We start from the raw sequence: 45261 nt of genomic DNA, 5'->3' as shown, positions 1-45261 counted from the left end.
ACAGCAGCAACAAGTTCGCTACGGTTCATAGCCAATGTATGGTCCTCCTGGACTAGTGATCCAAGACCCTCTTCCGGGCCCGGGCGCCGCGCGGTCGCACGGACTTATCAAGAGTTGAACTTACCAGCTGGCGGCGACAAAAAGTGCATCATCATGCGGATTCTGCTGAATTTTTAGCCAAATCAAAGGTGTGAAAGTTCACCCGGGACCTACAGCGCGAACGGATCGAGGCCCTCATTTGCCTTCACGAACAGCTCCCAGGCTTTGCCTTGCAGCTCTTTGCCGCGGGTCGCTTTCGCCGGGCTGGCCAGTACCGTTGGGCCCTTCGTCAGGAATTTCGGCCCCAGGTAGCAGCCTCGTGGCGCGGCATCCAATTCAGGTGCCAAGGCCGCTTCGACCAAGGCCACCGCTCCTTCGTGTTTGCCCTGCGCGAAACCAGCCTGCAATTGGCCGATCAGCCGCTTGGCGTAGTCCGGCTCATTGATGCTGGGCACCTGCGGGGACAGCCCGGAGAGCGCATATCCCGGATGGATCGCCAGCGCACGAGCCGGCAGTTCCAGCTGGCGCAGCCGGTGGTCCAGGGCCAGGGTGAACGCCTGCACTGCCGCCTTGGACTGCACATAGGCGCGGTAGGGATGGTAATCGCGGGCCAAGGCCAGATTCTGCGGATCGGTGGCCAGCATACGTGTGGACATCGACCCCAGGCCGATGAACCGCATCGGCTGGCTGAAGCGGTCGGCGAGTTCGCCGGCCAATCGTGCGTGTCCGATGAAGTTGGTGCTCATAGTGAGCTCATAACCGAGCAGGCCCCCTTGGCGTTCCCGCGGCGCCCGGATGATCCCGGCGTTGGCGATCAGCGCGTCCAATGGCCGATTGCGCAGCTCTGCCGCCAGCCCCATGGCAGATTCAATGCGTGAGGAGTCGTACTGCATGAATTCGACACGGGCCTCCGGCACGCGCCGCCGGATCTGCCCCATCGCATGTTCTGCGCGGCTCTGGTTGCGGCAGGCAAGAATGACCTGAGCACCGGCCTGCGCCAAGCCGAGGCTGGCGAAGAAGCCGAGGCCGCTATTCGCGCCGGTCACTACGACGGTCTTGCCGTGACCCAGTGTCGCCCACCGCTTCCGGTTCGCGTAGATGTCGGCTGCGGGTTGCGGGTAGGGGGTCACTGGCTTCATGGTTACACGCTACTACAGGGCGGGCCCTCGAATGCCGGTGGGACATGGCAATTGAGCCAAACCCCCAGACACCTCGCAGCAGCACGTGGTGCCCATGATCTTCGGCGATCCACGCGGACCCGCGGGGATTGATTTTATTCGCCGAGCTCCTGCGTGGATTGCTCTGGAAAGCCTGCACGCGCATTGCCGGGTTCCAGCCCGCGGTGGGATCATTGGAAGATGGAGCATAACGAGGATGCCGCGCTGAATGCGGCCCGGTACAAGATGAAGCAGGACAGCGAGCCGCTGCCCGTGGATGAGTATGCGCAGGCCACCGGGATGGCTCCCGTTGAGAAGCAGAAGACTCCCCTGCAGCTGCATGCCGAGGACGAAGCCTGGGAGGTGGCCAACTCGGTGCTCGATGAGGCCTTCGCCCGCGGCGACTTCGACAATCTGGCTCTCGCCGGACAGAAGATCGACCACATCACCAGCAACGATGATCCCGACTGGTGGCTGAAGTCGATGATGCGCCGCGAGCAGCTCACCGGTCTAGGACCACCTGCGCTGACCTTGCGGGTTGAAGATGAGCAGATGGAGCAAACTCTGGACCGCTTGCCCACCGAGCGTGCCGTGCGGGAGCATATCGAGGATTTCAACGCCCGCATCATTGAGGCACGGCGCCAGCTGCTGGGCGGACCCCCGGTGATCACCGCGTTGCGCGATTCCACTGCCGAGGTGCTTGGCTGGCAACAGCGCCGCGCGGAGAAACCGTCGCCAGTGGAAGAGAGTGCACCGCCAAAACGCCGGTGGTGGAGGCGTTAAATGGCGAAGCCGCCCTCCCGAAACGGGAAGGCGGCTTGCTAAGTCAAAAGACTTGCAGGTCTTACCAGGAAGACTTGGTGATGCCCGGAAGCTCACCACGGTGTGCCATGTCGCGGAAGCGAACACGGGAGATGCCGAACTTCTGGAAGGTACCGCGTGGGCGACCGTCGATAGCGTCGCGGTTTCGGACGCGCACTGGGGACGCGTTGCGTGGAAGCTTCTGCAGGCCTACGCGTGCAGCTTCACGAGCTTCGTCGGTTGCGTTTGGATCAACCAGGGTCTTCTTCAGTTCGAGGCGCTTTGCAGCATAACGCTCGACAATGACCTTGCGCTGTTCGTTCTTTGCGATCTTGGACTTCTTGGCCATGTCTTAGCGCTCCTCTCGGAATTCTACGTGCTTGCGGACTACCGGGTCGTACTTCTTCATGACCATGCGGTCAGGGTTGTTACGACGGTTCTTACGGGTTACGTAAGTGAAACCGGTTCCAGCGGTGGACTTCAGCTTGATGATCGGACGTACGTCCTTATCCTTCTTTGCCATGTTTAGAGCTTCACACCCTTCGCAATCAGGTCAGCAATAACAGCGTCGATACCGCGAGCATCGATTACCTTGATGCCCTTGACCGACAGGGTCAGGGTCACCTTACGGCGCAGCGAAGGCACGTAGTAGGTCTTCTTCTGGATGTTCGGATCGAAACGACGCTTGTTGCGACGGTGCGAGTGGGAGATGCTATGTCCGAAGGCCGGAGTAGTACCGGTTACCTGGCAAACAGCTGCCATGATCACTCCTCAGTTAGTTAGTAGTAAAATTCGGCGGTACTCGCGCACAGTGCCCATACCTAAAATATCGACACGGCTTGATGCGTTATGAGTCCCGCCAACCAGTGAAACACCGTTAATACTGCACACTAGGAAGGTAACCAGGCTGGGTGAGAACCAACCGAAGAGCCTTAAAGTATGTAAGTCGGTGAACTTCGCAACCGGTCGAGCAATTTCCCCGTACTCAGTTGGCCACGATATTCGGTATTACGGGCAACGCGCAGTTGTTCTGCCGTTAGACGGCATAGCAACACACGCGATTAACGCCTGATTAGCTTATCGAGAATTTCTCAGTGTTCCAAATCGGAAGTCTCCGCGTTCAGGATCCAATTATCTGCATCAAGCGACGTCGTGATCTTGCGCGTGATCCGCGTAAGATCCTTAACATCCTTGTCATCGAGGGTATCGAAGAGCAGCCCGCGCACCGAAGCAACATGATGAGGTGCCATTTGCTGCACAGCTTCCCACCCTTCCTGCGTTAATGAGGCGATTTTCACACGGGCATCTTCTGGGGACTGCTCGCGGATCACCCAGCCGCGCTTCTCCAGCTTCTTCACCACATGCGACAGCCGCGACAGCGAGGCGCTGGTATGCGAGGCCAGTGTCGTCATCGTCAGCTGGTGGTCCTTGGCCTCGGAGAGCATAGCGAGCATGTGATAGTCGAAGAGCGTGATACCTTCCAGTCCCTGCAGATCGGAATCCAGGGCAGCCGGCAGCAAAGTCATGACTGCATGTAGTCCAAGCCAGGCGTCGCGTTCAGGCTGAGAGAGCCAAACTGGCTTATCGCTCATGAAGTTTCCAATCGTTTCGAGAACTGCAATTATCGGGTTGGGAATGTATCAAACAGTAGGGTACGTACTGTAAAGCTAAGTATTTACTATATGTCAGATGCCCATAATTCAGCTCTGTACCAACATTTCCATCCGCTAGCCATCCTAATGGGCTCTCGTCTCGGGCGCTTCCCGCTGGCACGCTTCCTGCGTTGAAGCGGAAGAACTGCCACCGGCCTAAGCGCTTGGCCCGGTCCGTACCAGGATCCTTAATGCCCTCATGAATTTGGCGGACCGGCACGCAGGGCATGCCAAAGGCCCGCGCTTCTGGAGCGCGGGCCATTGGCACGACCTCGGGGCAGCTAGGAATTTTCCAGCTGCTTCTTCTTGCGGTAGCTGATTACCTGCCCGATGACCACCACGAGCAGGGCGAGGATGAACATCGCCGAGCCAATGACATTCGCCTGGGCCGGAATGCCTCGGGTCGCTGCCACATAGATGAATTTCGGGAAGGTCTGGAAGGTGCCGGAGTTGAAGTTCGTGATGATGAAATCGTCGAAGCTCATCGCGAAGGACAACAGCGCGGCGGCCACGATGCCCGGCAGCAGCAGCGGGAAGGTGACCTTCCAGAAAGCCGTGCGCGGCGAGGCATAGAGATCGGCGGCCGCTTCCTCCAGTCGCGGGTCCAGCGAGGAAACCCGCGCCCTGACCGTGACGATCACGAAGGACATGCAGAACACGATGTGGGCGATCACGATGGTGGTGTAGCCCAGTTCCCAACCGAGGTTCAGGAACTGCGCCAGCAGCGACGCGCCGAGCACCACTTCCGGCGTCGCCAGCGGCAGGATGATCAGCACGTCGGTGAGCTTGCGGAAACGGAACTTATAGCGGACCAGGCCGATGGCGATCAGCGTGCCCAGGGCGGTGGCGACGATGGTGGCCACCGTGCCGACCTGCAGCGAGTGAACCAGCGACTCGCACACTGCCGGAGCGCCGCAGGGGTTCTGCCAATTCGACAGGGTGAAGCCGCGCCATTCCAGGTTGGTGCGGCCTGCATCGTTGAAGGAGAACACGAAGATGTAGGCGATCGGGACCAGGAGGTAGATGAAGGCCAGCCCGCCGACGGCGGGAATGAACCAGCGTCCGATTTTCTGCTTCATGCTACATCAGCTCCTCGGTGCCGAAGCGGCGGATATAGATCGTGACCAGGATCAGGATCGAGACCATCAGCACGAAGCTCAGGGCCGAGGCGCCCGGGTAATCAATGACCTTGAAGAACCTGGAGTCGATGACCTGGCCGATCATCGTCGTATTGCGGTTATTGCCCAGCAGGGCCGCGTTGACGTAGTCGCCGGCGGCCGGGATGAACGTCAGCAGGGTGCCGGCGAAGACGCCAGGGGCGCTCATTGGCAGGGTCACCTTGAAGAACGAGGTCATCGGGCTGGCATACAGGTCCCCCGAGGCTTCGAGCAGCCGGGTGTCCAGCCTGCCCAGGTTCGCGTAGATCGGCAGCACCATGAAGGGCAGGAAGTTATAGGTCAGGCCGGCAACCACCGCGATCGGCGTGGCGGTCAGGTGTCCGTCGGCCGGCAGGATCGCGAGGAACTTCAGTGTCTGCGCGATGAACCCCTCGTCGGCCAGGATCTGCTTCCAGGCCTGGGTGCGCAGGATGAAGCTGGAGAAGAACGGGGCGATCAGCAGCACCAGCAAGATGCCCTGCAGCAGCGATTTCTCGCGCAGGCGGACCGCCACCAGGTAGGCCATCGGGAAGCCGATGAGCAGGGCCAGCACGGTGGCGATCACCGCGAAGCCGAAGGAGCGCAGCAGCTCGGGCCAGTAGGCGGCGAGTACCGTGGCGTAGTTGCCGATTTCGAAGCCCGGCACGAACTCGCCGATTTCCGCGCCTTCGGGCTTCACATACAGGCTCATCGCCAGCAGCACGAGAACCGGAAGCGCGAAGAACAGGGCGAGCACCAGCATGCCAGGCGCTATCAGGTAGACGCCGGTGCGCCCCTTGCGCCGTTCCGCCCGGATCTCCTCGCGGCTGCGCAGGTCGGCGATCCCCTTCCTAGTCATCAGCGTCATGTCTGGTCCACCCCCGCGTCTTCATGCTCGGCGCCGGCCAAGCCGAAGGAGTGCTGCGCCTCCCAGGACAGGTGCACGGTGTCGCCCTCGGCGGCCGGCTGCTGGCCGCGGTTCTGCGCGAAGGTCCCGATGGTGCCGATCCCGTCCACCTCGACCAGGTATTCGGTGGTGGTGCCGGTGAAGGACACGTCGATCACGGTGCCTGTCAGGCGGTTCTCCCCCGCAAACCCCTCGCGCGAGATCGAGATCTTCTCCGGGCGCACGCCGACGACCACTTCGCCCGAAGTCTGCACCGCTCGGTCAGCCGGCAGCAGGATTCTCTGCCCATTGACCAGGACGCTGAGAATCCCTGCTTCCTGGCCCGTGACCGTGCCGCGCATCAGGTTGGACTTGCCCAGGAAGTTCGCGACGAACGCGGTCTTGGGCAGTTCGTACAATTCGCGCGGCGGACCCATCTGCTCGATCCGCCCGCCATTCATCACCGCGACCACGTCGGCCATGGTCATGGCCTCTTCCTGGTCGTGGGTGACGTGGATGAAGGTCAGGCCCACCTCGGTCTGGATGTTCTTCAGCTCCAGCTGCATCTGCCGGCGCAGCTTCATGTCCAGCGCTCCCAGCGGCTCATCGAGCAGCAGCACCTGCGGGCGGTTGACCAGCGCGCGGGCCAGGGCCACACGCTGCTGCTGGCCGCCGGAGAGCTGGATCGGCTTGCGGTTTGCAAGATGCCCCAGCTCCACCAGCTCCAGACCGGCCTTCGCCTTGTCCATAGCCTGCTTGTCCTTCTTGCGCTTGAGCCCGAAGGCCACGTTCTCCAGCACGCTCATGTGCGGGAACAGCGCATAGGACTGGAACACGGTATTCACCGGACGCTGGTGGCTGGCCAACCCGGTCACGTCCTGCCCGCCGATCGAAATGCTGCCCTCGCTGGGAGCTTCCAGGCCGGCGATCATGCGCAGGGTGGTCGACTTGCCGCAGCCCGACGGACCGAGCAGGGCGAAGAAGGTGCCCGATGGAACCACCAGCTCGAGCTCCTTGACCGCCACGAAGCTGGAAAAGCGCTTGGTGATGCCCGACAGGTGCAGGTCCGCACCGGTGGCAGTGGTTTCAGTACGCGGTGCCAAGATTGTCATGCCCCTATCACTTCCTGGAACTGGTTCTGGTCAACGGTTGGCGCCGAACGGCGAGGCGCCTGGACTGCGCCTCTGCGCGTGCAGATCTCGGCTCGTTGTCTCATGGAATTCCCCGCTTCTAGGCGCCGATGGCACTCTGGAATTCAGAGTTCAACGTGGTCTCTTCATCCGCCTCCAGCGAGCGGAAGACGTGCGCCTTGGCCAGATCGGCGTCGGTCGGGAAGATCAGCGGGTTGCTGACCAGTTCCGGGTCGATCTTCTCCATTTCTTCCTTGGCGCCGACCACCGGGCAGATGTAGTTCACGTAGGCTGCGACCTCCGCGGCCACGGCCGGGTCATAGTAGAAGTCCATGAGCTTCTCGGCGTTGGCCTTGCGCGGCGAAGCGACCGGAACCATCAGGTTGTCGCTCCACAGGGTGCCGCCTGCTTCGGGGAGCACGAACTCCCACTGGTCGTCGTTCTCGAAGTTCATCTGCACGATGTCCCCGGACCAGACAATGCCGGCGATCGCATCGCCGGAAACGAAGTCCTCCTTGTAGGAGTTGCCCTTGACCTGGCGGATCTGGCCGTTGTCGATGTTCTCGCGCAGCACGTCGGTCGCGGCGCCGAATTCGCTTTCACCCCACTGGCCGGCGATGTCCACGCCGTTCTGCATCATCAGCAGGCCGATGGTGTCGCGCATTTCGTCGAGCACGGTGACACGGCCCTTGAGCTTCGGATCCCAGAGGTCCTCGACGGACTTCAGGCCCTTCGGGAACGCCTTTTTGTTCCAGGCGATGCCGGCATATCCGGACTGCCAGGTCAGCGAGTGCTTGCGCCCCGGGTCGAAGTCGACTTCCTTCAGACTCGGCAGCAGGTTGGCGGAGTTGGGGATGTTCGCCAGGTCCAGTTCCTGGACGTAGCCCTGGCGGATGATGCGCCCGGCCATCCAGTCGGTCAGCGTGACGATGTCCTGGCCGATGTCCTGCCCGGCCTTGAGCTGGCCCTGCACCTTGCCGTAGTAGGTGTCGTTGCCGTCGATGTCCTCGCGGTAGTTCACCGCGATGCCGGTCTTCTTGGTGAAGGCATCGAGGGTCGGATAGGTCTTCTTCTCATCGTCGTAATCCAGGTACAGGGTCCAGTTGGCCCAGTTGACCGTCGGATCGGTTTCGGAAATGTCCTTGATCGACGGGGCTGCTTGCGTGCTGCTGCCACCGGTGCCGCAGGCCGCGAGCAGCCCGGTCAGGCCCAGGGCGCCGGCGGCGGAAAGCACCGAGCGGCGGGAGTAGCTGCGCTGGCTCATGGCCTGGACGAGTGCGCGGATCTGCGGGTCTTGCGGAAGTCGGCGTTGCGAGTGCGACATGGCTGGAGTCCTAACGACGAATGTGATCGGCCACACATGAGAGTGTTGACGTTCATCCTGCCAGCAATGCGCAGGTGCAACAAGACCTGAACGCAAGTTTCCTTGTAAAAATTGCGTTACGAAAACTGAAATCTTTTGAAAATACCTCTTTCGCAACTGATTCAGTGAAGGTAGGGTCTGTGGAAAGTCCCTTAGACCTAGGAGGTCGATATGACGCTGCCCTCGCATACCGCGCAGGCCATTGATGAAATTTCCAAGGAGATCATCGAGCAGCTGCAGGAGGATGGCCGGCGCTCCTATGCCGCCATCGGCAAGGCAGTCGGCCTGAGCGAAGCGGCTGTACGCCAGCGCGTGCAGAAGCTGGTCGAGAGCCGCGTCGTGCAAATCGTCGCAGTCACCAATCCGCTGGAATTGGGCTTCACCCGCCAGGCCATGATCGGCATCGTCGCCGCCAATGACATCAGCGGCACCGCCGACCGGATCGCCGAATTGCCGGAGGTCGACTACTGCGTGGTCACTGCCGGCAGCTCGGACATCCTCGCCGAGGTCATCTGCTCGAACGATGAAGACCTGCTGCGCGTGATCGGAACGATCCGCGGGCTCGAAGGCGTGGTCAGCACCAATACGTACACCTACCTTTCACTCAAAAAACAGGAATACAACTGGGGAACACGATGAACACACCACGTGGTACCGATCGCCAGCAGGCCGCTCGCGATCACCTATGGATGCATATGGCCCGGCACTCCGGAATTTCCAACGGTGCGCAGGTGCCGATCATCTCGCGCGGCGAGGGGCACAAGATCTACGACGATGCCGGTCGCGAATACTTCGACGGCCTGGCAGGGCTGTTCGTGGTCAACGCCGGGCACGGCCGCGCCGAACTGGCCGAGGCCATGGCCAAGCAGGCCGAGAAGCTGGCCTTCATGCCATTGTGGTCCTACGCCCATGAGCCGGCGATCGACCTGGCCGAACGCCTGGCCAGCTATGCGCCGGGCGACCTGAACCGCGTCTTCTTCACCACCGGCGGCGGCGAAGCTGTCGAATCCGCCTTCAAGCTGGCCAAGCAGCATTTCAAGATGAAGGGCAAGCCGGGCAAGACCAAGGTCATTTCCCGCGCCCTGGCCTACCACGGCACCCCGCAAGGCGCGTTGGCCATCACCTCGCTGCCGGATATGAAGACCCCGTTCGAACCGCTGGTGCCCGGCACCTTCCGCGTGCCGAACACGAACTTCTACCGCGCCCCGGAGATGTTCGCCGACAACGAGAAGGACTTCGGGCTGTGGGCCGCAGAGCGTATCCGCGAAGCCATCGAGTTCGAAGGCCCCGACACCGTGGCAGCGGTGTTCCTGGAACCGGTGCAGAACTCCGGTGGCTGCTTCCCGCCGCCTCCTGGATACTTCGACCGGGTGCGCGAAATCTGCGACGAGCACGACGTGCTGCTGGTCTCCGATGAGACCATCTGCGCCTTCGGCCGCATCGGCTCCATGTTCGCCTGCAATGACTTCGGCTACGTCCCGGACATCATCACCTCGGCCAAGGCGCTGACCAGCGGCTATGCCCCGCTGGGCGTAATGGTCGTTTCCGACAAGCTGTTCGAGCCGTTCACCAAGGGCGACACCACGTTCTACCACGGCTACACCTTCGGCGGGCATCCGGTGGCCGCAGCGGTGGCGATGGCGAATCTGGACATCTTCGAACGCGAGGGCCTGAACGAGAACGTCAAGAACAATGCCGACGCGTTCAAGTCCACGCTCTCCAAGCTCACCGACCTGGATATCGTCGGCGATGTGCGCGGTGCCGGGTACTTCTACGGAATCGAGCTGGTCAAGGACAAGGCGACCAAGGAAACCTTCAACGACGCCGAGTCCGAACGCCTGCTGCGCGGGTACCTGACTCCGGCACTATGGGAGGCCGGACTGTACTGCCGCGCCGACGACCGCGGCGACCCGGTCATCCAACTGGCTCCGCCGATCACCATCGGGCAGCCGGAGTTCGACCAGATCGAATCCATCCTGCGCACCGTGCTGCAGGAAGCGGCCAGCAGGATCTAGGTGCGACAAGGCCCGCAGATATCGCCTGCGGGCCTTTTGCACTAGTCAGAGCGTGTTACTTCACGAAGCTACGCCCAATTGGTACTTTGTGGCATAGGCCACTAGTCTGAGGTCATTAGACGATTAAGATCGCCTTTTGGAAGATTGCAGGAACCTCATGACTTTGGAACCGACCAGAATCAGGCTGGCACGCGAACGTGCGGCGCTGAGCCGGTCCGCCTTGGCCGCCTCGCTGGGCATTTGCGAGCGCGAACTAGCTCGTGCTCCCGAGGATCTTTCCCTTGCGCTGGCCGATGCGCTGGACTGCGCGCCGCAGTACTTCCGGCTTCCCGCCACCCGGGGCATCGACACCGAACGGATCTTCTTCCGCTCCCCTCGCCGCACCAGCACCGCGCAGAAGGTGGCAGCCGCCGCCCTGGGCCGCAACGGCGTGGAGCTCTACCACCTGATCACGCGGAACTTCCGGCTCCCGCAAACCGAGATCCCCGAGCTGTGCGGCTTCACCCCGGAAGATGCGGCAGCGCAGCTGCGCACCGAATGGGATCTGGGCTGCGGCGCGCTGCCCGATCTGCTGCACCTGCTCGAATCCCACGGGGTGCGGGTGCTGAGCCTGCCTGCCTCGCTGGACGCGGTCAAGACCTTCAGCTTCTGGGAAGACGGACAGGCCTTCATCTTCCTGGCCGCCGGCAGCCGCAATGCGCAACGCCTGGACATGGCCCACGAGCTGGGGCATCTGCTGATGCACTCCTCGCTGGGCGAGAACCGCGAGCAGATGGCCACCGCCGAGCGCGAGGCCGATGAATTCGCCGCACGCCTGCTGCTGCCCTCCTTGTCCCTGCAGGTCAGGGTTTCGGACTCGCTGCAGATCCCGCAGCTGCTGGTTCTCGAAGAGCACTTCGGGGCACCTGCCACGGCGATCCTGGCCCACGCCCGGGCCTGCGGCCTGCTGGGCGACGGCACCTACCGCTGGCTGTCCCAGGAGCTGGCTCTGGAACCGGCCGCAGGGCACCAGCAACTCGTCTCCCGGGTGTTTTCGCTGGTCTTCCCCTCGCTGCAGCTCGATCATCGGGCCAGCACCGCACGGATCGCCCGCGAATTGGGGCAGACCGCAGCGCAGATCCATGAGCTCACCTTCGGGCAGGCCTACGTGGTGCTCGACGGCGGGAACCTGCATCAAGCCGGCGAGGGAATCCGCGGCCACCTGCGCGCGCTCTAGCAACCCCGCGGATTCGGGGCTACGCTGGTGCCACCAGGCGATGGCGCCGCGGCCGATCGCCGAGCCAAAAGGGGATCGCCATGCAAGCCAACGCCGACACGTCCCGGCAAATCGCCGAGGAATCCCGCGAGCAGTTCAACCGCCCCAGCTTCGCCAAGGGCCTGTACATGGGGGCAGTGGACTTCTCGCTGATCGAACCGCTGCCGGGAGCCGTGCACCCGGAACGCGGCCAGGCCTTCCTGCCGCAGCTCGAAGCGGTGCTCGATTCCATCGACCCGGAACGCATCGAAGCCGAGGCACGCATCCCCGATGAGTACATTGCCCAGCTGCGCCGCATCGGCGCCTTCGGCATGAAGATCCCGATTGAATACGGCGGGCTGGGGCTGAGCCTGCTGGACTACGGCCGGGCACTCATGCGGGTCGGCGTGGTGTGCCCCGCGCTCGGCGCGCTGCTTTCGGCCCATCAGTCCATTGGCGTCCCCGAGCCGGTGAAGTCCTTCGGCACCGAGGAGCAAAAACGCGAATACCTGCCGCGCTGCGCGGCCGGAGCAATCAGCGCCTTCCTGCTCACCGAGAATGATGTCGGTTCGGACCCTGCCCGGTTGGGCACCACGGCCCGGCTCAGCGACGACGGCACCCACTATCTCCTGGACGGCGCAAAGCTGTGGACCACCAACGGGGTGGTCGCCGAGCTGCTGGTGGTGATGGCCGCGGTGCAGCCGCACGAGGCCGCGGGTGAAGAGCCGGCGGGCCGCGGAGGAATCACCGCCTTCATCGTCGAGGCTGATACCGAGGGCATCGTCGTGGAGAACCGCAACCAGTTCATGGGCCTGCGCGGCATCGAGAACGGGGTGACACGCTTCCGCGAGGTGCGCGTCCCGGTGGCCAACCGGCTGGGCAAGGAAGGCTCGGGACTGAAGATCGCGCTGAGCACCTTGAATACCGGGCGCCTGTCCATTCCGGCGATGTGCGCCGGGGCCGGCAAATGGTCCACGAAGATTGCCCGCGAATGGTCCGCGGCGCGAGTGCAGTGGGGCAAGCCGGTCGGCAAGCACCAGGCCGTCGCCGGCAAGCTCGCCTACATTGCTGCCAGCAGCTATGCGCTGGAAGCGGTTTTCGAGGTTTCGGCCCGGCTGGCCGATGCCGGCACGAAGGATATCCGCATCGAAGCGGCCCTGGCCAAGCTCTGGGCTTCGGAGGTCGCGTGCACGATCGCCGATGAGCTGTTGCAGATCCGTGGCGGCCGCGGCTTCGAGACCGCCCGGTCCCAAGCGGCGCGCGGCGAGCGGGCGGTGCCGGTGGAGCAGCTGTTGCGCGATCTGCGGATCAACCGCATCTTCGAGGGCTCCACCGAAATCATGCACCTGCTGATTGCCCGCGAGGCGGTGGATACCCACCTGCAGGCCGCGGGAGACCTGGCTCGTGCCGGGGCGAGCATGGAGGAAAAGGCTCGGGCCGCGGCATCCGCGTCGGGATTCTATGCCCGCTGGCTGCCCAAGCTCGCCGTGGGCGCAGGCTCGGTGCCGACGTCCTATTCCGGGCATGGCCCCTTGGCGAAGCATCTGCGCTATGTGGAACGGACCTCGCGCCGGCTCGCTCGGCAGACGTTCGCCGGCATGGCACGCTGGCAGGCAGGCATGGAAAAGCAGCAGGTTTTCCTCGGCCATATCGTGGATATCGGCGCGGAGCTGTTCGCCATGTCCGCCGTGATTGCCAAGACCACCGCGCTGCCGCAGTCTCCTGCTGCACAGCGCGACTCGGCGCAGCGCCTTGCTCTGGCCTTCTGCGAGCAAGCTGCGCAACGCTGCGAGATGCACTTCGAGAAGCTCTGGAACAACACGACGCATTCCGACGGGCAGCTCGCCGCCGACCTGCTGGACGGCAAGTTCCAGTGGCTGGAAGAAGGGGTCCGCGATGCCTCTGAAGGCACCGGTGTCTGGATCGCCCAGTGGTCCGATGAGGTTGGCGAGGATGTGCGCTGGCCGTATGGGAAGGAGTCTTAAGGCTCGGCGATTTCGACGTCCAGCAATCCCGCACGCCACCGCGCAGTGGTCTCCTCCGCCAACGCCTCAGCCTCCAACGCCTCGGCCGGCGTCATGAAATACGTGTTGACGCGCAATTTCTGCTCTGGATCCAACTCCGGCGGCAGCAGCACCATCGGCCGGCTGCCAGGGATTTTCACCGCTTGGAACAACCCGCAATGCCTGGCCGTATGGTGAATCAAGCAATTCAACACCGCAGACTTGATATCGGTCCGTCCGCCCTTCTCCCACGGATCCAGATGATCCGCTTCGCATCGTTGTGCAGGCATGCTGCACCCAGGATACGAACACCCCCGATAGGCTGCCCGCAAAGCACGCACTTGCGCCTTGGAGAACAGCCGCTGGGTCCGTCCCAGATCCAACGGCAGGCTCTTGCCGTTGAGCACCACCGGGAGAATTCCCGCAGTGCACAATGCAGTCCTGGCCTCGCCCGGGGAGAGCAGGATCCCCGAGGAAGTCACCGCGAAATCCTCCATTTTCCGTTGCAGCTTCTCCCAATCCAGAATGATGCTCACCTGCGAGCTGGCCAGCCCGGCCTGCTGGTCCGGCGGGCTGCCATTCGGTTTCCGTTCGCTCATCAGCAAAGCCATGAAACCGACAAGCCGCCGCCGCTCGGGTTTCAGATCTTCCCATTCACCGCTTGCCGGCTCCGGTTCGGAACTATCACCTTCTGGTTGGTGCTCCTCGTCTTCGCCTTCTGGCCGATGATCGTCCGCTTGGGAATGGGGATCCTCTGCGTCTGGATTGAGTCCTTCTTCTGGCGGGTCATCCTCGACGTCCTCGTCACCGGGTCTGTCTTTCGCCCAGTCGGGCTTGCTGCCCTCATCATCCCAGCCACTGGTTTCCTCACCGGTGAACTGGGCATCCACGTCCTTCAAGCCCTGCCGGTTGCCGGCAACCGTGGAAGGATTATCCAGATTCGCGAAATACGCATCGATGTATGCGGATTGCGAGGGAAGAACACGGAAGAGGTATTCCACCAGGCCTTTGCGCATGCCTCGCTTGAAGATCCCGATCCCGTCCAGCAGGGCCTTGAGCGGGCGCTTGCCGGCCTTGACCTGCGCGACCAGGTCGTTGATGTGCTTGCGCGCCGACTTCGGCTCCGACCGCAGGAACGCCGCGGACTCGGCCTGCAGCTGCTGCTTCTTCACTTCGGCCGCATTGCCTTCGCCCAGGTCCTTGCGCACCGAATGCAGCTTCATCGCCGCCGAGGCAACCAGCCGCGGATCGATGTTCGGGTCCTGGAACTGGGCGGCGAGCTCGGGCAGCCACGGAGCAGTTGGTTGCCCTGCTTCGTCTACGCCGCCGAGCAGGCAGTCGGCCTGCACCAGCCGGGCGGCCGCGGTGCTGCGCGGGATATCCAGCCAGCCGGTCATCAGCCCTTTGGCATCCTTGAAATGCGTGCGCCCGGTGGTGGTGCGCCCCTTCGCCTCGTCGATTTCCTCGATGCTGGGGTCGGGTCCGAGGTCGGTGATGGCCTGGAAGGATTCCTGGTCGAGCTTGTGGGCGCCGGTGCTGCGCAGTGCGGCAGCCGCGTGGACCTGGGTGCGGGTGAGTTCCTGGGCCAAGTCTTCGGTGAGCAGCGCGAAATAGGCGGCGTGGCCTGCGGTGAGACCCGCGTGGGCCAGGCGCCGGGTCGCTGAAGCGGCCAACGCTTTGGCGTTGGCCAGGTCCTTCAGTGCTTGCGCGATGTCTGTGCTCATGGAAACCAGCTTGCGCCCGAAACGCCATGCCGCTGGTACGCCGGGGCGGAATGTGGAAAACCTCAGCCGTGCATGCGGTACCAGAGCAGCGCGACCTGCAGCGAGGCCCGGGATTCGGCGGAGTCCAGCTGCACCCCCAACTTTGCTTCGAGCTTGGCCAGCCGGGAATACAGGGTCGGCCGCGAAAGGTAGCCGGCCTTGGCCAGTGCGGTCTTGTTCCCGCCGTGGGCCAGGTAGAGATCGAGCAGGTCGAGTCCCTGGTGATCGACCGGGTTGAGCAGGCCGGCGAGCTCGGCTTGCGCGAAGGAACGCATCCGCGGGTCGCCGCCCATGGCCGAAAGCACCCCGCGCAGGCGCAGGTCGGCGAAGCGGTAATAGGGCTGGGCGCGGGTGGGCAGGTGCGGGACGATCTGCGCGACGTGCGCGGCCTCTTCCAGACCGGCGATGCTGGTGGCCAGCGTGCCTTCGGGGCCCACGCCGATGGCCACCGGGGCGGTGAGCTGCTCGGCCAGCCGCCGGGTGAAGCCCTGCAGGGTGGAGTCCACCAGTTCGCGGGCGCGCAGCGGCAGGATCAGCCCCAGATACCCGGGCTTGAGCGAGCCGGCCAGGATGCCCAGGTGCAGGGCGTCGGCGAGCTGGTCGAGCACTTCGAGCAGGGCGCGGTCGGCCAGCTGGGTTTCGGTGGGCGTGCCGGATCCGGCCAGCGAGATGACCACCGGGACGTAGTAGGGGGCGGCGGCCAGGCCCAGGGCCTGGGTGCGGATGGCGATGTCCTTGTCGCTGTAGCTGTGCCCCGACTGCAGTTCGTGCAGCGTGGAGGTTCGGGCCTGGTAGAGCAGTTCGCGCTGGTCGCGGCCGGAAAGCCGGGCGATGGTCAGCGCCTGGCCGGCACGTTCCAGGACCAGGGCGGCGCGGTCGTCGTCATCCAGCACGGCCGGGACGATCAGCCGGCCCCACCGGCTGCGCACCGCCCCGACCGGGGTCTGCAGCCAGTTCTCGGCGCCGGTGGCGCGCCCGGTGTGCTCCAGGTAGCCGACGAAACGGGAGCGGGTGATCCAGTCTTCCAGTTGCGCGCCGGACTCGGCGAGCACATGGTGGCGGACATCTTCGAGCACCACGGGGGCCGAGAGCAGCTGCGCGGTGCGGGCCACGATCTGCGCCTCGTCGGCCTCGGTCAGCGAGAGCCCGGTGTAGATTTCGTGCACCGTGCGGGAGAACTGCACGGCCTCGAGCTGCTCGGCCACGAGCTTCTGGTGGATGACCTCGGTGATCGACACGAAACGGGTGGTGGTGCGCAGGGCGATGACCGGCAGGCCCAGGTCGGCGACATCCAGCTCGGCGCCCGACAAGTCCTCGATGATCACCCCGACCGCTCCGGCCTCGCGCAGCGCGGTGATGAAGGCGCGCACATCGCTCACGTTGCGCAGGGTGGTGAGGATCAGCTCGCGGCCCAGCAACAGGTCGATGTTCTCGGTGGATTCGGTGACGTGCACCCAGCGCAGCTGCGCGTCCATCCCGGCGGCGCAGAGCACCTGGGGGTCGGCGGCCTGCACCACCGGCAGGTGCAGCACGTCGTTCACCGTCAGCATTTTTTACACTCCGTCATCGATAGTGCTTAAATCATGACACAGTGATGGTGTTGCCCCTCACATCCATGACCCATGATGAATGCAGGCACCCAACTTCGAAAGGCCGATACGATGACCGCAACGCTGACCGACACCTTGCAGCACTGGATCAACAACGCCAGCTACTCCGCCGATGACCGCACCGGCAAGGTCTACAACCCCGCCACCGGCGAGGTCTCCCGCCACGTGGCGCTGGCCTCCAAGGCCACCACCGAGCACGCGATTGCCGCCGCCGCGGCAGCCTTCCCGGGCTGGCGCGACACCTCGCTGGCCCGCCGCACCGCGATCATGTTCAACTTCCGCCAGCTGCTGGCCGAGCGCAAGGGCGAGCTGGCGGCGATCATCACCGCCGAGCACGGCAAGGTGCTGGATGACGCGCTGGGCGAGGTGGCCCGCGGCCTGGAGGTCGTCGAGCTGTGCTGCAACGCCCCCTACCTGCTCAAGGGCGAGTTCTCGCAGAACGCCTCCACCGGCATCGACGTGCAGTCCCTGCGCCAGCCGGTGGGCGTCTCGGCCATCATCTCCCCCTTCAACTTCCCGGCCATGGTGCCGCTGTGGTTCTTCCCGGTAGCCATCGCCGCCGGCAACACCGTGGTGCTCAAGCCATCGGAGAAGGACCCGTCGGCCGCCAACTGGCTGGCCGAGCTGTTCACCGAGGCCGGTCTGCCCGAGGGCGTGCTGAACGTGGTGCACGGCGACAAGGAAGCGGTGGACACGCTGCTGACCGATCCGCGGGTGAACTCGGTGTCCTTCGTGGGCTCCACCCCGATCGCGCAGTACGTCTACTCCACCGGCACCGTCCACAACAAGCGGGTGCAGGCCTTCGGCGGCGCGAAGAACCACATGCTGGTGCTGCCGGATGCCGACCTGGACCTGGCCGCCGACATGGCGGTGAATGCGGGCTTCGGCGCGGCCGGCGAGCGCTGCATGGCGATCTCCGTGGTCGTCGCGCTCGACACCATCGCCGATGAGCTGGTCGCCAAGATCGCCGAACGCGCCAAGACGCTGCGCGTGGGCGATGGCACCCGCGGCTGCGACATGGGCCCGCTGATCACCGGCGAGCACAAGGCGAAGGTGGCCGGCTACATCGATGCGGGCATTGCCGCCGGCGCCGAGCTGGTGCTCGATGGCCGCACCGGCATGGTGGACGCCGATGGCGAGGGCTTCTTCCTGCACCCGACGATGTTCGACAAGGTCGGCACGGACATGTCCATCTACACCGAGGAGATCTTCGGCCCGGTGCTTTCGGTGGTCCGCGTGGACAGCTTCAACGAGGGCATCGAGCTGATCAACTCCTCGCCGTACGGCAACGGCACCGCGATCTTCACCAATGACGGCGGCGCGGCCCGCCGCTTCGAGGACGAGATCCAGGTGGGCATGGTCGGGGTCAACGTGCCGATCCCGGTCCCCGTGGGCTACCACTCCTTCGGCGGCTGGAAGGCCTCGCTGTTCGGCGACCAGCACGCCTACGGCCCGGAGGGCTTCAAGTTCTTCACCCGCAACAAGGTGATCACCAAGCGCTGGCTGGATCCAAGCCACGGCGGCATCAACCTCGGCTTCCCGCAGAACGACTAGGAACCATGACTACCGAAATCAGCGACATCACCAGCGACCAGATCGCTGCAGGCCAGCGCGCCTACGAGCTGGACCGCGAGCACGTCTTCCACTCCTGGCAGGCCCAGGGCCCGTTCACCCCGATGACGATCCTCAAGACCGAGGGCTCGTACGTGTGGGACGGGGAGGGCAACAAGCTCATCGACCTCTCCAGCCAGCTGGTGAACACGAACATCGGCCACCAGCACCCGAAGGTCATCGCAGCGATCCAGGAGCAGGCGGGCAGGATCGCCACGATCGCCCCGCAGCATGTGAACGTCGCGCGCTCCGAGGCGGCCAGGCTGATCGCCCAGCACACCCCGGGGCAGCTGGACAAGATCTTCTTCACCAACGGCGGGGCGGATGCGGTGGAGCATGCGGTGCGCATGGCGCGGCTGCACACCGGCAGGCACAAGGTGCTCTCCGCGTACCGCTCATACCACGGCGGCACCCACCTGGCGGTGAACATCACCGGCGACCCGCGGCGCTTCGCCTCGGACCATGGCGCGGACGGCATCGTGCACTTCTTCCCGGCCTACCCGTACCGCTCCTACTTCGGGTCGGCAACGGAGGCCGAGGAGACCGAGCGCGCGCTGAAGCACCTGGAAGACACGATCATCCTGGAGGGCCCGTCGAACATCGCCGCGCTGATCCTGGAGTCCATCCCGGGCACCGCAGGCATCTACCTGCCGCCTACCGGCTACATGGCCGGGGTGCGTGAGCTGACCCGCAAGTACGGCATCGTGCACATCGCCGACGAGGTCATGGCCGGTTTCGGCCGCTCGGGCGAATGGTTCGCGGTCAACCACTGGGACATCGTCCCGGATCTGCTCACCTTCGCCAAGGGCGTGAACTCCGGCTATGTGCCGCTGGGCGGGGTGGCGATCAGCCCGGAAATCTTCGAGACCTTCCGCGAGCGGGCCTACCCGGGCGGGCTGACCTACTCGGGCCACCCGCTGGCCTGCGCGGCCGCGGTCGCCACCATCACCGTGATGGAGGATGAGGGCATGGTGGAAAACGCCAAGCGCCTGGGAGAAGAGATCATCGGGCCGCGCCTGGCGCAGTTCGCCGCCGAGCATCCTTCCGTGGGCGAAGTGCGCGGAACCGGCGTGTTCTGGGCGATCGAACTGGTGAAGAACCGGGAGACCCGCGAGCCGCTGGCCGCCTACGGAGGCAGCAGCCCGGAGATGAATCAGGTGGTTGCCGCCGCGAAGGCCGCAGGGCTGCTGCCCTTCGCGAACTTCAACCGGCTGCACGTGGTGCCTGCGATGAACATCGAGGACTCGGTGCTCATCGAGGCGCTGGATCGCCTCGAGCAGGCCCTGGACGTCGCCGACACGTTCGTTCAATAGCACCTGACTGGCAGGACAGCACAGCTGTCCTGCCAGTTGCGCATTAACAAGGAGATCGAGATGACCACCCTCGCAACGAGTCCCGTGCTTGACGCCCATCCCCGGGCCTCGATCGATGAGCAGGATCGCAGGCAGGCCAGCGTGGACCGCTCGGGCTATGTGCCCGAAACCTATGCCGACGGGGTGATCTTCGCGCAGGACATCGACGATGTGGTGCTCGCGATGAAGCTCGCCCATGAGCATGGGGCCATAATCGTGCCGCGCGGGGCAGGTACCGGGCTGGCGGCAGGTTCCAGCGCGCAGGCTGGGCAGATCGTGCTCGATCTGTCCCGGATGGACAAGATCCTTCAGATTGATCCGGTGGAAGCCACCGCAGTGGTTCAGCCCGGGGTGATCAATGCGGCGGTGAACCATGCGGCCGGCGAGCATGGGCTGTTCTATGCACCAGATCCGGCCAGCACCGCGATCTGCTCCATCGGCGGGAATATCGCCACCAACGCCGGGGGCATGTGGTGCGCCAAGTACGGGGTGACCCGCGAGTCGGTGCTCAGCTTGCTGGTGGTGCTGCCCGACGGGCAGCTGCTGCGCACCGGGCGGCGGACCATCAAGGGCGTGGCCGGCTACGACATGAATGCGCTGATGATCGGTTCGGAAGGCACGCTGGGCATCGTGGTCGAGGCGCTGCTGCGGCTGCGTCCCAAGCCCAAGCACACCTCCACCCTGGTCGCCTATTTCCCCGATGAAAATGCCGCGGCAAAGGCCGCCTCGGCGGTGATCGCCGAACGGCTGACTCCCTCGGTGCTGGAGCTGATGTGCGGCAAGACCTTGAAGGCGGTGGATGCGGCGCTGGGAACGGATCACCAGTCGCGCGGCGGCGCCTTGCTGCTCGCGCAGACCGATGGCTACGGCGCGCACCTGGAAATGCAGGCGCTGCAGGAGGCGATTGCCCCGCTGGCCGGGCATATCGAGATTGCCCGCGATGAGGCACAAGCCCAGGCGCTCATCGAAGCGAGGCGCCAGGCCATCCCGAGCATGGAGCTGCTGGGCACCGCCTCGATCTGCGATATCGGCGTGCCGCGGCACCGCTTGGCCGAGGCGTTCGCCGGCCTGCAGCGCATCGAGGACGAGCGCGGAGTTTCGATCTTCACCATTGCCCATGCCGCCGACGGCAACCTGCATCCGATCATCGTGGTGCCCGAAGGACAGTCGATCACCAGTGGCGCGCCGAAAGCCGCGCTGGGCGACATGTTCCACCTTGCCCAGTTGCTGGGCGGCACGCTGACCGGCGAGCACGGCATCGGCCTGCTCAAGCAGGATTGGCTGGCCGAGGAGCTGGGCGAGACCTCGCTGGCATTGCAACGGCGGCTGCGCGCGGTGTTCGATCCGCAGGGCATCTTGAACCCGGGGAAGGCGATCTGACTCTGGAAGTCAGGCGCTGACGTGGGTAGGGTAAGTACATGGATGAGTATCTACCAGTAGCCTTCGGCCTTCCGCTCATGTCCGTGGCGCTGTCCGTGGTCCTCCTGCTGATCGCGGTACCCTTGGCTGTTCACGCGCTGATCCGCCGCAGGGCGTTCGCCGGCCTGCGTGACGGGGAGCAGACCTATGCCCGGCGCTCGTCCATCCGCACCGAGTTCATTTCAGCCGGACTTGCAGCAGTCGCGACAGCCGTCTTCCTGGTCTTGGGGATCACCGGCTACAGCACCGCGATGAGCAATCTCGAAGCGAACATCCACAAGGAATACTCGCCGACCGAGCTGGATATCAAGTACTGGAACGGGTCGTGGGCCACTGCGGACATCACCCTCCCCGATGGCACCAGCTACGAGGACGCCCAGATCTCCATGCAGGCCGAATACCGCCCGCTCGTCGAGCCCAAGATGACGAAGGATTAGCTGGCAGAGAACTGCGAACCCGGATCTGACTTCAGTGTGAAATACTGGCCACAGCATTTATTCACGCCAGTATCCTGTGGAGGGAAAAGACCATGATCGGAAGTGGCGCGCCAGCAGGCGATCCGTTCCAGCCGCATCTTGAATGGGGCCTGAAGGCTTCGTTCGTGAGCTACATTTCTTCCCTCGCCGACGGACGCATCGAGGCCGCCAACGGGGTGTGGCAGGCAGGCAACGCGTTGGCGTTCCCAGTCTCCCCCGCTACCGAGGTTCCGGAGAATGAAATCTGGTTCAACGGCCGTGTTTCCTTCTCCGGGCACGGAGGCATGATGAAGCTGGATCTCATTGAGCCGCGCATCGTGAACCACGATGACCGCATCACCCTCACCATTGACGAGGCCGGCGAGCGCGTAGCCATTGCCGAGCTTACCGAAACCAGCGTTTCGAACGCTTTTGGCTTGGTCAAGACCCGTTTCTCGGCGGTGCTCACCGAGGCTGGCTCGAAGCTGTTCAACGGCCAATATCCTGCCGGACAGCAGATGGAAGAAGTTGAGGTTGTGCTGCGCGGTTAGCAGCTGACCAGCAGTGAAGGCCCGGCGCGCAAGTGCCGGGCCTTCACTGTGTTGGGTTGCCGCGCCAGCCAAGTGGCTGGTCACCCCCTGATTCAGGATTCGCGCGAGAACTCCGACGCGCGCATAACTTGTTCTTCGGTCAGCGGGTGCCCGGTGTACTTCTCGAACTGCGCCGCAGCTTGCAGCGCGATGACCTCGGCTCCGGTGATGACCTGCTTGCCAGCGTCTCGTGCGTTACGTATCAGCGGCGTTTCGCTGGGGAAGGCGACCACGTCGAAGATGCTTTGTGCCGAAGCAATATGCTCAGCGGTGAACGACAGCGTTTCGGCATTCTCCCCATCCATGCCCAATGGAGTGACGTTGACCAGGATCTGGTGGCCTGGAACTGGATCTGCCGAGGCGTGGCGGTAGCCGTACTTGTCGGCCAGCGCTTTGCCTGCGTGCGCATTGCGTGCCAGCACCGTCACGTCGCTGAATCCGGCCTCGCGGAAAGCGGCAACCACTGCCTTGGCCATGCCGCCGGAACCGCGCACCAGGACGCTGCTGCGCGCATTCAATCCATGGCGGTCAATCAGGGCGGCGATCGCTTCGAAGTCGGTATTCGATGCCACGAGCCGGCCATCGTGATTCACAATCGTGTTGACCGAATCGATGGCAGCTGCAGAAGGCTCGATTTCGTCTACCAGTTCCATGACTTCCTCCTTGAACGGCATCGAGACCGAGCAGCCGCGAATGCCCAGGGCACGTACCCCGGCGATTGCTCCTGGCAGGTCCTCGGTGGAGAAGGCCTTGTAGATGAAGTTCAGGCCGAGCTCGTCATACAGGTAGTTGTGGAAACGCGTCCCGATATTCGATGGACGCCCGGAGAGCGAAATGCAGAGGGACATGTCTTTGTTCAAAATGGGCACGCGGGGATCTCCAGTGGTGGTGGCCGGTTCACCTCCAATATACGTGCACTGACTGGTGCATCCCGCAAAGCCGCAACGGCAATCAGGGCACGCTTGGGTTGCTCTTTCGCTCTGCCAGTGCATCGGCTAAGCTCAGTGCGCATGATCCAGGATCTTGACCAAGGACCTTTTTTCCACGGCACCAAGGCAGCATTGCGCCCCGGGGATCTGCTATCTCCCGGTTTCCCCTCGAACTATCGGCCCGAAGTCATCATGAACCACATCTACTTCACCGCATTAGCCGATGGCGCAGGATTGGCAGCCGAAATCGCTGCATTGGACGGCACTGCGCACGTGTATGAGGTGGAGCCGACCGGGCCATTTGAAAATGACCCGAATGTCACGGATAAGAAATTTCCAGGCAATCCCACCCGGTCCTACCGCAGTGCGCATCCGGTCCGTGTCATCCGTGAGGTCCATGGCTGGACGCGCTTGTCGCCCGAAGCGTTGCAGGACTGGCGTGAACGCATCGCACGGCTCACGAATGATCCAACAGCCGAGATCATCAATTAGCCAGTGCATGGGCGGTGCCCGATGCCTGATCGGCACCGGGCACCGCCCATGGACGTTGGATCGGCTGGCCTATATCAGCCCTTGATGATCTGCGGCTGGGCCAGCGACTTCAAGCCGTCCAGGCCGAATTCCAGGCCATAGCCGGACTGCTTGGCGCCGCCAAACGGAATACGCGGATCAATGGTGCCGTGGGAGTTGATCCATACGGTGCCCGCCTGGATCTGCGCGGCAACTTCCAGTGCCTGCTCGCGGTTGCTGCTCCACACCGAGGCGCCGAGGCCTACTTCCAGGGCGTTGGCATGCTTGATCGCTTCGGCGGTGTCCTTGACCTTGATGATCGGCAGGGCCGGGCCGAACTGCTCCTCGACCACGAGGCGGTTGGACGGGTCGATGTCGGCAATCAGCGTGGTCGGGTAGAAGTAGCCGGCGGCGTTCTCGTCCGGGTTGGCACCGAGCAGCACCTTCGCCCCGGAATCCACGGCGTCCTTGACCAGCGAAGCGACGATGTCGTACTGGGCCTTGTTCTGCAGCGGGCCGAGCACGTTGTTCTCATCGAGGCCCACACCCATCGGCATCTTCGCGGCGACATTGGCCAGCGCGTCGCAAACCGCATCGTAGATCGATTCCGGCACGTACAGGCGCTTGAGCGCAGCGCAGGTCTGGCCGGTGTTGATGAAGGCACCCCAGAACAGGTCTTCGGCAATGGCCTGCGGGTCGGCGTCTTCCAGCACGATGCCGGCGTCGTTGCCGCCCAGTTCCATGGTCAGGCGCTTCACGGTATCGGCCGAGGAGCGGATGATGGCCTTGCCGGTAGGAGTGGAACCGGTGAACATGATCTTGGCGATGTCCGGATGGCCCGAGAGCTTTTCGCCAACCTCGCGTCCGCCGGCGACGATGTTCAGCACGTCGGCCGGCAGCACTTCGTTGAGCACATGGACCAGCGCGAGGACCGAGAGCGGGGTGTATTCGCTGGGCTTCATCACCACGGTGTTGCCCATGCGCAGGCTCGGGGCCAGCTGCCAGATGGAGATCATCATTGGCCAGTTCCACGGGCCGATGGCGCCGACGACGCCCAGTGCGCGGTAGTGCTTGGCGGCGTAGGTTTCGCCGTCGTCCACGACGACTTCCGGCTCGACCTCATAGGCGGTGGCGGCGCGCAGCCAGGCGGCTGCTCCGCCGACCTCGAAGCGGGCGTTCGGGCCGTTCAGCGGCTTGCCCTGCTCGCGGGAGAGCAGTTCGGCCAGTGCCTCGGCATTGGCTTCGATATTGTCGGCCGCGGCGTTCAGCAGGCGCTTGCGCTCCTCATGGCCCAGGGCATCCCATGCCGGTTGGGCGGCCTTTGCCGCGGCGACCGCGGCGTCGAGGTCCGCGGCGCTTTGCTCGGCGACACGGCCAACCAGTTCACCGGTTGCCGGGTCCAGGATTTCGGTGCCACCGGTTGCCGGCTGGATCGCGTCCAGCAGTTCTTGGGCGTTTGCGTAAGCCATCTTTGAGCTCCTTGGTTCTAGGTGGTTAGCTGACGGGAAGTTCATCGGCCATGGGCGCACGCCGTGTCGACGAGCGGACGACCAGTGCCAGTACCCAGGCGATGACGCCGGGCAGGATCACGATGCCTTGCAGGACATAACCGAGCATTCCCGGTTCTTCCATGCCAAGCAAGATGTCGAAGTTGATGACGATTTGCGCGAAGACGTAGGCCAGCGCAATGCCGGAGACGAGCGGGGCGATCACCCGGGTGGCCAGGGATTCAGAGGATTGCTTGCGCTTGAAGTATCCGATGACGGCAAAGGAGGTCAGCGCCATCAGCAGCACCAGGCCATAGGCCGCCGAGTTGGTCATCCAGGTGAACATCGTGAACACGACGTACATCGGGTCCTTGCCTTGCGAGATCACCGCGAAGATGGCGATGACAACCAGGCCGAGGGTTGACTGCGCCAGCGAGCCGGCCACCGGCGCGTGGGTGGTGCGCGAGGTGATGGCAAGGAACTTCGGCAGGGCCCCGCCGCGGCCCATGGCGTAGAAGTAGCGGGCAATGACGTTGTGGAAGGCCAGCAGCGCGGCGAACAAACTGGTGATGAACAGGATGTTGGCCAAATCGACGAACCATGCTGGGGCGTTGGCGCCGAAGAAAGCGAAGATCAGGTCAGGTCCGAGTTCCGCCGAAGCGCCGATGACGTTCGAGGCGCCTTCGCCGACTGCTACGGCGAAGGCCGAGAACGCGTAGAAGCAGGCGATGATGACGACCGCGATCATCGTGGCGCGCCGGGCGGTGCGCGCCGGATCCTTCACCTCCTCGTTGTAGATGGTTCCGGATTCGAAGCCCATGAACGCGGCGATGGTGAAGGCCATGACCGCGCCCATGCCCGGCGCCACAGCGTCGGCCACGTTGAAGGATGCGGCCGGCTGCGGCGCCTCGGGAGCGAAGGCGAAAGCCATGATGTTGTAGATGATGACGACGAGGAATTCAGCGGCGACGACGATGCCCAGCACCTTGACCGAGAAGTCGACCCGGTTCATGCCGAGGAAGCCGACCACTGCCCAGGCCACCAGCGCCATGGCCCACCACGGGATGGCGGTGCCGAAGGAGGCGTTGGCGAAGGATGCGGCGGCGAACCCGAACATTCCGTAGATGCCGATCTGCATGAGGTTGTAGCTGACCAGCGCGACCATCGCTGCGCCGACGCCCGCTGCTCCGCCCAGGCCTTGGGCAATGTAGGCGTAGAACGCTCCGGCATTCGGTATGTAGCGGCTCATCGCGGTGTAGCCGATGCTGAAGACCAGCAGTATGGCACCGATGATGAGGAAGGACAGCGGCACCGATTCCATGCCGGTCACCGCGTAGTTGGTCGTCACGCCGCCAGCCACGGCGGTGAGCGGTGCGCTGGCGGCAATGATCATCACGACCAGAGCCGGCACCGTGAGCGTGCGTTGTTCGAGTCCCATTCGATCCCCCATTATCCGAGTTCTTGGATATCAGCATCCCGGAGTCCTCGAACTTTTCGTTGGCATTGAGCGCAGGACCATTGGCACCGCGTGCACTTCCGCTGCGTCTCAGGCGGCGTCGCGGTATTTGCCCGGGGTTGAACCGAATTCTTTGGAGAACATGCGGCTGAAGCCCGCGGCATCGGCAATTCCCACCCGGGATCCGATGGCCTGCACTGGCAGGTCGGCCATGAGCGGGTCGCGCAGCAGGCGCGCTGCTTCGCGCATTCTGAGATGGCGGATCAGCGCGGCGACGCTGAGCGGCTGGTGCTCGAACAGCGCATGCAGGCTGCGTACGGACATGAAGTGGGCGGCCGCGATGCGGGCCGGTCCCAAATCGGCGTCGTCCAGGTGCGCGTTGATGTAGCCGGTGACCAATTCGCGTTGGCGCAACTTGGCGTCCCCATGGCATTCGGCGCCGAGCGCGCCGCCCAGTGCGGTGGCCAGCAGATCCACGGTGTTGCGGGCCAGCTGGTAGCCGCCGAATTCATCCCACTGGGAAAGGTTGGATCCGAGGTGGCGCAGCAGCGGTGCGACGGTCCCCGACAACGGGTGCGATTCCTTGAGCGCAACCGCGGTCAGCTGGCCGACCTGCTGCTGCGACAAGCGGAAAAGATCATGCGGAACCAAGGTGACCAGCACCGATGCAGGTTTCTCGAAGGCCAGAGTGTACGGGCGCTGGGTATCGTAGATCGCCAGGTCCCCGGGTGCCAGCAAGGTTTCGCGGCCATCTTGGATCAGCAGCCCATAGCCATCGAGCTGGTAGGAGATCTTGTAGAAATCCCCGTCGCCGCTGGCGCTCAGGTCCTCGGTTCGCTTCACCGCGTGGGGTTTGGCATGGATGCGCATCAAGCCGATCTCTCCGAGCATGTTGGCACCCAGCGTAGCGGTGAAATGTCCGCTGGAAATCTGCTCGCTGCGCAGCTTCACGAAGGCGTCGGAAATGAGCCGCGACCACGCGGTGAACGAATCGACGTGCTGAAGTTGATACATGCCTGCCTCCCCATCGAAGCCCAAGGAACTGTGTCGGGCATCACGAATGAGAGTACGCCGAGCGCGCCGAAAAGTCACTTTTTTCGTCGTGCGGAGAATATCCAGCTACTCCGCTGCGCGCAGGCTGCGCAAGGCCTCCAGGCGGTACTGCAGCTGCGCTTCGAGCGCGTCGGCGGTATTGACTGCTTCGTCGAGCACGCTGCTGGTTTGCGCGCCCATCAGGAAATTGATCATCGAGTCGCGCGCCACGGGTGCCGTGGGGTGGTCGGGGCCGAGGAGCTGCTCAAGCCATTGGTCAACCAGCGTGCGCCAGCGGTCCATGGTTCCCGCATTGACCGCCGCCAGCGCCCGATCCCCGAGGGCCAGATGCCAGAAGTGCACCGCGATGCGCGCTTCATTTCGCCGCAGCTCATCGAGCGGAAGCACTTCCCGTGCAAATGCCTCAATGGCCGCGATTCCCGTTTGCCCCTGGCACTTGCGGGCAATGCGCTTGTCGGTCGCCTCGGCGACATAGCGGAAGGTCGCTACCAGCAGCGCATCGCGGGTTGGGAAGTAGGGCTTGAAGGCGCCGTTGGAATATCCGGCAGCCGCGGCCAGGTCGCGCAGGTTGAGTTTCTCGATCCCCTCCCGGGCAATGAATCTCCACGTGACCTCGACGATCTCCCGGCGACGCTGATCATGGTCCACGATTTTCGGCATGCCTCAAGATTAGCGATAAATCATTTATTTCCGCCAAAGGCTTGCGCCTTTGCGAGTCCGCCCGTATTCTCTACAACCAGAGAATAATAAATGCTGCAGATCACATTTCAGCACTAAAGGAGCCGGTCTCATGCCAACCACCACCGCCACGGATTTCACCCTGCTCAGCGAAGCAGAGGTTGCCGCCGCCAAGGACTTGCTGGTCAGCAACCAGCTGTTCACCGAGAACACCCGCATCGCCTACATGGGCCTGGAAGACCCGCGCGCCGACCGCCCCGGCCGCTTTGTCCGCGTGATGCTCATGGACAAGCTGGCCAACTCCCCCAAGGATGTCGTCCTGGACCTGGGCGCCCAGGGCGTGCACTCAAGCGTCGATCTGGATCCGGCCAAGGTGGGGCAGATGCCGGTGCTGCTGGAGGAATTCGAAAAGGTCGAGTCCATCCTGATTGACGACCCGCAGTGGGCGGCCGCTTTGGCCAAGCGCGGACTGAAGCCAGAACAGGTGCGCGTGGCCCCGCTGTCCGCAGGTGTGTACGACGACGAGTACCCGCAGGAATCAGGGCGCCGCATCCTGCGCGGGCTGGCCTTCCGCCAGGACTTCGCCGAAGACTCCGCGTGGGCCCACCCGGTTGACGGACTGGTGGTCTACATCGACACCATCGCCGGGAAAATCGACCAGCTGCTGGATCTGGGCATCGTTCCGGTGCCCGAAACCCACGGCAACTACACCGACCCGGAACTCACGGGCCCGTTACGCACCACCCAGAAGCCCATCGAGATCACCCAGCCAGAAGGCGCGAGCTTCACGGTGAGCGCCGGCAACCATGTCGAGTGGGAGAAATGGTCGCTGGACATCGGCTTCGACATGCGCGAGGGCCTGGTGCTCTACAACATCGCCTTCAACGACAAGGGCGTGGAACGCCGGATCCTGGACCGCGCCTCCATCGCGGAAATGGTCGTGCCCTACGGGGATCCGTCCCCGGTACGCAGCTGGCAGAACTACTTCGACACCGGCGAATACCTCATCGGGCGCCTGGCCAATTCCCTGGAGCTCGGCTGCGACTGCCTGGGCGAAATCCACTACATCTCCCCGGTAGTCACCGACGCCGATGGCAATGCGCAGACGATCGCCAACGGCATCTGCATGCATGAGGAGGACGCCTCGATCCTCTCCAAGCATGCCGATGACTGGTCCGGAGTGAAGTACACCCGGCGCAACCGTCGCCTGGTGATCAGCTTCTTCACCACCGTGGGCAACTACGACTACGGCTTCTACTGGTACCTCTACCTGGATGGCACCATCGAATTCGAGGCCAAGGCCACCGGCATCGTCTTCACCTCGGCCATGGGCGACGAGCGTTTCTCCTCCGAGATGGCTCCGGGGCTGACCGCGCCATTCCACCAGCACATCTTCGGCGCCCGCCTGGACTTCGCGCTGGATGGCGGCCCGAGCCGCGTCATCGAGGAAGAAGCAGTCCGCCTGCCAATCAGCAAGGAGAATCCGCGCGGCAACGCCTTTACCCGCAGCCACACCGTGCTGGCCACCGAGAAGCAGGCGGTGCGCGACAACAACCCGACGGCCGGGCGCACCTGGGTGGTCACCAACCCCGAGAAGCAGAACTACCTGGGCAAGCCGGTAGGCTACAAGCTGATGTCCCAGGGACTCCCGACCCTGCTGGCCGCCGAGGGATCCTCCATCCACCGCCGCGCGGAATTCGCTTCCAAGGCGCTGTGGGTGACCAAGCGCGAGGATGGCCAGCGCTACCCCACCGGTGACTTCGTGAACCAGAACCCTGGCGTTGACGGCATCGGCTCCTGGATCGAGGACGACAAGAACATCGATGGCGAGCAAATCAGTCTGTGGCACACGTTCGCGCTGACCCACTTCCCGCGCACCGAGGACTGGCCAATGATGCCCGTGGACAAGGTCGGATTCACCATCCGCCCCGAAGGTTTCTTCGACCGCTCCCCTGTGCTTGACGTTCCAGCCCCGGTCCAGCACGGCTGCTGTGCCACTACGGAATCCGACGGCTGCTGTGGCAGCGGCGACTAGGCTCACGACGAGTGCCCCTGCCAGGCATCGCGCGCTCGGCATCGCCTCGCTATGCCTGGCGGCAGCCCACCTGCTGGTGCTGGCAGCGCTGCCGCACACGCTGTGGTGGACCCTGGCCTTGCTGGCAATGACCTTCTGGTGCGTCAAATGCTCCTGGTGCGTGCTGCGCGGCGGCTCACCCATGAGCTTGCTGGCCATGAGTGCACTGATGGGCGCTTCGCACGTGGCGATGGTGATCCGAATGCCATGGTTCGCCGGCCACCACGGCGCGCACGCGGTGCATGACGGGCACCATGCGCCGATCATGCTGGGCATCGCGGCTGCCGAATTCCTCCTGATGTTCGGCGCCGCTTGGCTCAGCCGCCACACCGCAGGCAGCGTCCCACGCAGTGCCGATCAACCGGATAGCTCAGAACCCGCGTCTCTTCCCGCCTAGCCAGACCCGGTCTTGAATGCAGCACTCCGCTGTTCTCAAGGCCGGGTTTCTGCCTGCTTCCGGATCTTGACAACCCCGAGTTGCACGGGCTTAGATGAGTAATGAATCACATTCAATTTGTGTTCAACTTTTCCGAGAAGAGGGATAGCCTTGACCGCCGACAGGCACTCATCTGGCATCCTCGGTGCCCAGCAGACCGCAAAGCCTCAAGGACCATTGGTCGTTCCCCTGCATCGATAGCGTCCACCGAATCAGCTATCTTCGAGGAAAGTACCAATGGCCACCAACAATGAATTGACGTTTGACAGGCATGAAGCCGAAGTCTCCCCCGCCTTGGTCGCCCGGGCACTGGCAGATGCCAAGCGCACCAGCTACTGGCTGGACAATAGCCAGCGTCCCACTCCACATCCGGCACTGCACGGGTCAATCGCCACCGACCTGCTGGTTATCGGCGGCGGCTACACCGGATTATGGACCGCGCTGCAAGCCAAGGAACGGGATCCTTCCCGCAAAGTGGTGCTGATCGAGGGCCAGCGCTTGGGCTGGGCCGCGTCGGGGCGCAATGGCGGCTTCTGCGAAGCATCGCTGGTCCACGGCGAAGCAAATGGCGCAAACCACCTGCCGGAAGAAAACGAGCTGCTCGCCGAGCTCGGGGCGCAGAACCTCGACGAGTTCGAAGCAACGGTGCAGCGCTACGCCATGGACGTGGACTTCATCCGCCAAGGCTCGATCAACGTGGCCACCGAGCAGCATCAGATCGCTTGGGTGGCCGAGGAAGCTGAAGCCCCGGGCGTCGACTACCTGGACGCCGACGCGGTCAAGCAGCTGATCAACTCCCCGGATTTCTTGGCCGGCTCCCGCGACAATCATTCCACCGCGCTGATCCACCCGGCCAAGCTCGTCTGGGAACTGGCCCGCGTGTGCCGCGAACTGGGCGTTGAATTCTACGAGCACACCCACGCCTTGGAGATGGAGAATACCGGCGCGCAGGTCCAGGTGCTCACCGCCGACGGCCAGATCACCGCCCAGCGCGTAGCCCTGGCCACCAACGTCTTCCCCTCGCTGCTCAAGCGCCACCGCGCACGCGTCATCCCGGTCTACGATTACGCGCTGATGACCGAACCGCTCACAGCCCAGCAGCGCACAGCCATCGGCTGGGCGGACATGGTGGGCCTGGCAGATCTGAACAACCGCTTCCACTATGCGCGCCCCACCATCGATGCCGAGGGGAACTTCCGCATTCTCTACGGCGGCTACGACGCGGTCTACCATTTCGGCGGCAAGGTCCGCTCCAGCTACGACACCAACCAGCGGACCTTCGAAAAGCTGGCCGCGCATTTCTTCGGCAGCTTCCCGGACCTGACGGATGTGAAGTTCTCCCACGCATGGGGTGGCGCCATCGATACCTGCTCGCGATTCTTCTCGTTCTTCGATCTGGCCTATGGCGGCAAGGTCGCCTACTGCGCAGGCTTCACCGGCCTCGGTGTGGGCGCCACACGGTTCGGTGCCAAGGTCATGCTGGATCTGCTCTCGGGAAAGAAGACGGAGCTGACCGAATTGGAACTAGTGCGCACCAAGCCGATCCCTTTCCCTCCCGAGCCTGCCGCATGGGTGGGCGTGAAACTCATGACCAGCCAGCTGGCCAAAGCCGACCGCAATCACGGCGAGCGCTCGGCCTTCTTGAAGCTGATGGACAAGATCGGAATGGGGTTCGATTCCTGATGCCGTCCAAAGATCTTCGAGCCAGTATCGTCCAGGCCGGCGACGTGGAGCTGAGCCACGAACCGATCGGCGAAGACCAGCGGGCTGACGGACAGGCACCCGCGACCACAGGCTATGCGGAACTGGGCACCCTCGGGAATGCGGAAGTCGGCATCTGGGAAATGTCTGCCGGAGCCATGCGGGATATCGAATCCGACGAATATTTCGCTGTGCTTTCCGGCCTCGCCACCGTGCAGATCCTGGAAGCCGACGGCTTCGGCGCCCAGGAACTCCGGCTGGTTCCGGGCAGCATTGCCAGGCTTCATGCTGGCATGAGAACACAGTGGACTGTCACCGAAACCCTGCGCAAGTTCTATTTCACCCTCTGAGCATCCCTAGGAGAATCCACATGGCCTACTACGATAGTTCCCTCGGACACCAGTTCATCAACGGCCAGCAAGTCCGCGGGCTCGGCCCGGTGCTGGAACGCGTGAACCCTGCCACCGGGAAGAAGCTGCTGGACGTCGATACCTCAAGCCTCGAACAGGTTGGCCAGGCGGTGCACGCGGCCGCCGAGGCCTTCACAACCTGGTCCAAGCTCACCCCGGGCGAGCGTGCCGACCACCTGCTGGCCTTCGCCCGCGAACTTGAGAAGCATGCTGATGAGATCGCCGCCGTGGAGACCGCGCAGACCGGCAAGAGCATCCGCATGTCCACCCAGTTCGATGTGCCCGGTTCCATCGACAACGTGAACTTCTTTGCTGGCGCCGCACGCAACCTGCAGGGCTTGGCCACCGGGGACTATGCCGGGAACACCACCTCGATGATTCGCCGCGAAGCCATCGGCGTGATCGGCTCGATCAGCCCCTGGAACTACCCGTTGCAGATGGCTGCATGGAAGATCCTGCCCGCGATCGCCGCCGGCAACACGATTGTGCTCAAGCCCAGCGAGCTGACCCCGGGCACCTCGGTGCTTTTTGCCCGGGCTGCCAAGGATGCAGGGCTCCCGGACGGGGTGATCAATATTGTGGTTGGCGACGGTCCCAGCGTCGGTGCGCCATTGGTGCGCCACCAGCTGGTGAAGATGACCTCGTTCACCGGCTCCACCGCGGTGGGCCTGAAGATCATGTCCATGGCCGCCGAGAGCGGTACCCGGGTGCATCTGGAGCTCGGCGGGAAGGCACCGTTGGTGGTCTTCGATGATGCGGATATCGAAGCCGCCGCGCACGGTGCGGTAGCCGGCTCGACGATCAATTCAGGCCAGGATTGCACCGCGGCCACCCGCGCCTACGTGCATTCCTCGGTTTTCGAGCGGTTCACCAGCCGTGTGGCCGAGCTGATGGAGGCCATGGTGGTGGGAGATCCCACCGACCCCGAAACCGACATGGGCTCGATGATCAGCCAGGAGCACCTGCAGAAGGTCTCCTCGATGGTCCAGCGGGCCAAGGATCAAGGAGCTCAGGTGCTGGCGGGCGGCCATCAGCTTGAGGGCGATGGCTTCTTCTACCGTCCCACCTTGGTGGTTGGAGCTGCCCAGGATTCGGAGATCGTGCAGCAGGAAGTGTTCGGACCGGTTCTGGTGGCCCTGCCATTCAGCACTGACGATGAGGCCATCGAACTGGCCAACGATACCCCGTATGGGCTGGCGGCGAGCGCATGGACCAAGAACGTGGACCGGGCGATGCGTGCCAGCGCCGAGATCCAGGCCGGCTGCGTGTGGATCAACGAGCATATCCTGATCGTTTCCGACATGCCGCATGGAGGCTACAAGGCTTCCGGCATGGGCAAGGACATGAGCCAGTATTCTTTCGATGAGTACACCAACGTCAAGCACGTGATGATCTCCCATGATCCCGCTGCCCACCGTGAATGGCAGGACACGGTCTTCAAGCACCGCTAGGCGCGAAAACTAGAGACTGGAAAGCAGCTGGTTCAGCTTCTTGGTTGCCACCCCTGGTTCGGTGGTGGCAAAGAAGTACTGGGCCAGCTGTTTTTGCGCCCCTGCCACTGGCGAGGCGGCCAGGTCGGCTACCCGCTGGGCCAAGCCGTTCGCGTTGCCCAGCCGCTGGTCCAACGGCAGCCCGGCATGGAGCTTGCTTTCGGGATCCCCCGACAGCAGCAGCGGGATGTTCAGCGCTACCGCGTCATAGGCCATCGCCGAGGTGTCGCAGATGGCCACGTCCGCCCACACCAATGACTGCGCCGCATCGCCGATCGGGTCCAGCGTGGCGGCATAATTGCTCTTCAGGCCCAGAACTGCCTTCTTCGCTTCAGCGGAGACATCTCCGGTCTTCGGATGAGGTCGGAAACGCACGTCGAAGCGCTCATCGTTGCTCAATTGGGCGAGAATCCGCTCCCCCAGGGTCGCCACCGAGGAGTAGGCCATGGCCTGGGAATCGCCTTCCCACGTCGGCGCGTAGAGCACGCGGATCTTCTCGGATGGCTCGGGCCATTCCAGGTTGTCCAGCTGCGGGCGCCCGATCTGCACCAGATGCGTTGGGTCGAAACGGGCAATGCTTTCGGTGATGCGCTCGACCGCAGCGGCACCGGCCACGCAGGCGAAGTCGTAGGCCTTGAGCTGGTTGGAGACCATCGACGTCTTTTCACTTTCACCGTGGTTCAGGTGAATGTGCGCTGGCCCATTGAAACGCAGCATCGTGAAGTTCCGCTGGGCGTTATTCACGTAGTTGATGGATTTGGCATCCCACTCGCGCAGGTTGTTCTCGATCTGTTCCATGGAACGCGAGAACATGATCGGCAGAGTCGTCGCTTCCAGCGCATGGCGTGCGCTCAGGGCATCCATGAGCACCACTCCGATGCTCAGGCCCTGGGCAGCCAACCGCTCGAAGGTCCCCAGCCAGACTCCGAGCTGGTAGAACTGGCCGGGGCCTTCGGCGAAGAACAGCACATGGTCGGCTTGTTCGATTCCCCGGTCCAAGTGGGCGATTTCTGCTCGGACAGACCGCTCCGCGAGGAGGGAGCGTGCTTTGCCTGTCGCTTGAGTTATCTGGGAAGAGAACAATGCCATGCATTTAGTCTACGTAGGTTTAGCCGTTGATCGCGGAAGCCAAGTCGGAAATGTTGGATTCCATCCATTCAAGGTAGCTGGAGTCATCCTGGATGGTTTCTGCAAAGTCAACCACGGGGATCTGCCCCAGCTCTGCGCTCTTCTTCAGCGCCTTGGTTTCACTGCCTTCAGTCTGCACGTTATAGGCCAGCATGTCGGCATCGCCTGCGGAAAGCAGGTCTTCGGCCTTCTTCATGGTTATCGGTGCAATGCCTTCGCCCTCTTCAATGGCTTCACTCAGCCCTTCCGGGGTGGCATCTTCCATGCCTGCAGCATGCAGCAGGTGGAATGGTACCGGCTCGGTCATCACGAAGCTCTTGCCATCCAGCTTCGCGGTTTCGAGCTGTTGCTCCAGCTTGTCGATTCCTTCGTTGAAGGAAGCCGCATTCTGCTGGTACTGCTCGGCGTTGGCGCTATCGGCCTTTCCGAAGGATTCAGCCAGCGCATCAGCCAGGTCGCCCATGGATTCCAGGTCATACCAGATGTGCTCGTTGTAGGCCGAGTGGTCGTGGCCTTCATGCGAATCCTCTTCGGCGTGCTGCGCATGCTCTTCAGCGCTTTCGCCCTCATGCGAATCCTCTTCGGCGTGCTGCGCATGCTCTTCAGCGCTTTCGCCCTCATGCCCGGCTGCTTCCGATTCCTCAGCTACCGGCGAGGAATCCACTGCGTGCACGAGCGTGATCTCGCCAGCCTTGCCTTCTGGAATCGAGGAAACCAGGGAGTCCATGAACTGGTCATATCCTCCGCCATTGGCCAGCACCAGCGTGGCATTGGAGATCGCCAGCTTATCTCGGGCTGTTGGCTCGTAGGAATGCGGATCCTGTGCGGCCGAAGTGATGATCTCGCTGACCTCCACGCTCTCTCCGCCAATGGCACGGGCGATCTGTCCGTAGACGTTCGTCGTGGCCACTACGCTGATCGCAGCAGAATCCGCTTCCGTTGATTCGCTGGCCGTGCTGCTACCGCATCCGGCGAGGATCAGTCCAGCAGCAGGCAGGGCTACAGCTGCTGCGAGCAGCGAGCGGTGGTTCTTCATGGGTGTCTCCATCTAAATCGGATCGCTATTGAGAACTATTCTACATTACATATGAGAATGGTTCGCACCTAGGCGTCGGAACCCACGCGTTGCAAGGAGCGTTTGCCGTGGGCCCCGCCGGTGCCGGTCGCCTTCACGACCATGACCGCAATTGCGGTCGTTACCGGAATTGCCAGGACCAATCCAATGGAGCCGATCAGAATGCGGATGACCTCTTCGGCCATGGCGCCGGAGCCCAGGGTGACCCCGAAACTCTGGTTGCTCAATGCGGCAATAGCCAGGACTGGCAGGGCCGCACCAGCATAGGCGAAAGCAATGGTGTAAACGGTCGAAGCGATATGGTCGCGGCCGATGCGCATTCCGCGGAAGAACAATTCCCTGGCCGAGGACTTCGGCGTGCTCTCTGCCAGTTCCCACACGGTGGCCGATTGGGTGATCGTCACGTCATTGAGCACACCCATGCCGCCGACCAGGACACCGCAGATCAGCAAGCCGGGCAAGGATATTTGCGGGGCCACCGTCGACAAGGTGATTGCCGATTCATCATTGGCCCCGGTCAACGCGGCCGCATCGGTCAGCCAGAGCACCATCCCTGCAGTCACCGCAAGACCGAAGAGCGTTCCCAGCAGCGCTGTGGATGTCTTCGCGTTCAGTCCATGGGCGAAATACAGCGCGACGAACATGATGGCGGTAGAGCCTGTGAGTCCCACCAAGACCGGATTGCCGCCTTCGAGCAAGGCCGGAACCATGAAGACGATCATGAAGGCGATGCCGCCGATCAGGCCGATCATGGCCCGGGTGCCGCGCCAACCGGCGACGAGCACCACCACCACGCCATAGGCGATGGCCAGCAGTGCCATGGGCAACGTGCGCACGAAGTCAACGAACACGTACGGGCTTCCGCTGGTGGTGTCGACCGCGGAAAGATCTAGGTAGCGGATGCTGTCGCCCGCGCGCGCATCCCGTGATTGCAGCATTTCCGGCGGGATCTCCAACTGGATTTCAGCGCCACCGGATTCAGGCATCACATAGGTGACCTGGCATTCGAGCACCTTGCCGCCTACTTCTTCCAATCCTTGGGACGAAGGGCAATCCTGGATGGCGCTGCGCGTAACTGTGCCAACTTCCATCGTCGCTCCGCCGGTAGTATCCATGGCTCCGTTGAGGGCGAACTTGTCGTAGTTGCCTTGCGGCCACAACAGGATGACCATGACCATGGCCAAAGCACCTATGGGCGCAAGCAGAGCCCAAAGGATGATCGAGGCACGCCGCCGGCGCTTGGGATCCTGCAAAATCGGTTCGTCATGGTGATGATGGCCCACGTGGCGCTGCTCCAAATCAATAAAGGCGAATCGTCCGTACCAAGTCTAAGAGCTTGCCCCTGGGAGTTTCATATGGACGCAGTCCGCGTCTTCCCGCGCTGTTCGTGGACGCTCAAAAGGATGACGCGATAAATCCTCCGCAAGGTTCATGCTTTCCAGCATCGCGGAACGGGAGAATTGAGCCATGAGCTTGCCAATGAATTTGCCACCCGCGCCGCAGGGCGCCGAAGGTGAAATGAGCTATCCGTTCCATCGCCTGATGAGACGCAGTGCGAACTATCGCTGGTGGCGTCCGCTGGCGTTCTCCGGCGTCGGCATTGGTTTCTACCTCGCAGCTTTGCTCATTGCAATGCTGGCGATGTTCGCCGCACTGCTCATGAACCCGATGACGTGGGCTGCCGATAATCCGGAAGAGGCCCCCGACCAATTCCTCATGGATCCAATGCTGAATATGGCTTCGGCGACGGACTTCTCGATGACCATGGCCTCATTGATCATCATGATCCCTGCGGTCTTTTTCGCTTATTTGCTTATCGGACCGAAGCCTGTCGGCCAGTTGATTTCGGTCACCGGCAAATTGCGCTGGCGATGGTTCGGCCTGGCGTTGGCTGCCAGCGCCGTTTTGTTCGCCTTGTATTTCGGGGTGAATTTCGGGCTGGGCGCAGTGGGAATTGGCGCGTCCGAGCCGGTTCCTGCCAGCAGCCTGCCCACGGATCCGCTGTTCTATGCGCTGCTGGTTATCCTCTTGACACCGTTCCAGTGCGCAGCCGAAGAGCTCGTCTTCCGCGGTGCGTTCATGCAGGTCATCGGCAGCTGGCTGAAGCATCCCTTGTTCGCCATTCTGCTACCGGTGCCGCTGTTCACCATCGGCCACCTCTACGATATCTGGGGGCTTCTCGATGTGGCAGCCTTCGCTATCGCGGCAGGCTATCTGACGTGGCGCACCGGCGGCCTGGAAGCGGCGATGGCCATGCACATCATCAACAACACGTTCTTGTTCCTGCTCGGCGCAGTCGGCCTTGTCGATCTGAACGCCACGGAATCCAACCCGGTTTCATTAGTCTTCTCGGTGTGCTTCATGGCCCTGTTGACCTTCATGCTGGTGAAGCTTGCCGATAGGCAGGGCATCGCTCGTACGGCGGGCCCAATCCCGGTTGCAGACCGCCGGCCGTTGCTGCAACCTTGGCAAATGAACCAGCCACCGCTTCGCCCTAACCAGCCATACTGGGCTCCTCCGGCATATCAGCCAGAGCAGCAGCCACACGCCGGCAATCCGCCGGTGGATTCCCCACCAGCGCCGCGGGCACCCGACCCGTCGGACCGCTAGGATTCACGCGGCTCAAGCGCAAAAACGATCCGCACAGGAGCTCCTGTGCGGATCGTTTCGTTTACTGCAATTTCATTTAGTGCGCTTCTTCAGGACTTGGCCCAGCGCAGCAAGGCCGCGATTCCTGCTCCGTCAGGAATCATCGATTCCGGTACGTATCGGATGCTGGCGTCCGTCAGCGCGGTTGCGCGCAAGAGCACTTCCGGCGCTGGCCACTCGCCGACCACCAACTCTGCATGGTCATCCCCATCTTGATGGGCAATCCACGGTTCTGCGCTCAAGGCGCGCAGGGTATGCTCGCTTTGATATTGGCCAACCAGCACCATTTCGGCTTGCGCCGATTGGAGTGCAGTGACGACTTCATTCAATCCGACAGCCAGTTGCGCTCGGCCGTTGCCGGACTGGGCGGCAACCTTCGACTCCAATTCAGCCAGATCCTTGGCTTTGACCTCCTCCACCAGCTTGGTGATCTGGGCATCGACCTGCTTGGCGTCCGCACCTCCGGTACGCGTATGCGAGTCGATGACTTCTACGTATTCCTTCAGTGCCACCGGAAGTGCCCCGAGCACTATTTCACGAGCCTTGATATCGCCGGAAAGAATGACCAGACGAACGTAGTTCTCGGCGGACATCTCGCTGATCAGGCCGGCGACCTCATCAGCATTTCGACGTACCATCTCATCGGCGGCCGCCTGGGCTTTCGGCTGGTCATATTCGCCGGGCACCTTGCGCGCATGGTGGATTTCCTCGGGCAATCCGACTATGCCACGGCTGCCGAGGCGTTCAGGGGACGCCGTGTTATAGAGGTGCACTTCACCTCCGTCCTTGCTGACTTCGGCTACGAGGTAGGAGAACGATCCGCCACGCGCGCGAGCCAGCGCTGTGAAGTTCGGGAATGGACCCACATCCACCGATGGAGTTTGGACCTTGAGTCCTGGGATGATTTCGTTGAGCACGACTTCGCCGTCATGAACGGCGACGAATCTTGCTACGGGTGCTCGCAAGCCCTCGGCTGGTTCCAGTGCGCCGATCAGTGCTTGGACATCGTCCGGCTGTGCCTGCTGGCTCTTGAGCAGCTTGGCTACGTCGTCCGGAAGCCGATCTGCGGCTTCTTGGGCCGCAGTGGTTCCCAACGATGCGTCCACGAGGGCGGTGCTCCACGAGCCGTTTCTCCGATAAAGCGAAGCGTCGATTCCGTTAGAATCCGCGCGTAGTGCCATGCTGACTCCCTTCCGCACGCGAGCCTTGGCCGCGGTGCGACTAGATCCGTGGCACTAACCTAACATCACTATTCAGTGGCTGGAAGAGGTAACCAGAAACTATGTCGTTGTTTGGATGAAATCAGCATGACAGCAAGTGTTTACCAGTGGCCGCGCCAATATTGGGCAGGGAATGCCATCGGCGCTCCGAGTTCTTTCGCCGCACGGTTGGCCCACTGCGGGTCGCCCAGAGCGGCGCGTCCGATGCTCACGCCGTCGGCTTGCCCGGTCACGACGATGTGCTCTGCTTGCACCGGCTCGGTGATCACGCCCACCGCGGTGACGAAGGCGTCCTGCGGCAGTGAGTCTTTCACTGCTTGGGCCAACGGCACCTGGTATCCGGGACCAGAGGGACCCTTGAACTTGCCGATGCCGGCGCTGGACAGATCGAAATGGCGAACACCGTAGCCGTAGAGCTCCTTGGCGATTCGAATCGTGTCAGCGATACCCCATCCGTCGTCTACCCAATCCTCTCCCGAGAAGCGGATGCCCAAGACCTTGTTTTCCGGCCACACGGCTGCCACCGCCTTGATGATTTCACGCAGGTACCGCGTGCGGTTCTCGAAGCTGCCGCCGTATTCATCCGTGCGCTTGTTGGACAGCGGCGAGAGGAACTGGTGCACCAGGTAGCCGTGGGCCGCATGGATCTGGATCAGGTCGAATCCTGCCTCGTCTGCGCGCTTGGCCGCGTCAGCCCAATTCTGCACCGAGTCCTGGATCTGCTCAACGGTCATCTCGGTAGCCGGCTTCAGTCCATAGAGCTCGCTTGGAGTGGAAGTGAAGGTTTCCCAGCCGCCTTCTTCATCGCTGATGCTGCCAATTTTTCCGGCCTCTTCGAACTCCTTGAGCCAACCATAGGTCGAGGCTTTCGCGCCAGCATGCGCAAGCTGCACTCCAGCGGCTGCACCATGTGAGCGGATGTACTTTGTAATCGGCTTCCAGGCCTCAGTCTGCTCGTCATTCCACAAACCGGTGTCGCGGTCCGAGATCCTGCCTTCAGCTGCCACCGCTGTTGCTTCGGCGATAACCAGGGAGTATCCGCCATGCGCCATGGATCCCAGATGAGCCAGATGCCAGGTCGTTGGAACGCCGTCGTGTTTTTCCACGGAGTATTGGCACATCGGCGGGAGGACCACGCGATTGCGCAGCTTCAGGCCTTCGCCGCTGCGGGTTGGAACGGTAATTTCAGTAAATAGCTTGCTTTGAGGCATACCAGTTACGACGCTGGCGTGCGCGAATTTATTCCGCGCACCCCCAGTGCCAGGTCAAACTAGCCGAGAATCAGTACCGCCACAGAGAGGTAGACAATCAGCCCAGCGGCATCCACGAACGTTGAAATAAAGGGATTGGAGAATACCGCAGGGTCGACCTTGAAGAATTTTCCGATGATCGGCATCACCCCGCCAACAGCGGCCGCAATGCTGCATAGCGCCACGAGGCTGGTGCCAATCACCAATCCGATGCTGGGTTCGAAAATGAGCCCGGCCAAGAACAGGGCGACAAGGCCAAGGCCCAATCCCAAGATCGCCCCGATACGCACCTCACGCATCAGCACCCGCCAAAAGTCGCGGCCCCGCACCTCCCCCATCGCCAGCGCACGCGTAACGGTAGTCGCCGCCTGGTTTCCGGTATTCCCGCCAATGCCCACAATCAGCGGGATGAACAAGCTGAGCACCACCATCGATTCAAGCGTCTGCTCGAAACTGGCGAGGACCTTGACGGTCAAGGTGGCACCAATCGCAAGGACCAGCAACCAGATGATCCGCGCCTTCACCAGGTGGCGCAGCGGCGTACCCAGGTACGGGCGGACGAGCGGTTCCGCCCCGGGATCGTACGCAGTGCGTCGCTCCTCGGCATCCTCCAGGATCCCGAGCGCCATGGGCAAGGTCAGCACGCCCAGCAGGCGGTCTTCTTGATCAAGTACCGGGAGCACCGTTGCCTTCCGCCCCACGGCCAATCGTGCTGCGCTTTCCTCCGGCTCGCAGGCTTGGACGCTGGGGCCAGGGGTGCACAATTCTGCGACCGTCATCGTGCCCGGTTCGGCGAGCAGCTCGCTGAGCGTGATGGTGCCAAGCAGCCTGCGTTCATCATCGATCACCAAGATGTGCTGCGCGTCCTTGCAATGCGCGAAACGCTTGCTGATGCGTGCCAGGGATTCTGCCACGGTTAGCTGCGGATGGGTGGCGATGAAGTCCGGGGACATCGCCCTGCCGGCGCTTGCTTCGGGATAGCCCAGCAGGGCTCCGATGTCTTGGCGTTTGGCCTTCGATGTACCTGCCAGCAGTTTCGTTGCCACGATGGCTGGCAACTCATCGAGCAGTGCTGCCCGTTGTGCGGCGGAGAGCTGGGAGAAGGCATCGACCACTGCTTCTGACTGCAGCGCCCGAATCAGTTCGGCTTGCACCTCAGCGTCGAGGTCCTTGAAGAGAAGCACGGCGGCCTGCTTGTCGAGCAGGCGGTAGGCCAAGGCTGCTTCGGTGGCATCCAGCGCTTCAAGGTGCTCGATAGCCTCAGCGGTATGCAGCTCCCCCAGCAGCCGTGCTGCTTGCTGGAATTCGCCGTGGTTGAGGTGGGAGCTCAAGGAGCGCGAAATAGTAGAGAAGTCTACCTTTTCTGGAGAAATCATGATGTGCGTCCAAATGGTTCATTTGGCGCAGGAATACAAGCCTGCCAGCAAATTCTCACCGCTGGAGCACCCCGTGAATACAGGGAGATAAATCAGTCAGTATTTGCGTGCAGGTTTCTGCGCCGGTGACATGTGCAGGTGTCACGAACTCATGGGACTCCCATGGCAGGATGCAGCCCTATTCGGCAGATTCGGCTATGAGCGCCCAGGTGAGTTCGTGGGCATAGATCGACTTGAACTGTCGTCCACGACGCTCACCTCCTCGAAATCGGTTTGCGCTCACGCGCATCGGGCCTTGACCAAGTTCTATCAGCAATGGCTGGGAAATGCCCGCTTTGGGGATCGATATCACGTTTAAATGGTCCAGGAGGCCTGCGGTGCAGGCCTCCTGGACTTGGTTCTCGCGGTGCTATGAAATCAGCATTCCACCACGTTCACGGCCAAGCCGCCCATGGCAGTTTCCTTGTACTTGTCGCTCATGTCCTTGCCGGTTTCGCGCATGGTGATGATGACTTCGTCCAAGGTGACGTGGTGTTCGCCGTCGCCCATCAGTGCCATCTTCGCCGCATTCACTGCCTTCGAAGCGGCAATGGCGTTGCGTTCGATGCATGGGATCTGGACCAAGCCGCCGATTGGATCGCAGGTCAGTCCCAGGTTGTGTTCCATTGCGATTTCCGCGGCGTTCTCCACCTGGGCTGGGGTGCCGCCAAGGATTTCGGCCAGGCCACCGGCGGCCATCGAGGAGGCCGAACCGACTTCGCCCTGGCAGCCAACTTCCGCTCCGGAAATCGATGCCTGTTCCTTGTACAGCACGCCGACGGCGCCTGCAGTGAGCAGGAAGCGTACGACTGCGTCGTGCTTTTCGTCCTCGTTCCAGTACTTCGCGCCTGGCGCGTAGTGGGTGGCGTAGAACAGCACTGCCGGGATGATGCCGGCGGCGCCGTTGGTGGGGGCGGTGACAACCCGTCCGCCGGAGGCGTTCTCCTCATTGACTGCCAGTGCGACGAGGTTGATCCATTCCTGCCAGTAGACCGGATCGCGGTCCTTGTCTTCCTTGCGCAGGCGTTCATGCCATTCCGGGGCGCGACGGCGGACTTTCAGGCCGCCGGGCAGCACGCCGGTGCGTTCCAGCGCGGAGTCCTTGCAGCCTTCCATCACTTCGTAGATGTGGATGAGGCCTGATCGGATTTCCTCGCGGGTGCGATAGGTTTCCTCGTTGGCCATCATGATCTCGGCAATGGACAGGCCGGTTTCCTTCACATGCTCCAGCAGTGCGGCTGCTGTCGTGAACGGGTAGGGCTGCTTGTTCAGCTTCTCCTCGAGGTTCTTCTCGATGCGGTCTTCGGCGCCTTCGCGCACGATGAAGCCTCCACCGACGGAGAAGAAGGTCTCGTTGACGATTTCATTGCCTTCGGCATCCAGGGCAATGAACTTTACCCCGTTGGTGTGGCGCGGCAGCACGGTCAGCGGGTGCTGGATCATGTCCTCGACCTTGTAGTCCAGGTCCTTGCGCTGGCCCAGCTGTTCGGCCAAGCGCAGCACGCCGGTGGCTTCCATGTCTGCCAGGCGCTCATCGACCTGTGCTGGCAGCACCGTTTCAGGTTCGAAGCCTTCGAGCCCGAGCATGATGGCGGTGAAGGTACCGTGGCCGCGGCCGGTAGCGGCCAGGGATCCATAGACGTCCACACGGATATTTTCCAGTGCGTCCAGTTGGCCTTCTCGGATTACTTGGGCAATGAATGCGTGCGCTGCACGCATTGGTCCCACGGTATGGCTGGAAGATGGTCCGATGCCAACCGAGAAAAGATCGAATACGCTAACCGCCATGCGGGTCACATCCTTAGAACTTGGGTAATCCGAGAGCTTGGGCTCCGGAACTATGAAGTGTGGTTCCAAACTCCCCCCGGGCCGCCGCAGGTATCGCGGCGGCTGGTGGAACTTTGGATGGTGAGAGACTGCGGGCCCGAAAAGCGCCTAATTCCACCTTCCGGGCCCGCATCTTCACTAGCTTGCTGCTACTCGGAAACCTTTGGCAGGTCCGGGTAGAGTGGGTGGGCTTCAGCCAAGGCCAGAACACGTTCCTTCAGCTCTGGCAGTGCAGCCGTATTGCCGTCGGCACCAGC

Annotated in this window: 40 protein-coding genes; 17 read left to right on the top strand and 23 right to left on the bottom strand. The window is 62.9% G+C overall.

Annotated elements, in window-relative coordinates; translation table 11 throughout:
- Positions 1-209 precede the first annotated feature (209 nt).
- Positions 210-1178, bottom strand: coding sequence for an SDR family NAD(P)-dependent oxidoreductase (locus BKX98_RS16150; protein ID WP_083587006.1), 969 nt, complete (start codon positions 1176-1178; stop codon positions 210-212).
- Between the two features lie 219 nt (positions 1179-1397).
- Here BKX98_RS16150 and BKX98_RS16145 point away from each other — a divergent pair, with 219 nt between their 5' ends.
- Complete coding sequence (locus BKX98_RS16145) at positions 1398-1979, top strand: DUF1992 domain-containing protein (RefSeq protein ID WP_066141167.1); 582 nt, start codon at positions 1398-1400, stop codon at positions 1977-1979.
- Positions 1980-2040: 61 nt separating this feature from the next.
- On the opposite strand, the gene rpsN is transcribed toward BKX98_RS16145, so the two are convergent.
- The 8 genes from rpsN to BKX98_RS16105 all read right to left on the bottom strand — a co-directional run bounded on the left by rpsN (position 2041) and on the right by BKX98_RS16105 (position 8125).
- A complete protein-coding gene (rpsN, locus tag BKX98_RS16140) occupies positions 2041-2346 on the bottom strand; it encodes a 30S ribosomal protein S14 (protein ID WP_038990287.1) in 306 nt (101 codons plus the stop codon).
- Positions 2347-2349: 3 nt separating this feature from the next.
- Positions 2350-2520, bottom strand: coding sequence for a 50S ribosomal protein L33 (rpmG, locus tag BKX98_RS16135; protein ID WP_013349910.1), 171 nt, complete (start codon positions 2518-2520; stop codon positions 2350-2352).
- Between the two features lie 2 nt (positions 2521-2522).
- Positions 2523-2759 carry a 50S ribosomal protein L28 gene (rpmB, locus tag BKX98_RS16130; protein WP_013349911.1) on the bottom strand — a complete coding sequence of 79 codons (237 nt, stop codon included), beginning with the start codon at positions 2757-2759 and terminating at the stop codon, positions 2523-2525.
- Positions 2760-3088: 329 nt separating this feature from the next.
- Entirely contained in the window at positions 3089-3589 is a 501-nt protein-coding gene (locus BKX98_RS16125) for a MarR family winged helix-turn-helix transcriptional regulator (RefSeq protein ID WP_073708012.1), read from the bottom strand.
- Between the two features lie 341 nt (positions 3590-3930).
- Complete coding sequence (locus tag BKX98_RS16120; protein WP_038990285.1) at positions 3931-4728, bottom strand: ABC transporter permease; 798 nt, start codon at positions 4726-4728, stop codon at positions 3931-3933.
- 1 nt (position 4729) lies between these two features.
- Positions 4730-5653 (bottom strand): ABC transporter permease, encoded by a 924-nt coding sequence (locus BKX98_RS16115; protein ID WP_073708011.1) that lies wholly within the window; start codon positions 5651-5653, stop codon positions 4730-4732.
- Positions 5650-6783, bottom strand: coding sequence for an ABC transporter ATP-binding protein (locus tag BKX98_RS16110; RefSeq protein WP_073708010.1), 1134 nt, complete (start codon positions 6781-6783; stop codon positions 5650-5652). The genes BKX98_RS16115 and BKX98_RS16110 overlap by 4 nt, the downstream gene beginning before the upstream one ends.
- 118 nt (positions 6784-6901) lie before the next feature.
- Positions 6902-8125 carry a PotD/PotF family extracellular solute-binding protein gene (locus tag BKX98_RS16105; RefSeq protein ID WP_073708009.1) on the bottom strand — a complete coding sequence of 408 codons (1224 nt, stop codon included), beginning with the start codon at positions 8123-8125 and terminating at the stop codon, positions 6902-6904.
- 210 nt (positions 8126-8335) lie between these two features.
- On the opposite strand from BKX98_RS16105, the gene BKX98_RS16100 reads away from it, so the two are divergent.
- The 4 genes from BKX98_RS16100 (at position 8336) to BKX98_RS16085 (ending at position 13398) form a co-directional block, all read left to right on the top strand.
- Positions 8336-8803 (top strand): Lrp/AsnC family transcriptional regulator, encoded by a 468-nt coding sequence (locus tag BKX98_RS16100; RefSeq protein WP_066141175.1) that lies wholly within the window; start codon positions 8336-8338, stop codon positions 8801-8803.
- Positions 8800-10179, top strand: coding sequence for an aspartate aminotransferase family protein (locus BKX98_RS16095; RefSeq protein WP_073708008.1), 1380 nt, complete (start codon positions 8800-8802; stop codon positions 10177-10179). Before BKX98_RS16100 ends, BKX98_RS16095 begins: the two co-directional genes overlap by 4 nt.
- Before the next feature lie 157 nt (positions 10180-10336).
- Positions 10337-11395 (top strand): ImmA/IrrE family metallo-endopeptidase, encoded by a 1059-nt coding sequence (locus tag BKX98_RS16090; RefSeq protein WP_038990281.1) that lies wholly within the window; start codon positions 10337-10339, stop codon positions 11393-11395.
- Positions 11396-11475: 80 nt separating this feature from the next.
- Positions 11476-13398, top strand: a complete 1923-nt coding sequence (locus BKX98_RS16085; protein WP_052253592.1) for an acyl-CoA dehydrogenase family protein — start codon at positions 11476-11478, stop codon at positions 13396-13398.
- Here the strand turns inward: BKX98_RS16085 and BKX98_RS16080 are convergent.
- Both BKX98_RS16080 and BKX98_RS16075 read right to left on the bottom strand, forming a co-directional pair.
- Positions 13395-15140 (bottom strand): HNH endonuclease signature motif containing protein, encoded by a 1746-nt coding sequence (locus BKX98_RS16080; RefSeq protein WP_073708007.1) that lies wholly within the window; start codon positions 15138-15140, stop codon positions 13395-13397. The two genes, BKX98_RS16085 and BKX98_RS16080, sit on opposite strands and share 4 nt — an antisense overlap.
- Positions 15141-15202: 62 nt before the next feature.
- The gene (locus tag BKX98_RS16075; protein ID WP_073708006.1) at positions 15203-16729 is read right to left on the bottom strand and encodes a PucR family transcriptional regulator; all 1527 of its coding nucleotides are present in this window, start codon (positions 16727-16729) and stop codon (positions 15203-15205) included.
- 111 nt (positions 16730-16840) lie between these two features.
- Between BKX98_RS16075 and BKX98_RS16070 the strand changes: the two genes are divergently transcribed.
- The 5 genes from BKX98_RS16070 (at position 16841) to BKX98_RS16050 (ending at position 22177) form a co-directional block, all read left to right on the top strand.
- Positions 16841-18343, top strand: a complete 1503-nt coding sequence (locus BKX98_RS16070) for a CoA-acylating methylmalonate-semialdehyde dehydrogenase (RefSeq protein WP_073708005.1) — start codon at positions 16841-16843, stop codon at positions 18341-18343.
- A 5-nt stretch (positions 18344-18348) separates the two neighbouring features.
- Positions 18349-19713 (top strand): aspartate aminotransferase family protein, encoded by a 1365-nt coding sequence (locus BKX98_RS16065; protein WP_073708004.1) that lies wholly within the window; start codon positions 18349-18351, stop codon positions 19711-19713.
- A gap of 60 nt (positions 19714-19773) precedes the next feature.
- Positions 19774-21132, top strand: a complete 1359-nt coding sequence (locus tag BKX98_RS16060) for an FAD-binding oxidoreductase (RefSeq protein ID WP_038990277.1) — start codon at positions 19774-19776, stop codon at positions 21130-21132.
- 38 nt (positions 21133-21170) lie between these two features.
- On the top strand, positions 21171-21608 hold the full coding sequence (locus BKX98_RS16055; protein WP_073708003.1) for a hypothetical protein: 438 nt from the start codon (positions 21171-21173) through the stop codon (positions 21606-21608).
- Between the two features lie 92 nt (positions 21609-21700).
- Entirely contained in the window at positions 21701-22177 is a 477-nt protein-coding gene (locus BKX98_RS16050; RefSeq protein ID WP_066141200.1) for an HtaA domain-containing protein, read from the top strand.
- Positions 22178-22269: 92 nt separating this feature from the next.
- On the opposite strand, the gene BKX98_RS16045 is transcribed toward BKX98_RS16050, so the two are convergent.
- Positions 22270-23085, bottom strand: a complete 816-nt coding sequence (locus BKX98_RS16045; RefSeq protein ID WP_066141203.1) for a shikimate 5-dehydrogenase — start codon at positions 23083-23085, stop codon at positions 22270-22272.
- Between the two features lie 141 nt (positions 23086-23226).
- Here BKX98_RS16045 and arr point away from each other — a divergent pair, with 141 nt between their 5' ends.
- Positions 23227-23637 (top strand): NAD(+)--rifampin ADP-ribosyltransferase, encoded by a 411-nt coding sequence (gene arr / locus BKX98_RS16040; protein ID WP_073708002.1) that lies wholly within the window; start codon positions 23227-23229, stop codon positions 23635-23637.
- Between the two features lie 74 nt (positions 23638-23711).
- On the opposite strand, the gene BKX98_RS16035 is transcribed toward arr, so the two are convergent.
- From BKX98_RS16035 to BKX98_RS16020, 4 genes are all read right to left on the bottom strand, one after another.
- Complete coding sequence (locus BKX98_RS16035; RefSeq protein WP_066141206.1) at positions 23712-25124, bottom strand: aldehyde dehydrogenase family protein; 1413 nt, start codon at positions 25122-25124, stop codon at positions 23712-23714.
- A 25-nt stretch (positions 25125-25149) separates the two neighbouring features.
- Positions 25150-26580: an APC family permease gene (locus BKX98_RS16030; protein WP_073708001.1), complete on the bottom strand. Its 1431-nt coding sequence runs from the start codon at positions 26578-26580 to the stop codon at positions 25150-25152.
- Between the two features lie 108 nt (positions 26581-26688).
- Entirely contained in the window at positions 26689-27612 is a 924-nt protein-coding gene (locus BKX98_RS16025; RefSeq protein WP_038990270.1) for a helix-turn-helix domain-containing protein, read from the bottom strand.
- Positions 27613-27717: 105 nt separating this feature from the next.
- Positions 27718-28311, bottom strand: coding sequence for a TetR/AcrR family transcriptional regulator (locus BKX98_RS16020; RefSeq protein WP_038990269.1), 594 nt, complete (start codon positions 28309-28311; stop codon positions 27718-27720).
- Between the two features lie 130 nt (positions 28312-28441).
- On the opposite strand from BKX98_RS16020, the gene BKX98_RS16015 reads away from it, so the two are divergent.
- The 5 genes from BKX98_RS16015 (at position 28442) to BKX98_RS15995 (ending at position 34401) form a co-directional block, all read left to right on the top strand.
- Positions 28442-30364 carry a primary-amine oxidase gene (locus tag BKX98_RS16015; RefSeq protein ID WP_073708000.1) on the top strand — a complete coding sequence of 641 codons (1923 nt, stop codon included), beginning with the start codon at positions 28442-28444 and terminating at the stop codon, positions 30362-30364.
- Positions 30348-30800 carry a hypothetical protein gene (locus BKX98_RS16010; RefSeq protein WP_073707999.1) on the top strand — a complete coding sequence of 151 codons (453 nt, stop codon included), beginning with the start codon at positions 30348-30350 and terminating at the stop codon, positions 30798-30800. The genes BKX98_RS16015 and BKX98_RS16010 overlap by 17 nt, the downstream gene beginning before the upstream one ends.
- Before the next feature lie 276 nt (positions 30801-31076).
- A complete protein-coding gene (locus BKX98_RS16005; protein WP_073707998.1) occupies positions 31077-32522 on the top strand; it encodes an FAD-binding oxidoreductase in 1446 nt (481 codons plus the stop codon).
- Positions 32522-32890, top strand: a complete 369-nt coding sequence (locus BKX98_RS16000) for a cupin domain-containing protein (protein WP_073707997.1) — start codon at positions 32522-32524, stop codon at positions 32888-32890. Before BKX98_RS16005 ends, BKX98_RS16000 begins: the two co-directional genes overlap by 1 nt.
- 20 nt (positions 32891-32910) lie before the next feature.
- The gene (locus tag BKX98_RS15995; RefSeq protein ID WP_073707996.1) at positions 32911-34401 is read left to right on the top strand and encodes a gamma-aminobutyraldehyde dehydrogenase; all 1491 of its coding nucleotides are present in this window, start codon (positions 32911-32913) and stop codon (positions 34399-34401) included.
- A 9-nt stretch (positions 34402-34410) separates the two neighbouring features.
- Here BKX98_RS15995 and BKX98_RS15990 read toward each other — a convergent pair whose 3' ends face one another.
- The 3 genes from BKX98_RS15990 to BKX98_RS15980 all read right to left on the bottom strand — a co-directional run bounded on the left by BKX98_RS15990 (position 34411) and on the right by BKX98_RS15980 (position 37926).
- Positions 34411-35439 (bottom strand): CDP-glycerol glycerophosphotransferase family protein, encoded by a 1029-nt coding sequence (locus BKX98_RS15990; RefSeq protein ID WP_158024712.1) that lies wholly within the window; start codon positions 35437-35439, stop codon positions 34411-34413.
- A 109-nt stretch (positions 35440-35548) separates the two neighbouring features.
- A complete protein-coding gene (locus BKX98_RS15985) occupies positions 35549-36604 on the bottom strand; it encodes a metal ABC transporter solute-binding protein, Zn/Mn family (RefSeq protein ID WP_073707994.1) in 1056 nt (351 codons plus the stop codon).
- A gap of 68 nt (positions 36605-36672) precedes the next feature.
- Positions 36673-37926 (bottom strand): YibE/F family protein, encoded by a 1254-nt coding sequence (locus tag BKX98_RS15980; protein WP_073708013.1) that lies wholly within the window; start codon positions 37924-37926, stop codon positions 36673-36675.
- A gap of 184 nt (positions 37927-38110) precedes the next feature.
- Between BKX98_RS15980 and BKX98_RS15975 the strand changes: the two genes are divergently transcribed.
- Positions 38111-39253: a CPBP family intramembrane glutamic endopeptidase gene (locus BKX98_RS15975; protein WP_083587002.1), complete on the top strand. Its 1143-nt coding sequence runs from the start codon at positions 38111-38113 to the stop codon at positions 39251-39253.
- A gap of 89 nt (positions 39254-39342) precedes the next feature.
- Here BKX98_RS15975 and BKX98_RS15970 read toward each other — a convergent pair whose 3' ends face one another.
- From BKX98_RS15970 to BKX98_RS15955, 4 genes are all read right to left on the bottom strand, one after another.
- A complete protein-coding gene (locus tag BKX98_RS15970; RefSeq protein WP_073707992.1) occupies positions 39343-40473 on the bottom strand; it encodes a hypothetical protein in 1131 nt (376 codons plus the stop codon).
- 140 nt (positions 40474-40613) lie between these two features.
- Entirely contained in the window at positions 40614-41723 is a 1110-nt protein-coding gene (locus BKX98_RS15965; protein ID WP_073707991.1) for an NADH:flavin oxidoreductase/NADH oxidase, read from the bottom strand.
- 59 nt (positions 41724-41782) lie between these two features.
- Complete coding sequence (gene mgtE, locus BKX98_RS15960; protein ID WP_233125408.1) at positions 41783-43093, bottom strand: magnesium transporter; 1311 nt, start codon at positions 43091-43093, stop codon at positions 41783-41785.
- Positions 43094-43555: 462 nt separating this feature from the next.
- Complete coding sequence (locus tag BKX98_RS15955; protein WP_066141240.1) at positions 43556-44965, bottom strand: L-serine ammonia-lyase; 1410 nt, start codon at positions 44963-44965, stop codon at positions 43556-43558.
- Between the last annotated feature and the right edge of the window lie 296 nt (positions 44966-45261).

This window comes from Glutamicibacter sp. 0426 (assembly GCF_001906485.1).
GTDB lineage: Bacteria > Actinomycetota > Actinomycetes > Actinomycetales > Micrococcaceae > Glutamicibacter > Glutamicibacter nicotianae.
The sequence above is the reverse complement of the archived record's forward strand: the minus strand, read 5'-3'. Positions and strand labels throughout refer to the sequence as shown.

What these genes read in the sequence shown, in the direction of transcription:
- BKX98_RS16150 (WP_083587006.1), bottom strand. Translation starts at nt 1,178, where the DNA reads ATGAAGCCAGTGACCCCCTACCCGCAACCCGCAGCCGACATCTACGCG.
- BKX98_RS16145 (WP_066141167.1), top strand. Translation starts at nt 1,398, where the DNA reads ATGGAGCATAACGAGGATGCCGCGCTGAATGCGGCCCGGTACAAGATG.
- rpsN (WP_038990287.1), bottom strand. Translation starts at nt 2,346, where the DNA reads ATGGCCAAGAAGTCCAAGATCGCAAAGAACGAACAGCGCAAGGTCATT.
- rpmG (WP_013349910.1), bottom strand. Translation starts at nt 2,520, where the DNA reads ATGGCAAAGAAGGATAAGGACGTACGTCCGATCATCAAGCTGAAGTCC.
- rpmB (WP_013349911.1), bottom strand. Translation starts at nt 2,759, where the DNA reads ATGGCAGCTGTTTGCCAGGTAACCGGTACTACTCCGGCCTTCGGACAT.
- BKX98_RS16125 (WP_073708012.1), bottom strand. Translation starts at nt 3,589, where the DNA reads ATGAGCGATAAGCCAGTTTGGCTCTCTCAGCCTGAACGCGACGCCTGG.
- BKX98_RS16120 (WP_038990285.1), bottom strand. Translation starts at nt 4,728, where the DNA reads ATGAAGCAGAAAATCGGACGCTGGTTCATTCCCGCCGTCGGCGGGCTG.
- BKX98_RS16115 (WP_073708011.1), bottom strand. Translation starts at nt 5,653, where the DNA reads ATGACGCTGATGACTAGGAAGGGGATCGCCGACCTGCGCAGCCGCGAG.
- BKX98_RS16110 (WP_073708010.1), bottom strand. Translation starts at nt 6,783, where the DNA reads ATGACAATCTTGGCACCGCGTACTGAAACCACTGCCACCGGTGCGGAC.
- BKX98_RS16105 (WP_073708009.1), bottom strand. Translation starts at nt 8,125, where the DNA reads ATGTCGCACTCGCAACGCCGACTTCCGCAAGACCCGCAGATCCGCGCA.
- BKX98_RS16100 (WP_066141175.1), top strand. Translation starts at nt 8,336, where the DNA reads ATGACGCTGCCCTCGCATACCGCGCAGGCCATTGATGAAATTTCCAAG.
- BKX98_RS16095 (WP_073708008.1), top strand. Translation starts at nt 8,800, where the DNA reads ATGAACACACCACGTGGTACCGATCGCCAGCAGGCCGCTCGCGATCAC.
- BKX98_RS16090 (WP_038990281.1), top strand. Translation starts at nt 10,337, where the DNA reads ATGACTTTGGAACCGACCAGAATCAGGCTGGCACGCGAACGTGCGGCG.
- BKX98_RS16085 (WP_052253592.1), top strand. Translation starts at nt 11,476, where the DNA reads ATGCAAGCCAACGCCGACACGTCCCGGCAAATCGCCGAGGAATCCCGC.
- BKX98_RS16080 (WP_073708007.1), bottom strand. Translation starts at nt 15,140, where the DNA reads ATGAGCACAGACATCGCGCAAGCACTGAAGGACCTGGCCAACGCCAAA.
- BKX98_RS16075 (WP_073708006.1), bottom strand. Translation starts at nt 16,729, where the DNA reads ATGCTGACGGTGAACGACGTGCTGCACCTGCCGGTGGTGCAGGCCGCC.
- BKX98_RS16070 (WP_073708005.1), top strand. Translation starts at nt 16,841, where the DNA reads ATGACCGCAACGCTGACCGACACCTTGCAGCACTGGATCAACAACGCC.
- BKX98_RS16065 (WP_073708004.1), top strand. Translation starts at nt 18,349, where the DNA reads ATGACTACCGAAATCAGCGACATCACCAGCGACCAGATCGCTGCAGGC.
- BKX98_RS16060 (WP_038990277.1), top strand. Translation starts at nt 19,774, where the DNA reads ATGACCACCCTCGCAACGAGTCCCGTGCTTGACGCCCATCCCCGGGCC.
- BKX98_RS16055 (WP_073708003.1), top strand. Translation starts at nt 21,171, where the DNA reads ATGGATGAGTATCTACCAGTAGCCTTCGGCCTTCCGCTCATGTCCGTG.
- BKX98_RS16050 (WP_066141200.1), top strand. Translation starts at nt 21,701, where the DNA reads ATGATCGGAAGTGGCGCGCCAGCAGGCGATCCGTTCCAGCCGCATCTT.
- arr (WP_073708002.1), top strand. Translation starts at nt 23,227, where the DNA reads ATGATCCAGGATCTTGACCAAGGACCTTTTTTCCACGGCACCAAGGCA.
- BKX98_RS16035 (WP_066141206.1), bottom strand. Translation starts at nt 25,124, where the DNA reads ATGGCTTACGCAAACGCCCAAGAACTGCTGGACGCGATCCAGCCGGCA.
- BKX98_RS16030 (WP_073708001.1), bottom strand. Translation starts at nt 26,580, where the DNA reads ATGGGACTCGAACAACGCACGCTCACGGTGCCGGCTCTGGTCGTGATG.
- BKX98_RS16025 (WP_038990270.1), bottom strand. Translation starts at nt 27,612, where the DNA reads ATGTATCAACTTCAGCACGTCGATTCGTTCACCGCGTGGTCGCGGCTC.
- BKX98_RS16020 (WP_038990269.1), bottom strand. Translation starts at nt 28,311, where the DNA reads ATGCCGAAAATCGTGGACCATGATCAGCGTCGCCGGGAGATCGTCGAG.
- BKX98_RS16015 (WP_073708000.1), top strand. Translation starts at nt 28,442, where the DNA reads ATGCCAACCACCACCGCCACGGATTTCACCCTGCTCAGCGAAGCAGAG.
- BKX98_RS16005 (WP_073707998.1), top strand. Translation starts at nt 31,077, where the DNA reads ATGGCCACCAACAATGAATTGACGTTTGACAGGCATGAAGCCGAAGTC.
- BKX98_RS16000 (WP_073707997.1), top strand. Translation starts at nt 32,522, where the DNA reads ATGCCGTCCAAAGATCTTCGAGCCAGTATCGTCCAGGCCGGCGACGTG.
- BKX98_RS15995 (WP_073707996.1), top strand. Translation starts at nt 32,911, where the DNA reads ATGGCCTACTACGATAGTTCCCTCGGACACCAGTTCATCAACGGCCAG.
- BKX98_RS15985 (WP_073707994.1), bottom strand. Translation starts at nt 36,604, where the DNA reads ATGAAGAACCACCGCTCGCTGCTCGCAGCAGCTGTAGCCCTGCCTGCT.
- BKX98_RS15975 (WP_083587002.1), top strand. Translation starts at nt 38,111, where the DNA reads ATGAGCTTGCCAATGAATTTGCCACCCGCGCCGCAGGGCGCCGAAGGT.
- BKX98_RS15970 (WP_073707992.1), bottom strand. Translation starts at nt 40,473, where the DNA reads ATGGCACTACGCGCGGATTCTAACGGAATCGACGCTTCGCTTTATCGG.
- BKX98_RS15965 (WP_073707991.1), bottom strand. Translation starts at nt 41,723, where the DNA reads ATGCCTCAAAGCAAGCTATTTACTGAAATTACCGTTCCAACCCGCAGC.
- BKX98_RS15955 (WP_066141240.1), bottom strand. Translation starts at nt 44,965, where the DNA reads ATGGCGGTTAGCGTATTCGATCTTTTCTCGGTTGGCATCGGACCATCT.